Raw genomic sequence first — 57671 nt, 5'->3', positions numbered from 1 at the left:
GAAGACACCCACCTTCTCGCGGCCGAGTTGCTCGGGGCCGTAGCCGGCGTCCTCCAGGGCCTTCCACATCTCCTGGAGCAGCAGCCGCTGCCGCGGGTCCATGTTCTCCGCCTCGCGCGGCGAGATCTCGAAGAACAACGGATCGAACTCCGCGACCCCCGGGATCGCCCCAAGCCGCCGCTCCGTACCCCAGGCCGGACGACGATCGGCGGGCACCTCACCCACCACCGACCGACCATCGGCCAGGATCTCCCACAACTCCTCGACCGAACGCGCCCCCGGGAACCGGCCACTCATCCCGACGATCGCCACCGGCTCGGCGGACTCGGCGGTGGAGCCGGCGCCCCGGCGCAGCACGCGGCCGGTCTTGGCGCGGCGGCGGGCGCCGCGCGCCGCCCTGACGGGCTTGGTCGCCGTGCTCTCCGGGCGGTTGGCGACCGCCGTGCCGGCGGTGCTGCCGCCCTCGCGGTACAGCGCCTCCATCGCGTCGGTGTACGCGGTGATGAGGTGGCCGCTCAGGGCCTCCAGGGTGGGGTAGCTGAAGAACACGTCGGGGGTGAGATCGACGGCGAGCCGCTCGCCGAGCACGCCGGCGAACTCCACCAGGCTGATCGAGTCGAACCCGTAGTCCTGCAGGTTGACGCCGTCCTCCAGGCGGTCGGCCGGCACCTTGAGGACGAGGCTGATGACGTCCTTGAGTTCCCACTCCAGGCACTGGGCCACCGACCAACCGGCCATCTCGGCCCGCCGCCCGGGCCCCGCGGCCACCTCGACGGCCTCGGTCACCGGGGCAACACTCCGCTCGACCGTCTCGGGCACCTGCTCGTCGGCGGTGTCGGTGCCGTAGGCGAGGCCGCGCACGCGCAGCAGCACGGTGCCGTCGGCGGCGCACACCGTGGCGTCCAGCTCGTCCGTGCCGTGGTCGACCAGCGCCCAGGCGGGGGTGGAGGCGGTGGTGGGCGCGAAGACCACCTCGCGGGCCGCGTGGGCCTCCGCGCCGGCCGGCAGGCACGCCTCCAGCGCGTGCACGAGCGCCAGGGCCGCGCCATCCGCCCCGGCGGGGGCGGCCAGCTCGATCACCGGCCGGTCCAGGGTGTCCCGGTCGACGCGCTCGACGGAGTCCGTCTCGCTCGCCGTGCCGGCCGCGACGATCCGCGCGCGGCCCTCGCCGGCCACCAGCTCCTCGTCGGGGGCCTCACCCTGGTCGGCGTAGACCGTCCACTCGATGGAGCCGCCGGACGTGGGCAGCAGCGAGAGGTGGACGGTGAGCGCGTCGCCGGCCGGCGCGAGTGCGCCGTGCCAGGTGACGTCGGTCAGCCGCACCGCGTGCGTGTCCCGCTCGACGCCCGGGCTGGCCAGCAGCAGCGCCGCGCGGGCCATCTCCAACTGGGCGGCCGGTGTCGGCGCGGTCGGCAACTGCGAGGTGAAGCGCTGGCGGGTCAGGTCCGAGGTGTTCTCGTGGACGAGCGGGTGCAGGCGGGCGACGCCGCCGCCGGCCCGGGTCGGCTGCCGGTCGCCGCCCGGCAGCCAGTAGGTCTCCTCGGCGAACGGGTAGGTGGGCAGGCTGATGCGGCCCGGGGTGTGCCCGGCCGCTCCGTGCAGCCCGCGCCAGTCGATGTCCAGGCCGCTGACCCAGGAGGCGACCAGGGACTCCAGCGGGGTCTGGCCGTCGCCGCCCACCGCGGTGCCGCTCTCGGTGCCGCCCGGCCGGGCCTGGCCGGTGACGACGTCCTCGGCCGCGCCGGTGCCGTCCAGGTAGGCGGCCAGCTTGCGATCCGCCGTCGCCAGGTCCTGGGCCAGGAAGCCGAGCCGGTGGGGCATCGCCTCGCGGCCGACCTGGAGGGTGTGGGCGATGGCGGGCAGGTCGGCGTCCGCGTACCGCCCGCTGCGCAGCGCCGCGCGCAGCCGCTCGGCGCTGACGCGCAGCCGTTCCTCGGTCTTGGCCGACAGTACGAGGGCCACCGGCTCGGTGGGCTCGCCGCGCGTCGGCGCGCCGGCGGACGGCCGGTACTCCTCGATGACCAGGTGGGCGTTGGAGCCGCCCGCGCCGAAGGACGACAGTCCGGCGATGCGGGGGAACTCGCGCGCCACCCCGTCGATCTCCACGACCGGCGGGCGCCACTCGGCCACGGTCCGCTGCACGGCGAACGGCGTGTCGTCGAAGTCGATGAACGGGTTGAGCACGTCGGAGTGGAGCGAGGGAACGAGCGTGCCGTGTCGCATCTGGAGCAGGACCTTGGTGAGTCCGGCGATGCCGGCGGCGGCCTCGGCGTGGCCGATGTTGGACTTCACCGAGCCGATGGCGCACGCGCCGCGCTCCACCACGCCGTCGAACGCCTGGCTCAGGCCGCGGATCTCGATCGGGTCGCCCAGCTTCGTGCCGGTGCCGTGCGCTTCGACGTAGCTGACGGCGCGCGGGTCGATCCCGGCCTGCCGCAGGGCGGCGCCGATGACGTTGCCCTGGGCGCCGGGGTTGGGGACGGTGTAGCCGTTGGTCCGGCCGCCGTGGTTGAGGGCGGTGCCCCTGATCACACCGTAGACGTGGTCGCCGTCGCGCACCGCCCGCTCCAGCGGCTTGAGCAGCACGGCGCCGACGCCCTCGGCCGGCACGTAGCCGTCGCCCTCGTCGCCGAAGGACTCGCAACGGCCGTTGCTGGAGGCGAACTTGCCCTGCGACAGGAGCAGGAACTTGTTCGGGTGCAGGGAGAGGTTGACACCGCCCGCGAGGGCCACGTCGCTCTCGCCGCGCCGGATGCTCTCGCAGGCCAGGCTGATGGCGGTCAGCGAGGAGGAGCACATGGTGTCCACGGCCAGCGAGGGGCCGTGGAAGTTCAGGTGGTACGAGACCCGGTTGGCCATCGAGGCGAAGTTGCCGCCGGTGGCGATCGGCGCGCCGGCGAGCTGCCGTTCCAGGCCGAAGAACTGGTAGTCGGAGGTCATCACGCCGACGAACACGCCCGCCCGGCGCACGCCGTCGGCGCCGTCGGGGCCCTCGGTGCCGTCGAGGTCGCGCGGGGTGTACCCGGCGTCCTGGATCGCGGCGTACGTGACCTGGAGGAACAGCCGCTCCTGCGGGTCCATCAGCTCGGCCTCGCGGGGCGCGATGCCGAAGAACAGCGGGTCGAACTGGTCGACGCCCTCCAGGAAGCCGCCCCACCGGCAGTAGATGCCCTGCTGCTCGTGGGCCTGGTGGTCCCAGCGGTCGGCGGGGACCTCGGTGACGCTGTCCCGGCCGTTGCGCAGGTTGTCCCAGAACGTGTCGAGGTCGGGGGCCTGCGGGTACCGGCCGGCCAGGCCGATGATGGCGATGTCGGGTGAGCCGGGCGGCGTCGTGGCCGCCGCGTCCGCTGCCGCGCCGGCGCCGGCGGGCAGGAAGCGGGAGCGGCCCCGGCGGCGCGCGACGGCCCGTGGCCGGTCGCCCGCGGCGGGTTCGGCGGCCGGCGCTACGGCGCGGGCGGTGGCGGCCGGGGCGGTGGCGCCGGCCAGCCGCGCCACCGTGGCGGGGTGCGCGTCCAGCAGGTACCGACCCAACTCCGCCAGCGTCTGGTACTCGAAGAACAGCGTTTTCGGCAGCTTGCCGAAGTCACCCTCCAGGACGTCGGTGAGGGCCATGACGCTGATCGAGTCGATGCCGTACTCGCTCAGCGGGGCCTCGGGGTCGATGGTCCCGGCGTCGAGCTTCAGCTCCCGGGTGACGACGTCCGTCAGGTACGCGACGACGCGCGAGCCGTCGGGCGCGGGCCCGGTCGCCCGCTCCCGCCGCTCCCCGCCGGCGGGGGTCGAGCGGGCGGTGAGCCGGTCGATGACGGTCGCCAGTCGCCGCTGGTCGCGGGCGGTCAGGGCGAGGGCCTGCGCGGCCTCGCCGCGCAGCGCCCGGTAGAAGGCGGCGATGCCGGCCGCGCGGGGCATGGGCACCAGGCCGCTGCGGGCTTCGAGCTGGGCGACGACCTGGTCGTCCACGCCCATGCCGCCGTCCTGCCACAGCGCCCAGTCGACGGTGAGCGTCCGGCCGCTGCGCAGCCCGGCCCGCACCTGCTCGGCGCGGTGGGCCGCGAAGTGGTCCATGAAGGCGTTGCCGAGGGCGTAGTCCGCCTGACCGGGGTTGCCGACGCTGCCGGACGTGGAGCCGAAGCAGACCAGGAAGTCCAGGTCAAGCCCGGCGGTGGCGGCGTCGAGCGCGACCAGGCCGGTGACCTTCGGGGCCAGCACCTCGCGGACGTCGGCGAGTTCCTTGCGGATGAGGTAGTCGTCGCGCAGCACGCCCGCGCAGTGCAGGATACCGTGCAGTCCGCGCCCGCCCGAGGTGAGGTCCGCGATGGTCGCGGCGACGGCGGCGGGGTCGGTGACGTCGAGCCTGCGGTACGAGGCCGTGGCGCCCTGCTCGGTCAGGCGCGCGAGGGCCGCGTCGACGCGGTCGCCGGGCGCGGAGCGGCCGGTGAGGGTGATGGTCGCGCCGGGGGCGCTGCGGGCGATCTCCTCGGCGAAGAGCAGTCCGAGTCCGCCCGCGCCGCCGGTGATCAGGTAGCTGCCGTCCGCGCGCCAGGGCCGCTCCCCGGTGGCGTCCGTGGCCTCGGGCAGCGGGCGCCACTCGGGCACGAGGCGGCGGTCCTCGGTGTACCGGACCTCGGGGTCGAGTCGCGGCCCGGCGGCCTCGGCGTCGATGCGGGCGAGGTTCGCGGGCGCGTCGTACGGGCCGGGCAGGGCGATGAGTTGGGTGCTCAGCCTGGGGTTCTCCAGGTGCGCGGTCTTCAGCAGCCCGGAGAGCCCGCCGTACACGTGGGCGTCGGCGCCCTGCGGTACGACGACCTGGAGCAGCACGTCCTGGGCCGGTCGGCCGGCCAGGATCTCGCGTACCTCGGTGAAGAGTCGCTCCGCGAGCGCGGTGAAGCGCTGGGCGGCGTCGTCGCCGGTGGCGGTGAGGGTGCGGACGCTGACGCCGGTGCCGAAGGCGTTCGGGGCGGGGGCCGGGTCCGGGTCGCACAGCAGCAGGTGGCGCTGGGCCCAGGCGAGGGGCGTGCCGGTGTCCGTGGCGGCCCTGGGGCGGGTGGCCCAGGTGGCCTCCCAGACGCCGGTCGCCGGCGCGGCCGACGCCTGGTCGGGCATGTCGTGGCTGCTCAGGCTGGTGGTGAAGCCGCGGAGGCGGGCGCAGACCTGCCCGGCCTCGTCGCACAGGTCGATGTCGTAGCGGGTCACCCAGGAGCCGGCCGACGGCAGGCGGCGGACCACGGCCCAGGCCGGGGTGCCGGCCGGGGCGTAGATCTCGGCCTCGTCGAGGGCGACCGGCAGGTGGGCCGTCGTGCCCTCGACGGCCATGAATCCGGCCGTGGCCTGGAAGGCGCCGTCGAGGAGGCCGGGGTGCAGGACGTAGGCGTCGTCGGCCTCGGGCAGGGCGAGGCGGGCGACCACCAGGTCGGTGCCGAGGCCGAGTTCGGTGATGGTGCGGTGGGTGGGCCCGTAGCGAAGCTGGGCGGTGGCGAAGAGGTCGTAGCACTCCTCGCCGCTCAGGGTGCGCGCGCAGGCGGCGCGGAGGGCCGGCACGTCGATGACGGGGGCGGGCTCGGCCTGGGCGGGCGGTACGAGGACGGCGTCGCCCTGGCAGTGGATGTCGCCGTCGTCGTCGCCGGAGAAGATCTCGAAGCCGATGTCGCCGTTCGGCTCCGGGATGAGGGCGAGTTCGCCGGTCACCGGAGTCGCGTCGACGGCCAGCGGGCGCAGCCAGCGCAGGTTGACCAGGCGCATCCGCACGGCGTCGGCGTCGGCTCCGCGGGTCGCCTGCTGGACGGCCTCGCGGGCCATCTCCAGGTACGCCGCCGCGGGCAGGATCTTGTGGTCCTGGACGACGTGGTCGGTGAGGAACGGCTCGGCGCCGGTGAACAGGGAGGTGTAGCGCTGTTCGGTCAGGCTGGAGGTGTTCTCGTGGACCAGCGGGTGCAGCCGCTTGGCCGCCGCCCCGGCGGCCGGGCCGTCCGGGACCCAGCACTCCTGTCGCGCGAAGGGGTAGGTGGGCAGGCTGACGCGGGCGGGCGGCTGGTCGAACAGGTCCTGCAGGCGCGGGTCGTAACCCTGGCAGTACAGGTCGGCCATGGCGAGCAGGAGTTCCTGGTAGCGGCCGTGGTCCTGGCGGCTGCGGGGTGCCTCGGCGACCAGGTCGCCCACCAGGCTGTTCGGGGTGAAGTCCCGGGTGACGGTGCCCCGGTAGACCTTGCGCGGCTTCTCACCCTGGGCCGCCTGCCGCAACAGGCGCACCGCGTCCTCACGGTCCTGGACCACCACCGCGCACCGGTGCGCGAAGTGGTGCCGCCCCGCCATCAGGGTGTGACTGACCGACGCCAGGTACCCCGCGCCCACCTCGGGGCGCGCCTCCAGGTGGTCGGCCAACGCGCCGAGCGCGCGGGACAGGGCCTCGGCGGTCTTGGCCGACAGGGGCAACAGGAAGGCGGCGGCGGCGGGTTGGCCGTCGATGGTGGCCTGCTCGGCGCGGGCGGAGCCGTGGGCTTCGAGGACGACGTGGGCGTTGGTGCCGCTCATGCCGAAGGCGCTCACGCCACCTCGGCGGGGCCGGTCGCCCTCCTGCGGCCAGGGGCGCGGGGAGCGGTTGACGAAGAACGGGCTGTCCTCCCAGCGGATGTAGTCGCTCAACTCCTCACAGTGGATGCTCGGCGGAATCACCTCCTGCCTCATCGACCAGGCCAGGGCCATCACGCTGACCAGACCCGAAGCGGCCTGCGTGTGGCCGATGTTGGGCTTGGTCGACGTCAGCGCGCAGAAACCGGTGCGCTCCGAGCCACCACGGAACGCCTCCGCCAACGCGTTGATCTCGATCGGGTCACCGAGTCGCGTGCCCGTGCCGTGCGTGACCAGGTACTCCACCGAATCGGCGGCCACCCCAGCCCGCTCATGCACATCCCGCAACAACCGCACCTGCGCCGCACCACTGGGCGCCGTGATGCCGTTGGTCTTGCCGTCGTAGTTGACGCCACTACCCAACACCGTGGCGTAGATCCGCTGACCGTCCGCCTCCGCCGCCGGCCGCTTCCGCAGTACGAGCACCGCGACGGCCTCGCCGGGCACCATCCCGTCGGCCCGCCGGTCGAACGCCCGGCACACCCCCTCGGGGGACAGCATGCCGGCCTGTGCCATCGCGTCGTAGCTGGCGGGGTCGGCCAGTACGTTCACGCCGGCGACGATGGCGGTGTCGCAGTCGCCGTACCGCAGGCTCAGGCACGCCTCGTGCAGCGCCACCAGGCCCGAGGAGCAGGCGGTGTTGATGGCCATGCTGGGGCCGGAGAGGTTGAGGAAGTAGGCCAGGCGCGAGGCCAGGATGGCGTTGCTGTTGGAGGTGACGCCGATGCCGCCGGCGAGCAGGTCGCGGTAGTCACCCTCCTCGACGCCGACGAAGACACCCACCTTCTCGCGGCCGAGCTGCTCGGACCCGTACCCCGCGTCCTCCAGGGCCCGCCACATCTCCTGGAGCAGCAGCCGCTGGCGCGGGTCCATCAGCTCCGCCTCGCGCGGCGAGATCTCGAAGAACAACGGATCGAACTCCGCGACCCCCGGGATCGCCCCAAGCCGCCGCTCCGTACCCCAGGCCGGACGACGATCAGCGGGCACCTCACCCACCACCGACCGCCCATCGGCCAGGATCTCCCACAACTCCTCGACCGAACGCGCCCCCGGGAACCGGCCGCTCATCCCGACGATCGCCACCGGCTCGGCGGACTCGGCGGCCGGGTGGGTGGGGGTGGCCGGGGCGCTCATCCGCAGCCGTCGGCGGCGGGGCTCGGGCCGTGCGCGGTCGGCGCGCGGGGCGGTGCTCGGGGTGGTGCTCGGGGCCGAGCGCGGTGCCGCGGTCCCGGTGGCGGCGCTCGGCACGGTGCGGGTGACGGTGCGGGCCTCCTGGTAGTGCGCCGCGAGGAGTTCGGCGTGCGCTTCGAGGAGGTGGCCGGCGAGGCCGTCGAGGGTGGGGTGGCTGAAGAACACGTCGGGGGTCAGCTCGATGCCGAGCCGCTCGGCGAGCACACCGGCGAACTCGACCAGGCTGATCGAGTCGAACCCGTAGTCCTGGAGGTTGGCCGAGCCGTCCAGCTTGTCCAGTGGCAGCTTGAGCAGGTGGAAGACGACGTCCCCCAGTTCCCACTCCAGGCACTGGGCCACCGACCAACCGGCCATCTCGGCCCGCCGCCCGGGCCCCGCGGCCACCTCCCGCACGGTCTCCGTGGTCCGCTGCTCGGCGCCGGTCGGGGCGCTCTCGGTGGGCGCGGTCTCCACCTGCTGCTCGTCGGCCGAGACGCGCAGCCCGCGGAAGCGGACCAGGCTGGTCCCGCGCCGGTCCACCAGGTCGACGGAGAGGGTGGCCTCCCGCTCCGTCGGGCCCGTGGCGACGTCCACGGCGCCCCACACGGCCTGGCGGGACGCGTCGGCGTAGGTCACCTCGTCGGCGCCGAGCAGCCAGACCTCGCCCTCGCCCCAGCCCGCCTCGCGGGCGACGGCGGCGAGGCAGGCGGCGAGTTGCCCGGGCACGACCACGGCGTTGCCGCGCCCGCCGGAGGCGGCGCCGGGCTCGCCGAGGTCCACACGCAGCGAGCCGGGCCGGCCGGCCCCGTACGCGTCCACGTCGACGTACTCGGGGGCGGCGTCGGGCAGGACGGTCACGGTCCCGGTGCTGCCGGTGGACTCGCCGGCGTCGGCGAACACCGCCCAGTCGTCGGCTCCGCCACCGGCCCCCGGGTGCAGGTCCACGTGCACCTGCTGGCCGGGGCCGACGACGACCGGCCCGTGCCAGGCCACCTGGGTCAGGCGGACGACCGCCCCCGCGTCCCCGCGCTCCTCGGCGGCGAGGGTGGCGGCGGCCCGCACCATCTCAAGCTGAGCGGCCTCGGGCAGCACCTTGACACGCGAGGCGTCCATACCGTCAAACATGGGGATCGATTCCTCCTGCTAAAAGTGCCGCTGCTCAGCGAGTGGTGTTCTCGATGGGAATCAGCAGGTCGTTCAGAAAGGCTTCGCGGCCGGAGAACTTCGAGCTGAACCGGTGGATGACGTTGCCGTCCGACGTGTGCTCGTGCACCAGCGGATGGAGGCGGGAGTCCTGGGAGGCGACGGCCAGGGCACTGCCCGGGGCGGCGGACGCCCAGTAGTGCTCCGTGCCGAAGGGGTAGCCGGGGAGGCTGGTCAGCCGGGGCTGGCTCTCCCACAGGCCCTCGAAGTGCGGCGGGTAACCCTGGGAGTAGAACTCGGCCAGGGCGGTGAGGTGGTCGGAGTACCGCTCGCTGTCGCCCCACACCGTGCGGCTGGCTCGCACCAGGCCCTCGATCAGCTTGCCGATCGTCGCGTTGGGGGCGAAGTCGCGGCTGACCGTGCCGCGCACCAGGTTGGGGATCTTCACGCCGGCCGCCGCCTCACGAAGCAGCCGGACCGCGTCCTCGCGGTCCTGGACGACCACGGCGCAGCGCAGCGCGAAGTGGTGCCGGCCGGTCATCAGGGTGCGGCTGACCGAGGCGAGGTAGCCGGCGTCGTCGGCCTGTTGGGCCGCCAGGTGGTCGGCCAGGTCGGTCAGCCGTTCCTTGAGCGCCTCCTCGGTCTTGGCGGAGACCAGGAGGAGGTGGTGTTGCGGGAAGGTGCGGTCGGTGCGACCGGCGGCGTCCTCGCGCTCGGTGCCGTACGCCTGAAGGACGACGTGGGCGTTGGTGCCGCTCATGCCGAACGAGCTGACGGCGCCGCGCCGGGGCTGGCCCGGCGTCGCCGGCCAGGGGCGGGGTTCGCGGTTGACGAAGAAGGGGCTGTTGTCCCAGTCGATGTAGTCGCTGAGCTCCTCGCAGTTGATGCTCGGCGGGATGGCCTCCTTGCGCATGGCCGTCACCAGAGTGATGAGGTTGACCAGGCCGGAGGCGGCCATGCTGTGCCCGATGTTGGGCTTGATCGAGGTCAGCGCGCAGAAGCCGGTGCGGTCGGTGCGCGAGCGGAACGCCTCGGCCAGCGCGTTGGTCTCGATCGGGTCGCCGAGCCGGGTGCCGGTGCCGTGGCTGACCACGTACTCCAGCGTGTCCGGCGAGATGTGGTGCCGGTCGTAGAGGGACGTCAGCAGGCGGGTCTGGGCCTCGCCGCTGGGGGCGGTGATGCCGTTGGTGCGGCCGTCGTAGTTGATGCCGCTGCCGAGGATCGTCGCGTGGATGAGGTTGCCGTCGCGCTCGGCCGCGCGCTGCTTCTTCAGTACGAGCACCGCGACGGCCTCGCCGGGCACCATGCCGTTGGCCCGCTGGTCGAACGCGTAACACGTCCGGTCGGGCGAGAGCATGTTGGCCTTGTCCATGGCGACGAAGTCGTGGTCGGAGGCCATGAGGCTGGCGCCGGCGACGATGGCGGTGTCGCAGTCCCCGTACGCCAGGCTCAGGCACGCCTCGCGCAGCGCCACCAGCCCGGAGGAGCAGGCGGTGTTGATGGCCATGCTGGGGCCGGAGAGGTTGAGGAAGTAGGCAAGGCGCGAGGCCAGGATGGCGTTGCTGTTGGAGGTGACGGTGGCCTGGTCGTCGACGAGGTAGCGGTAGTCGCCCTCCTCGACGCCGACGAAGACCCCGACGTTGCCCGCGGCCACCGACCGCTCGCCGTAGCCGGCGTCCTCCAGGGCCCGCCACATCTCCTGGAGCAGCAGCCGCTGGCGCGGGTCCATCAGCTCCGCCTCGCGCGGCGAGATCTCGAAGAACAGCGGGTCGAACTCCGCGATGCCCGGCACCGAGCCGAACTTCGGCGGCTGCTGGCCCTCGGGCAACTCCTCGGTGGAGTGCCACGAGGCGCGCTCCTGCGGGGCCTCGCCGATGACGCTGCGGCCCTCGGTCAGGATCGACCACAGTTCGTCGATGGTGCGCGCGTCGGGGAAGCGTCCGCTCATGCCGACGATGGCGATGGGCTCCTCCGCGGCGCCGGCGGCCGTGGCCCGCGCGGGCGCGGCGGCGGCGAAGCGGTCCGAGCGGCGCTTGACGTCGCTGGCCGGCGCGGCAGGCGCCGTGGCGGCCGACGAGCCCTCGCGGTAGCGGGCGGCCATCTGCTCGGCGTGCGAGGTGAGGAGGAAGTTCGCCAAGCGCCCCAGGGTGGGGTGGCTGAAGAACAGGTCGGGGGTGAGGGTGAAGCCGAGCCGGCCGCTGAGCGTGGTGGCGAACGTGGCGATGTTGAGGGAGTCGATGCCGTAGTTGGCCAGGTTCTCGTCGGCGTCCAGTTCCTGCGCCGGGATGGCGAGCACCTGTCCCGCTGCGTCGGCCAACTCCCAGGCCACGCACTGCGGCACGGTCCAACCGCGCATCCGCGGCCGGCGGCCTTCGCCGGGCGCCTGGGCGGCGGTGGCCGCCGCGCGCGGGCGCGCCTGCTCCTGGCGCAGGGTCAGCTCGCTCAGCCGGACGGCCACCGTGCCGTCGGCCGTGGCCAGCTCCACGGTCAGCGAGCAGGCGTCCGCGGGCCCGTCCGCGCGCGGGGTGACCAGCGCCCAGCGCAGCGGCTGGGCCGTGGCCGCGAAGGCGACCTCGGCCGCGGCGGTGACCGTGCCCTGCTCGGCGCCCCAGCCGATGCGCTGCCGGGCCGCAGCGAGGCAGGCTTCCAACTGGTCTGACCCCAAAGCGAGTTCGGCGTCTTCCGACGTGTGGGGCGCCGGGTCCAGTTCGACCAGCACCCGGTCCCGGCCCGGCTGCGCGCGCAGCGCGGGCAGGTCGAGCACGGCGGGGCGGTCGTCGCCGGCCGGGGTGGCGGCGGGGGCGGCCCCGCCGTCGCAGACCAGGTAGGCGTCCTCGCCCTCGCCGGCGTAGACCGCCCAGTCGACCCGGCCCTCGCCGGCGTCCCGCAGGTCCACGCGCAGTTCGAGGGGTGCCGCGCCGTCGTCCCCTTCGGCGACGGTGACCGGCGCGTGCCAGGCCACCTCGTGCAGCGCGACGGCCCGCGCTCCCCCGCCCAGGCCCAACACCACGGCGGCTCGGGCCAGTTCGAGGAGGGCTCCGATCTGCGCGGTGCCGTCGGAGAGCAGCCCGTGCGCGTCTCGCGGGCCGCTGAAGGTCGAGGCGAAGCGCTGGCAGGTGACGTCGGAGACGTTGCGGTGCACCAGCGGGTGCAGGTGGGTGGTGGGCGCGCCCGTCGCGGTGGCGGGCGGGGCGGAGACCCAGTACTCGGCGTGCTCGAACGCGTAGCTGGGCAGGCCCATGCGGCGCGGCGGGGTCGTACCCCACAGGCCGGCGAACGCGGCCGGCTCGTGGCCCTGGCAGTAGGACCGGGCCAGTTCGGTCAGCAGGCCGGGCCCCCGGTCGCCGGCTGCCTCGGTGGCCAGCTCGCGCAGCGCGCGGGTCTCGGCGGCGCTCGGGGTGAAGTCGCGCGGCGCGGTGCCGCGGACCACCTCGGGCCCGTCGTGCCCGTCGGCCGCCCGGCGCAGCGCGGCGACCGCCTCGGCGCGGTCCCGTACGACGAGGGCGCAGCGGCGTGCGAAGTGGTGCCGGCCGGCGAGCAGGGTGTGGCTGACCGAGGCCATGACGCCGGGGCCGACGTCGGCGGGCAGCGCGGCCAGGTGGTCGGCCAGGTTGGCGAGTTGGCGGGAGAGCGCCGCCTCGGTCTTGGCGGAGCACACCAGCAGGTGCCAGGGCGCGGCGGGCTGGTCGCCGAGGCGGGCCACCTCGTCGCGGGCGGTGCCGTGGCTCTCGATGACGACGTGCGCGTTGGTGCCGCTGAAGCCGAACGAGCTGACCGCGGCGCGGCGCGGCTGCCCCGCCCGCTCGGGCCAGGCGTGCGCCTCGCGGCTGATGTAGAAGGGGCTCTCGGACCAGTTGACGAAGTCGCTGATCTCCTCGCAGTTGATGCTCGGCGGGATGATCTCCTCGCGCATGCCGACGACCAGGCCGATGAGGCTGACCAACCCGGACGCGGCCAGGGCGTGGCCGACGTTGGGCTTGGTCGAGGTCAGGGCGCAGAAGCCGGTGCGCGCGGTGTGCGGCCGGAACGCCTCCGCCAGCGCGTTGATCTCGACGGGGTCGCCGAGGCGGGTGCCGGTGCCGTGGCTCACCAGGTGGCTCAGCGAGTCCGGCGAGATGCCCGCGCGCTGGTAGACCTCCTGGAGCAGGCGGGCCTGGGCGTTGCCGCTGGGGGCGGTGATGCCGTTGGTCCGACCGTCGTTGTTGACGCCGCTGGCCAGGATGTTGGCGTAGACGCGGTGGCCGTCGCGCTCGGCGTGCGGGCGGCGCTTGAGGACGACCACGGTGATGGCCTCGGAGGGCACCATGCCGTCCGCGCGCTTGTCGAAGGCGCGGCAGATCCCCTGCGCGGAGAGCATGCCGGCGCCGTCCATGGCGTCGTACTCGCGGGGGGTGGTCAGCAGGTTGGCGCCGGCCACGATCGCGGTGTCGCAGTCCCCGTGCCGCAGGCTCAGGCACGCCTCGTGCAGGGCCACCAGGCTGGAGGAGCAGGCGGTGTTGATCGCGATGCCGGGGCCGGTCAGGTTGAGGAAGTACGACAGGCGCGCGGCCATCACCGCGTTGTGGTTGGAGGTGATGCGCTCCTCGGCGAAGGCCAGGGAGCGGTAGTCGCCCTCCTCGGCGCCGACGAACACGCCCACGCGCTCGGCGGCCAACTGCTCGCGCCCGCAGCCGGCGTCCTCCAGGGCCCTCCACATCTCCTCAAGCAGCAGGCGCTGCCGGGGGTCCATGGCCGCCGCCTCGCTGGGCGCGATCTCGAAGAACAGCGGGTCGAACTCGGCGATGCCGGGGATCGCGCCGACGGAGCGCCGCTTGTCGTCGGCCCACCACTCGCGCCGCTCGCGCGGCATCGGACCGGTCACGCTGCGGCCCTCGACCAGCAGGTTCCAGAACTCCTCGACGGTACGGGCGGCGGGGAACCGCCCGCTCATGCCGATGACGGCGAACTGCTCGTCGGGCGAGACCGCGTCCCGCGCGGCGTCCCGCCGGTCCGACGGTCGCGTCACGCCGTCCCGCTGGTCCGCCTGGTCTTGGGCGTCGCGGCGGGCGGGACGCGACGGGGCCGCCTGGTGCGCGGGCTGGGCCACGGGCTCGTACGGCTGGGCCTGCTGGCCGGGCGACGGCGGGGCCACCTCCGGCCGGGAGACCGCCTCGACTCGCGTGGGGTGTGGCTCGGCCGGGGGCGTGGCGGGGGCGAAGCGGCTTCCGTCGCCACGCCGGGTGCGCAGCTTGGCGCCGGTGCGTACGGGCGCCGCCTCGGGGGTGGGCGTCGGGGGCGCGTCGGCGAACGCCGGGGCCGGCTCCCGGGTCGGCTCGGCGGCCGGGCGGGCGGGCGGCGCGACGGTCTCGGCGGCGGGCGCGAGGTCGTAGTGGTCGGTCAGTTGGGCGTGGTGCCGGGTGAGCAGGAACTCGTGCAGCGTGTGCAGGGTCGAGTAACTGAAGAAGACGTCGGGGGTCAGGTCGAGGCCCAGCCGCTCGGAGAGCACGCCGGCGAACTCCACCAGCGTGATGGAGTCGAAGCCGAAGTCCCGGAAGTTCTCGTCGCCGGCCAGCTTCTCGACCGGCAGCATCATGATCTGGCTGACCACGCTCTTCAGGTCCCGCCGCAACGCGTCGGCCAGGTCGGCGCCCTCGTCGCCGGCCCGCCCCCGCGCGGCCTCCTGGGCGTGGGCCGTGGCCGGCGCGCCGGCGTGGTCGGCGGCGTCGGCATGGTCGGCGGCGTCGGCATGGTCGGCGGCGGCGGTGACGCGCAGCGTGGCGTGGATGCGGTCGCGCTGGCCGACCATGGCCAGGTACGCCGCCTCGGGCTGCGCGAGGAGGTGGCGGAAGAGGGCGGTGCCCTCGGCCGGCTCCAGGTAGCGCTGTCCGCTGGAGCGCAGGTAGAAGTCGCCCGCGTCGGCGTCGGCCAGGTTCATGCCGTCGCTGCGCCACAGCGGCCAACTGACGGCCAGCCGCCTGGGCCCGGCGGGGTCTTGGTGCGCCAGGTGGCGGGCGTAGCCGACCTGGAAGCGGTTCGCCACCGCGTAGTCGCAGCTCCCGAAGTCGCCGAGGACGGCGGCGGTGGACGAGAAGTAGCACACGAAGTCGGGCGCCTGGGGCAGGCCGGCGAGGGCCCGCTCCAGCGCGCGGGTGCCGGCGATCTTGGGCTCCAGGACGTGGGCGAAGGTCGCCGCGTCCCGGTCGGCGATGCTGCCGTGCGCCTCGACGCCCGCGGCGTGCAGCACGCCGTCGACGCGGCCGAAGCGCTCCGTCGCGGCGCGCAGCGCCGTGGTCAGGGCCGCCTCGTCGGCCACGTCGGCCTGGCCGTACCAGGTCGCCCCGGCGCCGGCCGAGGTCAGCTCCGCCAGCCGGGCGCGTACCGCGGGGTCGTCGGCGGGGCGGCGGCCGACGAGCACGAGCCGCGCCTGGTAGGTGCGGGCGAGCCAGCCGCCGAAGATCGCGCCGAGGCCGCCGGCGCCGCCGGTGATCAGGTACGTGCCGCCGGTGCGCAGCATGTCGGGGCCCGGCCGCAGGGCGGCGGGGCGCACCCGCTGGACGAGGCGGCGGCCCCCGGTGCGCAGGGCGCCGGTCGGCTCGGCGGCGGCCAGTTCGGCGGCCAGGACGCTCGGCAGTTCCGCGCTGTCGCCGGTGGCCTCGTCCAGGCCCAGGACGGTGAGCGAGGTGCCCGGCACGACGAGGCCGATCGACCGCTCGAAGCCCCACCACGCCTCCAGGGCGCCGCGCTCCTCGCCGTCGGCGAAGGCGCCGCCGAGGACGACGCGGCGCGGGGCGCGGCCGTCCCGGCCGGCCTCCTCGGCGACGACCCGGAGCAGGGCGCGCAGCGGGTCGGGCTGCCACAGCAGGTCCCGGCCGGCGGGCTCGGTGGCCCACAGGTGCGCGATGACGTCGATCGGGCCGTGGTCGTCGGCCGCGCTGCGCAGCAGCGCGCGGTACGCCGCCTCCAGGTCGCCGCCGACCTCGTACCGGTCGGCGGCGAGCCGCCGGAAGCCGGCGCCTCGGGCGGCGCAGACGACGGTGAGGTCGGGCTGGTCGGCGACCAGCGCGCGCCGGACCCGCTCCTGCTCCCGCTCGTCGGACAGCAGCACGAGGGCGCACCGGTGCCGGGGCGCCGGCGAGGCCGCCGTCGCGGGTGCCTCCTGCCAGTCCTCGGTGAACAGGTGCAGGTCGTCCGGGATGGTCACGTCCGGGTTGGTCAGCATGGCCCCTCATTTCTGTGGGCGAAACGGATACCGGACAGGCGGACCAGTAGCCGGCCGTTCCTGTCGCGCATGTCGAGGTCAAGGGCCTGGGGAGCGGCGGAGGCGGTGAGGATCGCGTAGACCTCGTCCGCGTGGCCGCCGTGGAAGGTGACCGCGTCGATCGCGGCCGGCGCCACGGCGGCGGGCCACGCGGGCTCCGGCCACAGCGCCGCCACCTGGAGCGCCACGGTCAGCAGCACCGGGTGGGCGACGAACCCTCCGGCGGCCGGGTGCGGCGCCGCGGGCAGGCTCAGCTCGGCCACCAGGTGGCCGTCGCTGCGGCAGACCGCCTTGAGCGCCTGGTAGGCGGCGCCCTGGTGGAGCCCGGTGCTGCGCAGGGCGGCGTCGAGGTCGGCCGACGAGCGGTGCGGCTGCGTGCCGTCGGTGTACCGGCGCAGGTCCACGCGGTCGGGCTCGGCCGCCAGCGCGGTGAGCGCCGCCTGCCCCTGGCAGAACAGGCGGACGTCGTCGGCGCCTTCGCCGTCGTCGGCTCGCCGCTGGTAGCAGTCGAAGTCCACCAGGCCGTCCGGGCCCTGCACGAGGGCGATGTCGATCGGCCGCGCGGTGTCCGGCTCGTGGCGGTAGCTCTCGTGCCAGGTCAGGTCCGTCAGGCGGACGCCGAGGTGCTGGGCGTCGCGGCCGTGCGCGAGGGCGACCGCCGCCCGGGCCGCCTCGATCCACGCGGCGTCCGGCAGGGCGGCACGGCCGTGGGACAGGTGGTCGCGCAGGAGAAGTTCGTGGCCCGTCCAGGAGGTGCGGAAGCGCTCCTCCTGGAAGTCCGAGACGTTCTCGTGCACCAGGGGGTGAAGGCGGCGGACCGTGCCCGCCGGCCCGTCGACCGGCGCGACCGCGCCGTCCGCCCCGACCACGCCGGCGGCCTGGTGCCCGTCGGTGGCGCCGGGCCGGGCCCACGTCGCCGCTGGGGCCGGTGATGGGTCGAGGCCGGGGAGCAGCGCGGGGGCTCCGTCGGCCCACCGGTCGAGCAGCGTCCTGGCGTGCTGACCGGCCGCCAACAGGCCCTCCACGAAGCCCCGTACGTCCCCGTCGGCCAGGGCCGGGACGGGTGCCGGGGTCGGGGCTGGCGCGTCGGCCGCCGGTTCCGCCTCCGAGGGCGCTGGGGCGGACTGGGGCGCGGGATCGGGCTCAGGCTGGGCCTGGGTGGCGGGGCGCGGGGCGGGCGCGGGCTGCGGGGCGCGGTGCGTGGTGCGGACGAACTCGGTGGTGGGCAGGGGCAGCGAGCGGCGCGGGGTGCCGGCGAAGTACCGGCCCCAGTCGACGTCGACGCCCGCGCGCCACAACTGCAGCAGCGGCTCGGCCAGCATGTCGGCGAGGGCGAGATCGCCGTCGATCACCACGTCCGCCGGCCCGGTGGTGCCGGGCTCGCCGATCCACAGGGTCGCGGTCCGCGGCCCGGCCGTGGCGGCGCTGTCGTGCGCCCCGGTGCCGGCCCACTCGCGCAACTGGTCCGGCGTGGCCGACATCCCGGCGCGGGCCCGCAACATCGGGTACTCACCCTCCGGCGCCGGCCGTACCGCGCGGGACCGCAGGTCGGCGGCGACCTGGGTCCGGCCGTCGGCGCCGTCGGCGAGCAGCGCCGGCAGGTGCTCGCGGGTGAGCACGCCGTCCGCGAGGAGGTCGAGGACCTCGCGGGCCCGCGGGTCGCGCACCATGGGGTCGCGCGGCAGGCTCCACTTGCGGTCCACGAGGTCGAAGGCGTGCTGGGTGGCCAGGACGCGGAAGACCTCGGCGGGCGTCGTGGCGGTGGCCGGTGGTGTGGTCCACTCCGCGCTGTCCAGCGGCAGCCGCCAGTCCTGCCGGCCGCGCCACTCCAACTCCTGGTTCCAGGCGCGCAGGTGGCCGCGGAAGGTGTGCTGTCCGTCGACCAGTTGGCCGGCCTTGGCCCACACCGCGGCGGTCTCCTCGCCGCTGAGGACGAGGCCGTCGAGGAGGTCGGCGAGGTAGCTCTCGTCCAGCGGGTGGGTGGGGAAGGTGTGGCCGGTCAGCGGCTCCGTGAAGGGGAGGCGCGGGGCGCGCAGCGGGGCACTCTCGGGCGTCCTGCCGCGGACGAACTCCGCGGCGACCGGCCAGTCGAGCGCGCCCGTGGCGGCCAGCGCCGGCCACACGCCGGCGCCGTGCGCCGTGACACTCTCGGGGGCGAGGCCGAGGTCCAGCAGCACCCGCAGCGTCAGCAGCCCGAACACGGTCGCCGACCGCGCGCCACGGTCGCCCTGGCGCAGCGCGCGCAGCGCGGCCTGCGCGTCGTCGGAGCCGGCGCGGAACTCCTCGGCGGCCTCCGCGTACGGCGGCGTGGCCAGCAGCTCGCGCAGCCGCTGCCGGGCGGGCGGGCGCAGTTCGCCCACGGCCAGGCGCCAGGTGCGGTCGGCGGGCGCCGCGGTGGGCTCGCCGGCCTTGGCGACCAGCGCCGCGATGTCCCGCTCTCCGCTGACCAGGCCGCCGATCCGGGTCGCGGCGTGCTCCCGGCCGACGGCGAGGGTGTGGCAGACGTCCGCGACGGGGCCGAGCCCGGCGCCCGGGGTGGCGGTCAGCGTGCGCCAGCGGTCGAGCAGCAGGTCGAGCGAGTGCGGGGAGCGGGCGGACAGCAGGAAGGGGTAGCGGGTGGAGGGGCGGGCGCGGCGCTTGCCGGCGGGCCGTGAGCCCGCGGCGCCCGGGCCCGTGCCCTCGGTGTACTCCTCGACGATCAGGTGGGAGTTGACGCCGCCCATGCCGAAGGAGCTGACGCCGGCGCGCAGGGCGGCGCCGGGCTCGTGGGGCAGCCAGTCGGCTGGTTCCCGGGTGATCTCGAAGGGGCTGCCGGCCAGTTTGATCAGCGGGTTCAGGGCGCTGATGTGGATGCTGGGCGGCACCCGGCGCTCGGCCATCATCATGAGCACCTTGATGAGCCCGGCGACGCCGGCGGCTGCCTCCAGGTGCCCGATGTTGGGCTTGACGGAGCCGACGCGGCACCAGTTCTCGTCGGTCGAGGCCGCCGCGTACACCTGGCGCAGCGCCTCCACCTCGATCGGGTCGCCCAGCGAGGTGCCGGTGCCGTGCGCCTCGACGTAGGTGATGGTGCGCGGGTCGGTGCCGGCGCGGGCCAGGGCGGCGGAGATGACCTCGCGCTGGGACTCGACGGTGGGGGCGGTGATGGTGGCCCGGCTGCCGCCGTGGTTGACGGCGCTGCCGGTCAGCACGCCGTAGATGTGGTCCCCGTCGCGCACCGCGTCGTCGAGCCGGCGCAGCAGCACCATGCCCACGCCGTCGCCGGGTACGTACCCGTCGGCGTCCTGCGAGAAGGTGCGGCACAGCCCGCCGGGGCTGAGCATGCGGGCCTTGGAGAAGGAGATGTACTTCCACGGGTGGAGGTTGAGGCTGACGCCGCCGGCCAGGGCGAAGTCGACCTCGTCGCCGAGCAGCGCGTTGATCGCCAGGTGCACGGTGACCAGCGAGGCGGCGCAGGCGGCGTCCACGGAGACGCTGGGCCCGCGCAGGCCCAGGGTGTGCGAGAGCCGGTTGGCGAGGAGGCTGTCGTACCCGCCGAGCGCGGAGTGGCTCTGTACGGACCCACTGTCCTTGGCCGCCTCCTGGAGGTGGTCGCGGGCCATCGCGCCGACGTAGACGGCCGTCCGCGCGGCGCGCAGCGCGGCCAGCGGCGTGCCCGCGTCCTCCACGCAGTGCCAGGTCTCCTCCAGGAGCAGCCGCTGCTGGGGGTCCATCAGGGCGGCCTCGCGCGGGGAGACGCGGAAGAAGGTGTGGTCGAAGTCGTACGGGTGGGCGACCTGGGCGCACCACTTGCTGGCCGTCTTGCCGGGCTCGGTGACGTCGGTGGAGTAGAACGCGGCGGCGTCCCAGCGCTCCGGCGAGATCTCGGTCGGGGAGCTGTGGCCGGCCAGCAGGTTGGCGATGTACTCGCGGTGGTCGCGGGCGTCGGGCAGCCGGGCGCCGATGCCGGTGACGGCGACGGACGTGCCGGGGGCGGTGGTCCGGGTGGGTGCGGTCGGGGTCACGCGGCTGCCCTTTCGACGGTGAGCGGTCGCGGGCCGAGCTGCTCGACGGTGGTTCGCAGCAGCCGTACGCCACCGCCCACGCCGGTCTCGCCCGGCCCGGGGCGCGGGCCGTGCGGCGCTCTCGGGTCGCCTGCCCGCGTCGCGGGCAGGTCGTGCTCGCGCGCCACCGGCTGTGCCGGCGCGGCGGTCCCGTCGGAGGTGATCCTCATGCTGCTCCCTCATCCGCGCGCGAGGTGCCGTGCGGGCCGCGCTGTTCCCAGGGATAGATGCCGTCTTCGACGAAGCGCGTGATGCGCTGGAGGTTCCGCGGGTCGGAGAAGATCTCCAGGTTCGCGGCGATCGCGCCCTCGCGGTGGTGGTGCAGCGGGGCGATCTCGGTGCTCATGTAGCGCTTGTAGCGGGCGATGCCGTCCGGGGAGAGCTTGCTCATCCGGCCGAGGTGTTGGGCGATGAGCGGCCCGCTGCGTTCGGCGCAGCGGTCGACCAACCCCCATTCGGTGGCCTGGGCGGCGTCGATCGCGCGGGTCGTCAGCGTCAGGTAGTTGGCCCGCTGGAAGCCGACGCGCCGGGTCAGGAACGGCATGACCATCGCGGGGTAGAGCCCGAACAGCAGCTCCGAGAGGCTGAAGGTGGCGCTGGTGTCGGCGATGACGACGTCGCTGGCGGCGACGAAGCCCACTCCCCCGGCGTTGGTCTTGCCCCGGACGTGGGCGAGGGTGATGTACGGGCCGGTCGCCATGCGCAGCCACAGGTCGTACAGCGGCGCCGGGTCGTACTCGGCCGGCTCCTCGGTGGCGGCCGGCGCGGGTCCCGGGGCGAAGTCGCCGAAGTCGGCGCCGACGCAGAACGCCTCGGCCGATCCCTCGAAGACGACGAGGCTGCTGCCGTCCCGTTCGCAGGCGTCCAGCACCTGGTGGAGTTCGCGGATCATCGCGTCGTTGATGGCGTTGTCGCGCTCGGGGCGGTGGAACCGCACGCGGCAGACCTGGCCCTGGCGCTCTACGCGGAGTGTTTCGTGGCCCATTTACTCTGTTCCCACCGCGGCCAGTCTTCGGCCCATGAGCGCGGCTGCCTCGTCCAGGATGCGCTGGTTGATGTCCGCGACGTGCCGGCGGCGCCAGTCTTCGAGGGCGGTGCCCTTGACCCACTGGTTGAACGCGCCGAGCGCGGGGCCGCACTGCACCTGGAAGTCGACCCGGCCCTCGTCGGAGCCGCTGAGGGCCTGCCGCGTGGCGTGGGCGAAGTACCACTTGAAGACCAGGGCCATCTTGTGCTTGGGGTCCTTCTCGGCCTTGTCGATCTCCCGCTGCGGGTGGTGGGCGCGGACCTCGGCGTAGACCTCGGCGAAGCTCTTCTTGAAGTACCGGCTCTGGAGTTGCTCGGCGGTGGTCGCGTCGAGCTGCTCCAGCGCGTCGTGGCGCTTGTACAGCTCGTAGAGCTTGTTGGCCCGGGCCGGGAAGAGCACGCCGCGCTTGAGTACCTGCACGCGGGCGCCGTACTCGAACATGTCGCCCGCGGGGGCGTAGCCGGTGTCCTGGATGTTGATGTCCTGGAGGAGGTCCTTGACCTGCTCGCTGGTGCCGGCTTCGACGGTGCACTGGTTGATCGACCCGGTGGTCAGGAAGTCGGCGCCCATCAGGAAGCAGGCCGCTGCGGCGTCCGGGGTGCCGATGCCGCCGGCGGCGCCGAGGCGTACCCGCTGCCGGTAGCCGCGCTGGGCCGTGATGTCGTCGCGCAGCCGGCGCATGGCGGGCATCAGGGCCAGCGCGACGCCCTGGTCGGTGTGGCCGCCGGAGTCGGCCTCCAGGCACAGGTCGTCGGCGACGGGCAACTCGCGGGCGAGTTCGGCCTCGTTCGCCGTGACGCGGCCCTGGGCGAGGAGTTGCTCGACGATGCGGGCCGGGGCGGGGCTGAGGAAGGCGCGGGCCACCTCGGGGCGGGAGACCTTGGCGATGACGCGCCCGCGGGGTACGACGTGACCGGCGGCGTCCCGGCGCAGGCCGGTCAGCCGGTAGCGGATCAGGGCCGGGGTCATGGCGATGAAGGCGGACGCCTCGACCGTGCGGATCTCGTGCCGCAGGTACAGGTCGACCAGGGCGTCCTCACGCTCGGGGTGGCCCGGGTCGTGGACGAGGTTGAGGCCGTACGCCTCGCCGCCGCTCAGGTGGCGCTTGAGGAAGCGGATGTCGTCGTCGACCCGCTCGGGCCGCTGGCCCGCGGTGCCGAGGAAGCCGAGCATGCCGGCCTTGCCCACGGCGACGACCAGTTCGGGCGAGGCTATGCCGCGGTACATGCCGCCGGTCAGGCAGGCGTAGCGCAGGCCGTACTCGCGCTTGAAGCTGGCGCTGCCGAGGTCGGTGGCGAGGATCGTGCGGGCGGCGGCGGGCTGGGGCGCGGGTACGCGCTCGGCGGTCGGCGCGGGCACCGGTACGCGCTCGGCGGCGGGCGCGGGTATGCGGGCCGGGGTCTGGGTGGGCGCCGGCGTGGGGGCGGCGCTCCCGGCCGGGGCGGGGGCCGGGGTGCGGGCCGGGGTGGCGGTGGCGGCGACCCACTGCCGGGCCTCCCGCTCCTCCTGCTCCTCGGTGACGATCAGCGGCTCGGCGTTGCGGCGGATGCTGCGGGTCAGGCTGGTCAGCACGTGTCCCGGGCCGACCTGGAGGAACTCCTCCTCGCCCTTGCCCATCAGGTAGCGAATGGTCTCGCTCCACCGGACGGTCGAGGAGATCTGGGTGATGAGCGTGTCGGCGACCCGGTCGGCGCGGTACGGGCGCGCGGTGACGTTGGCGATGACGGGGATGGTCGGGGCCTTGATGGCGAACCCGTCGACGAACGCGGCGAACTCGCGCTGCGCGGGCTCCATGTACGGGGAGTGGAAGGCGCCGCTGACCTGGAGGACGGTGTACATGCGGACGTTCGCCGCCTGGAAGGCGTCCTTGGCGCGCTCGACGTCCTCGCGCGGGCCGGAGACGACGATCTGCGAGGGCGAGTTGAGGTTGGCCACGGAGATGGAGTCGAAGCCGTGCTCCCGCAGGACGTCGTGGACCTCCTTCTCCTCCAGGCCGCCCACCGCGGCCATGCCGCCGCCGTACGCCTGGCCCATCAGCTCCCCGCGCTTCTTGACCATCTTGAGGCCGGTGGCGAAGTCGAAGGACTCGGCGGCCAGGAGCGCGTTGTACTCGCCGAGGCTGTGTCCGGCGACGTAGTCGGGGCGCGCCTTGCCCTCGGCCAGCAGCCGCAGGTAGCTGAGCGCGTTGACGACGTACAGGGCGGGCTGGGTGAACCGGGTGTTGTTCAGGCGCTCGTCCGGGCCCTCCAGACACAGCGCGCGGATCGAATAGCCCAGTATCTCGTCGGCGATGTCCGTCAGCTCTTTGAAATCGTCAAACAGCTCGGCGCCCATGCCGATTTTCTGGGACCCCTGCCCCGGGAAGAGATAAGCCACCATGATGGGTTGCCTGTCCTTTCACACGCCCATAGGAAGCCGGAATGCCGCCGCAATCGAACAGCGCTCATCGCCATCCGATTACGGGCGCACAACTCATTGCCAATCACAGGCCGACCACGCCGCTTGACAGCCGTGGCGATTCGCCGCGCGTACGGCGCGGTGGTAGTTGATATCGGCCGGACGTAGGGCCGTCAGGGCGCGTAGGTAAGCGGCCCGTTGCCGACCGTGACGGCTTGCTCGGCGGGACGGAAAACTCCCACTCGGTCTCGACCCGGAAAGCCGCCGGGGAAACAGGGAGGCATAACGCGGGGGCCATCCCCGAGGCGCGGACGCGGCGCCGACCGTACGAGAACCTGTGGAGCAGCGCATTCTGGGCGCAAACCAGCCAGACCCATGATCAATCCCCCGATGGACTTTCATAGAAAAACGCACATGAGCGCGTGCGGAAATACACGGGCGCGCCTGTCTACGCAAGAGCGAGCATCACGGACCCCGCGTCATCACAGGTGACGTACCGCCCGACGCACGCACAAGCGGACATCGACGGTGACACCCCGACACATCCCCGAACGGCTGCGCGCCATTTCACCCCATTAATGGGCCGGGCGCAACTCCACTGCGAGCGGTTACCGGAGGAGATCGAACCGTCACGGTTTCTGGTTCCTCGTGAACCATATCGCCCCTACATCCGACCAGGCCGGCACAAGAAGAGGAACTTAACACTCCGCTTCACTTTGGACACCACACCTCTCATCACCGCCGCCGTAAATGTCCAGAATAATTCAGAAGTGTCCGAAGCGTTGACCCGTAAAGCCCGCCCCATATACTGTCCGCTTGCGTTTATGCGCATGGAAAAGTGGACTCGTCAGTCCAGCCATGCGATATTTCATGAAAAGAAAAAGCAGAAGTAACCGGGGGATAATACGTGCGCAACATGGTGTACCTGCTCGGCGGGCAGGGGTCCCAGTACTTCGGCATGGCATCGTCCCTCTACCAGGACAACGCCGAGTTCCGGCGCAGCATGGACCGCCTGGATGCGGTGTGCACCGGCCGGGGTGAGCGGTCCGTCGTCGACTACCTCTACGGCTCCGGCCGCGGCCTGTCCGACCCCTGCGACGACCTCGCGCTCTCCAACGCCGCGATCCTCATGGTCGAGTACTCGCTCAGCGAGGTGTTGCGCGCCGAGGGCCTGCGCCCCGACGTCCTCGTCGGCTCCAGCCTCGGCGAGTTCAGCGCCATGGCGATCGCCGGGTACGTGCCGGTCGAGGCCGCCCTCGGCTTCGTGATCGAGATGGCGCACCTGCTCGAGGGCAGGCTGCGACCGGGCGGCATGGTCGCCGTGCTCGGCGACCCCCGGCTCTACGAGGAGTTGCCCGTCCTGCACCAGCACACCGAGGTCGCCTCCATCAACCACGACGGCCACTTCGTGCTGAGCGGCGAGGCCGCCGGGCTGCGGAGCGCCACCGAGGCGCTCAAGGAGCGCGGACTGATCACCGTGTCGCTGCCCGTGCACTTCGCCTTCCACTCCTCCGCGCTGGACGGGCTGCGCGACCCGATCACCGAACTGGCCGCGTCCCTGACCTTCGACGCCACGCCGGACCCCGCGTCCGCGCGACCGCTGCTGATCTCGTCTACCAGCACCGACGTGGTCAAGGGCTGGCACGCCGAGGACTGCTGGACCACCCTGCGCCGGCCGATCGCCTTCACCCGCGCCCTGTCCGCCGTACCGGGGGCGGCCGAGGCCCACTACGTCGACCTGACGCCGTCCTCGACGCTGGCCGCCATCATGAAGACCAGCCACCCTGCCCTGCGGACCTACCCCGTCATCACCCCCTTCGGGACCGAGCCGGCGCGGCTGCGGACGCTGCGGGCGGAAGCGCTGTGACCGACCGCGGCAGCGGCGTGGCGATCACCGGGCTCGGCGTGCGGTGCGCCCTGGGCGGCGACGTCGAGGAGTTCACCGCGGCCCTGCGGGCGGGCACGTCCGGGGTGACGTACGAGCAGCCGGGTCCAGACCTGCCCGCCAGCCTGGGTGTGGTGGCGCGCCAGCGCCGCACCCCCGCCGAGACCCTCGCGGCGCAGTCACCCGCGGTGGAGCCGGGGTTGCGCGAGCGGCTGCGTCCCCTGCTGAGCCGGGCCACCCGCACCAAGCAGCACTCCCTGCTCGCCGCGGCGGAAGCCTGGACCCAGGCGGGCCTGCCGGTCGGGGACGACCCCGCCCGCACGGACCTGGACGCCACCCGCGCGGGCCTGGTCATCGCCGGCGGCAACCAGGCACACCGGCTCTACCAGGAGATGGGTGACAAGTTCCGCAAGGCACCCTCCTTCGTGCGCCCGAGTTACGCCATCGACCTGTGGGACAGCGATCTGCTGGGCACGGCCAGCGAGTTGTTCGGCGTCCTGGGCGAGGGTGTGACCACCGGCGGCGCCTCGGCCGCCGGCAACGTCGGCCTGGTCACCGGGTTCCGCCTGGTCCGGGCCGGCTACGCCGACGTGTGCCTGGTGATCGCCCCGATGACGGAGCTGTCACCCGTCGAGCAGATGGCGTTCTTCAACCTCGGCGCGCTCGGGGCCAAGACGGCGCAGGAGCCGGCGCACGAGCGCAGCCGCCCCTTCGACATCGGGCACGACGGGTTCGTCTACGGCGAGGGGGCCGCCGCGCTGGTGCTGGAGTCCGTCGAGCACGCCGCCGCGCGCGGCGCCCGGCCGCTGGCCCACATGCTGGGCGGCGCCGTCGCCCTGCACGGCAGCCGGCTGTCCTCGCCGTCACGCGCTGACGAGGTCCGCGTCATGCGACGCGCGCTCGCCGACGCCGGCGTGGACGCCGCCCGGGTGGACTACGTGAACGCGCACGCCACCTCCACCCCGCAGGGTGACGAGGCCGAGGCCGAGGCGCTACGCGACGTGCTCGGCGAGCACGCCGGGCACCCCTGGGTGAACGCCACCAAGTCGCTGACCGGCCACTGCCTCGGGGCAGCCGCGGCCATCGAGGCGGTGGCCTGTGTGCAGCAACTCCGGCTCGGCTTCGTGCACCCCAACGCCAACCTGCACGAGCCCATCCCCGCGGCGGCACCCCTGCGCCTGGCCCCGACCCACCCGGTCGCGGCCCAGCCGCGCCACGCGCTGAGCAACGCCTTCGGCTTCGGTGGCATCAACACCAGCGTCGTCTTCGGGGCCGCCGCTTGAGGCCCGCGAGCCCGTAGCGTGCGGCCCGCCTCTCAGCGCCTGACGGCACGTCGGCGCTGAGGCGTGCCGTACGCGTGGGGGTGCCCCCGAACCAGGCCGGTCATGGTGCCGGGCACGACACCCGACGAGACCACCGACCCACCCGGCGGGCCCGGGCGGGCTCGGCCGCACCCACGCACCCGTGCCCACCCACCCGGCACCCGGCACCCGGCACCCGGCACACCCAACTGCCGGCCCGCCCGGCCCGGTTACCCTGGGCCGGGTGGGAACCAAGCGCATGCGGATACGAGCGGCCGAACTGGTGTCGCTGGAGGGCCAGTCAGGATCGGCGTCAGCCCGTACGTGGGCCGAGTCGGCGACCTGGTGCTCCCTGGTCACCGCGCTGCCCGTACCGCCTCCGGCCGGCGCGGGGCGGGTACGCCCCCGGCGCCGCCCGCTCCCCCGCGTACTGGCCACCCTCGGGTTCGTGGCTGCCTCGCCCCTGCTCCTCGTGGCGGCCATCGAGGGGTGGAACGGTCCGGCGCTCAGCGCCAAGGCGCGGCGCGCCAGGAAGGAGGCGCGGGAGGCCGCCGAGCGCCGCGTGGCGGCGGCGCGCCAGCAGGGGCTGTACCAGACGTTCGACGGCGACTGGGATGGCGCGGCGGGGCAGACGCTGCTGTCCTGGTACGCGCGGGCACCCGACGGGGAGCGGCTGATCGTGCCGACGGACGAGGAGTTGGTACTCCTCGCGGCCCCCTCGCGGGTGTGGTTCACGGGCCGGGCCCGGCGGCTGCGGATCGTGGCCCGCGTTCCGTACCGGACGGCCAGGCCCGACATCCCGCGCGACGCCGACCAACACCTCCCGCGCTTCCGGCTGTCCTTCCCCGACGGCACGTGGCTGACCCTGCTCGCCGACGACGACAACGACCAGGTGGAGCGGTTCTTCCGAACCTGCCGGTCGATCGCGCGCCGCACGCCCGCGGGCTGAGCCCACGACACACCCTGGGGGCGGACTCGGCGCCCCCCGGAGCTGACAACGTTGCCGGTATGGGTGTCTCCGGTACGGGCGCCGCCCTCACCCCAGGGTGGGTTGCTCGGCCATCGCCTGGCAGCAACCCGGGTCAGGCTGGTCTCCGCGCGGCGCCGGGTCGTCCGTCGCCTCCGGCGCGCTGGCGCAGGGCGCGAAGCGGGGGTCGGCTTCCAGGTCGGGGAGGAGCGTCGGGCATCTGGGAGTCCAACCCAACCGCTGCCGGGTCAGGTCGTTCGACGCCAGGTTGTCCAGCGAGACGAGGTCGGCGAGGAACTCGAAGTGACAGCCCGCCTCGTCGGGAGTCAGGCTGACGACCGGCACCCGTAACCGGCGGCCGATGACCTCGGCGATGGAGCGTAACGGCACCCCCTCCTCGGCGACGCCGTGCAGGATCGAACGCGCCGGGGCGGCCTCCACCGCCAGCCGGAACAGGCGCGCCGCGTCCCACCGGTGCACCGCGGGCCAGCGGTTCGCCCCGTCGCCGACGTAGGCCGACACACCCCGCTCGCAGGCGAGGTCGACCAGGCGCGAGATGAGCCCCCGGCCACCCTCGCCGTGCACGGCCGGTGCGAGCCGCACGACGGAGGCGCGCACACCCTGTTCGGCCAGGGCCATGACGGCGTTCTCCGCCGCGATGCGGGGCGCCGTCGATCCCGGAACGGGCGGGACCTCCTCGGTCCCACGGCAGCCCGGGGCCACCATGGCGAGGAGCAGCGTCGCCGAGGTGACCACGAGTGGCTTGCCGGTGCCCGCGAGCGCCGCCCCCAGCGCCTCGACAGCACCCACGTCCAGCTTTCCCGCGTCCACGTAGTCGGAGACGTCCCGACTGAAGGCGAGGTGGATGACGCCGTCCGTGGCGGCGGCGCCGGTGCGCAGGCTGTCGAGGTCGCCCAGGCAGCCGCGGTGCACCGCCGCCCCGGCCGTCGTGAGCGCCGCGGCGGCCGTGTCCGAGCGGGCGAGCCCGACGACCTCGTGCCCGGTGGCGATGAGTTCGCGGACGACCGCGGACCCGATGTATCCGGTCGCTCCGGTGACGAATACGCGCACGTGAGAAGACCCCTTGGGTGAGTTCACGTCACCCCGCCGCCGGACGGGCGACGGGGCACCAACCTTCACACGCTAGGAACAGCACAACCGCGCGTCCAAGGCCCGTTGCGCATGGTGATATGCGCATCACACATCGTTGCAGGCGATCATCCCCCGAAGCAGCCCCGGTGGCCACTCCTGGCCACGACCGTGGCCGGTTCTTGCCACGTTCGCGAGAGGGCTGACGGGCCCTCACGCCAGCCACTCAAGTCGCCTTCGCCGCAGGTCACTTGGGACTGACCTCCGGCACCGTGCCGTGGTCGCCGATCACGACGGCCCCACTGGTGAGGTCTGCGCTGACCGCGTCACCGAACGCGCCACTCCCTCCGACGCCCCACGCGATCTCCGCCCGCGCCACCCCCGAACCCGTTGTCGCGCGCCACGACCCTGGTCCCCGGCAGCGACACGCGTACCCGCCAGCCCGGACCTGGACCACCGCCCGCCGCGTCAGTCGCGTCAGTCGCGCGCCATCATCGGGTCGCGCTTCCGGCCCCCCTCCCACCCACGGGCCCCTGTGCCGCCCGGCCGCCGGGGAGGCGCCGGCTCGGGCGCACCGCACGCGCGCCGAGCGGGCGAGGCAGCGATGCGTTAGTGGAGCGTGAGCGGCGGGGTGCAGAGTCGGACCGGAGTCGCGGCCGGGCCCCACTGGTCGCCCCCGTCGGGGGGCTGGGGCGGCGAGGGGTACCCGGCGCGACGCCGACGCCTGCGACGGCGAGCGGGCCCGTACCTGACCGCGCCCCCGACGCCGGGAGACGCGGGGCGACAGCGTTCCAGGACGTCGGGGGCGCGGACGGGTCGCGGCGACGCGGGCCATGCTGCCCGGCCGCGACCGGGGCTCAGACCTGTGCGCCCTCCGCGACCATGGCACGACACTCGGAGTGGCCCCAGCGGGTTCCGAGCTTGGTGATCGGCTCGCCGACGGCGTACGACTTCCCGCACGGGCAGGTGCCGGGGAACTTCGCCTTGATGGTGCGCGAGCCGCCGCCCGACGACGTCCGGGCCGGCCGCTTCCCCGCGCCGCCGGAGCGCGCGCGGGCCGGCGTGGCGCGCTGGGGCGCGGGCACCGGCGGTTCCGTGGCGCCGAGCGCGGTACCGGCGGCCTCCTGGCGCACGGCCGCGTCGCTGGCGGCCTGGTCGGCGATCGCGTTCAGCGGGTCGCCGTCCACCTGGTGCGCCGGCACGTACTGGAACTCCACGTCCCGGTCCGCCAGCAGCGCGTCGATGGCCTGCACGAGTTCCTGGTTGGCGACGGGCTTGCCGGCCGCCGTCTTCCAACCGTTGCGCTTCCAACTGGGCAACCACTGGGTGACGGCCTTCATGGCGTACTGGGAGTCCATCCGCACCTCCAGCGGCACCCCGGGGTCGACCGCCTCCAACAGGCGCTGTAGGGCGGTGAGTTCGCCCACGTTGTTGGTGGCACGGCCGAGCGGCCCGGACTCCCAGCGCTCGGGGCGGCCATCCGCGTCCGCGATGACCCACGCCCACCCGGCCGGACCCGGGTTCCCCTTGGCCGCCCCGTCACAGGCGGCAATGATGCGATCAGACATCCTCCGATCATGCCTTACGCACCGCCGCCGACGAACCGCCGCCCGACTCCGGCGACGGCGCGCGGCGGGCCCGCCGGGGGCGCGCGGTAGCGCGGGTGCTCAGGACCCGGGCACGCCGGGCACCCCGCTGACGGACGGCCTCGTCGCGCCGCCGCCCGGAGTCTCGTCCTTCTTCCACGGGCCGATGCCCACCCGCCCCGTCGTACCGATGTCCAGCTCCGGGGTCACCATCACCGGGGCGGCGCCGGGCTTCGCCCGCACGCGTACGTACGGGGCGTGCGCGGGCTCAGTCGTGCCGTTGTCGACGGTGTTGCGCCAGACCAGGACGGCGTAGGCCCTCTCCCCCGGCCGCAGGGCCAGCGGCTGGGGTTCGCCGTCCGCCCCGGTGCCGGTGGCGATGGCGCTGCCGCCGTGCAGAATCCGCACACCTTCCAGCGGCTTGTGGTCGTCGTCGAGGAGCTGGAGTCGCGGATAGCCGTCGAGCCGCGTGACGCGCGTACCGCAGTTCTCCAGCCGCAGGCTCACGGCACGCAGCCCCATCGCGGCGGAGCCCTCGTCCGCGTGGACGCGCACGCCCGACGCGGGACAGGACCCGGCGCTGGCGGGCGCCTCGTCGGCGGGGACGCCCCTCACCTTCGTGATCTTCACGCCACCGCCCTCGGCCGGGGCCCCGGGCAGGTCGTCCACGACGACGGTGCGCCGTACGGTCCGCCCCGGCGGCACGGACGCCACCGTCTGCTCCGTGTTCGCCAGCGCCTCCCCAGAGGCCGACTGGGCGGTGAAGCCGATCGTGTACGTGAAGGGTTCGGCCTCGTGGTTGGTCACCTGGAACTGGGCACAGGCACGCGGCCCGTCGCCCACGGTGATGACCGTGACCGCATCCACCAGCCCATCGCCCTTGACCGGCGTGGGGACCGACGGCCGGGGCGTGGTGGACGCCCCGGAGGACTCGGCGGGGCAGGGGCGCGCACTGGCGATCTCCGTGGGGCCCGGTCCACGCGGCTGCGACGAGCCGTCGCTGCGCGAGTTCGCCTCCTGTGTTCCACAGGCGGTGAGCAGCAGAAGGCCGGCGACGGCGACGGGGCGGGTGAGCGAGGCGGCAGGCATCCGCACAGTCGAGCAGGACAGGACCACACAAGGTGGTGATAGGGGTCACACGGGCGGTAACAAGCCTGTCACAGACAAGCGGAGTGATCCGGGCGCGTGGCGGTCGGGTGGCCGTCACGGGCGGGGACCGCCCCCTGCACAGAGCGGGGACCGTCCCCGGCGCAGAGCGAGGGCCGGCGGCGACCGTGACCCGGGTTCCGGCCATGCGCCGCTGGGTGTACGCGTGACCGCGCACGGCGAAGCACCCGCCACGTCGCCCCGCACGTTGGAGGGCCACCCGTTCGGTCCCACCCCAGAGGTGTGACCGGCGAGGGTTGCCCAGGGTGGGGAGGGCGCGTCGGCGTGGGTGGGTCGTCCCCGGGGTCACGTGTCGGGCGCCGGAAGCCGCGACGTTCCCCGGCCCGAGTCGACCGTGACCATGCCAGGGAGACAGCACAGTCACCGGAGGTCGTTGATGGTCGAGCAACACGAGTCACTCGGGACGACGACCGGCGCGGCCGACGGAGCGGAGGTGCCGCCCGGGGGTGTGACCGAGGCCGCCCGGCGGGACGCGTGGCAGCACGACGGGTTCTCGCACCGCGACCTCAAGGTGATGCAGTTCAACATCTGGCTCGGCGGCAGCCAGGTCGAGGGGGGCCGGGCGGGGATCGCCGACACGGTCGCCGCGGTCGAGCCGGACGTGGTCACGCTCAGCGAGTCGAACGAGGAGCGCGTGAACCATCTCCTGGAGGACCTGGCCAAGCGCGGGCTGACCTACTTCGGCGAAGACCACCCGGTCGATCCGGCGGTGATCTCACGATGGCCAATCATGGAGCACGTGTCGTTCCCGTCCTGGTCGAAGGTGGTCATCGCGGCCGACGGCATCGAGATCGCGGTCTACTCCGGGCACCTGGAGTACCGCTACTACGTCACCTACCTGCCGCGCGGCTACGGCGGCGGCACGCCGCCACCGCTGCCGACCCACGAGTACGGCTGGAAGAAGATCCCGACCGGTCCCCTCACCGATGCCGAACTGATCATGCGGCTCAACGCGGCCTCCGGGCGCACGCAGGTGACGGAAGGCGTGCTCGCGGACGCCGGGAGGGAGCGGTTCAGGCGGCGGCTGACGCTGCTGGCCGGTGACTTCAACGAGCCCTCTCACCAGGACTGGGACCACCGGACCGGGCACCTCTTCGACCACCACGGCACCGAGGTCACCTGGTCGACGACCAAGGCGATCGAGGACGCCGGGTTTCGCGACAGCTACCGCCAGATCCACCCGGACCCCGTCCGCACGCCGGGCTTCACGTGGCCGAGCGACAACCCGGGCGCCGACATCAGCCAGCTCACCTGGGCGGCCGATGCCGACGAGCGGGACCGGATCGACTTCGTCTTCTTCTACCCGGACGAGCGCCTCCAGCTCCTCGACAGCATCCTCGTCGGCCCGTCCAGCACCATCGTCCGCAGCAAGCGCGTGAGGAGTCAGGCGAGGACAGGTTCTGGCGCCCCACCTGGACCTGGCCGACCGACCACAAGGTCGTCCTCAGCACCTTCCGGGTCGCCACGCGCTGAGCACCCGCCTCCCCGCGCCCCACGCCCGCAAGGCGCTCCCGTTGCCCGCCTGTTCACCGGCCCGCGCGGCGGACGCGTCTCCACCGCCGTCCCGCGCGACGCGACGTTCTCGGCCAGGGACGCCGGTCCCCCGACGGTCTGCGGGCCCCGATCCCAGCAAGAGCGCCCGAGCCGGCCGAAGCCGGCCCGGGCGTCCAATCAACACACCTGCGCGGAGGTCTACTTGACGATCCGGTAGGCCCGGTGGATCGTCTGCTTCAGGGTGTTGCCGGCCGCGTCCGTGAGCGTCGCGCGCAGAGAGACCGTGCCCGCCTTCGCCGGGTGGCGCAGGACGAGGCGCTTGCCGTCGACCGCCTTCGCCGGCTGCCAGGTCCGGCCGTCGTCGTAGGAGACGGAGAAGGCCAGCTTGCGGGCGGTGCGCGCGGTGGCCGCGCCCTCGACCGTGAACGGGACAGAGAAGCGCGTACCCGCCTTGGCCGTGCTCTGCGAGGACAGCCGGGGCGTGAAGCGGACCACCGACAGTGGCAGCCGCTGCCCGGCACCGGTGACGTGCGCGGAGGTGAACGTCCACTCGGCGGCGACCCGGGTGGAGACCGACGAGAGGGCGGTGGGGCGGGAGACGTCCGTCGTCAGCCGGTACGTGCGCTGGGCGGCGGGGAGTTCGTACGAGATGTCGGTCAGGTCCGTGTTCGCGGCGAAGATCTTCGTGCCGCCCGCGTAGAGGGTGCTCCTGGCCTTGCGGTAACGGGAGTCGCCCACGTGCCCGGCGCCGTCGGAGAAGAGCGGAAGGTACGCCGTAAAGGTGTCACCGACGCGGACCGCGCCCGGACGGCCCTTGTCACCGGTCAGCGGGCCCGTGAGATGCGGTCCGAAGACGCCGGTGTTGAAGCGCTCGGTGTACTGCTTGCCCGCGCTGTACGCCCGGGGGTTCGCGGTCCACTGGCCGGCGTCGTGCACGCTGTTGCCGTCCGCGTCCGTGCCACTCATCTGCTCCACGGAGTACCGCCACCGCACGCCCGGCAGAACGTAGTCGGTGAGGGTGGCGGGCAGGGAGAACTCGGTCGGGTTGAGGACGTCCCAGAATTGGCCCCCCGGCGTGAGGGGCGTGGCGACGAGCGACCCCTTCTTGTCCTTGGCGGGCTCACCGACGGGGAGGGTGACCTTGGCGAACTGCGAGCGCTTCAGGTTCGCGGTGAAGCCGGTCAGGTCGCCGGTACGGTTCACCGCCGGCCGGTAGCGCGTACTCCCGTGCGTCCAGACGCCGTTGTACTGCGCGAACGCCTCGCGGGCGGGCAGCCGGGCGCCGAACTGTCCGACGCGCAGCTTGCCGAAGCTGTCCATCTCGTACGTGCTGAAGCTCCGGTTCCGGTCGATGTCGAACCCGTAGGTGAAGGTGGCAGCGGTGTGCTTGGCCCTGGCGTCCGGCACGGTGATCCGGACCGGTTCGGCCTGGCGGGCGTCCATGACGAGGGTGGTGTCACGGGTGAGCGAGAACTTGGGGTTGAGGAGGAGGGCCAGGCCCCCGGCGTCTGGGGTCGCGCCCGTGTCGATGCGGCCTTCGAGGCTGTAGCGGCCCCTGGGGAGCCGCACGGTGAACTCGCCGTCCGTGTCGTCCGAGTAGTCGTTCCGGATCTCGCTGTCCAGCCTCTGCACCCCGGTCTCGGACCGCCCGGCGGGCTTCCCCCTGAGGTCGAGATGCCTGACGGTCAGGTCGTACGACTCGACTTCGCGCTGTACGCCGACACCGGTCCGCGCGGTGACGCCGGCGCCGTCCGTCGCGGTGACCGAGCCGCCGAAGCCGCCGTCGGCCGTGCCCGCGCGGCTGTCAGCGGTGACCTGCGCGGTCGCGGTGCCGCCCGCCGGGACGGTGAGCCGCTTCGGCGAGACCTCGAGCATGCCCTCGGCGGCGGGCCTTCCGTCCTCGCCGTACACCTCGGTGGTGAGGTCGAGGATGAGGGGGCGGTCGCCGTCGTTGCGGTAGGTGACGGTCTTGGTGACCGGCCTGTCGTCGGTGTGCGGCCACTGCTGGGTGGGGAAGCCGAGGGTGGCCGGGCTGGTGGTGAGTCGCTGGTCGAGGGCGTGGGCGATGTCCGTACGGCCCGTGCCCTGCGCGAACGCCGAGACGCCGGGGGTGGGCTTGGCGGACGCGGTGAGCGCGGCCTTGAGGCGCTCACCGGTCCAGTCGGGGTGACGCTGGGCGAGGATCGCGGCGGCACCCGCGACATGTGGGGTGGCCATCGACGTTCCGCTCATCGAGACGTAGCCTTCGGCGGCTGGAGCGCCCTCCGTGCCCTCGGCGGCCTTCGCGGCGACGATGTCAACGCCGGGGGCGGTGAGGTCAGGCTTGAGGGAACCGTCCGCTGTCGGGCCGCGGCTGGAGAAGTCGGCCATCGTGTCGGCGCGGTCGACCGCGCCGACGGTGAGCGCGGCGGCGGCGCTGCCCGGCGAACCGACGGTGCCGGCGGCGGGGCCCTCGTTGCCCGCGGCGATCACGAAGAGGGCGCCGGAGGTGGCGGACAGGTCGTTCACGGCCTGTTCGAGGAGGTCGTCACCGGGGGTGTCGGGACCGCCCAGGCTGAGGTTGATCACCTTGGCGCCCTGGGCGATGGCCCACTGCGCACCGGCGATGATCCCGGACTCCTCGCCGTAACCCTCGTCGTCGAGCACCTTGCCGCTGACCAGCCGGGCGCCCGGCGCGACCCCCTGGTACGTGCCCCCGGAGTGCGCGCCGGACCCCGCGACCGTGGACGCCACATGCGTGCCGTGACCCACCCGGTCGACCGTGTCCGTCGCCTCGGTGAAGTTCTTCGCCGCGTCGATACGGCCTTTCAGGTCCGGGTGCGTGTCGTCGACTCCGGTGTCCAGCACGGCGACCTTGACGCCCGTGCCGTCGTATCCCGTCGCCCAGGCTTCGGGGGCACCGATCTGCGCGGTGCTCCGGTCGAGGGCCGCCTCGACCTTCCCGTCGAGCCAGATCCTCTCGACCCGGTCGGCGGCGGCTGCCCTCTCCCGCGCCGTCCCCCCGCTGCCGGTGAGCGTCTCCCACAGGTCGGCGCCCTTGGACTTGCGGGCCTTCAGCGCGTCCCCGTTGACGCTGGGCAGATCCCGGCTGACCCGGGCTCCGGCGGCGGACAGCGTGCTCGGCGCCAGGGTGCGGCCCTTGGCGTACGTCACGATCAGTGGGAGGTCGGGGCGGGCCGCGTCGTCGTATCTCCACTTGACCAACTGCGTCACGTCGAACAGCCGCCGGTCGGCGGTGCCGTTCGCGAGGAGCCGCTCGGCGTCACGCGGGACGACGTAGGTGCGGTCGGCGCTCCGCGCGATGCGGAAGGCGGTGCCTTCCCGACCCTTGCCGGGCCGCACACGGGTGACCTGCCCGGTGGCGTCCAGCGTGACCCGGTCACCGGTGACGAGGGTGACTGTTCTGGCCTTGTCGAGGGCGCGGGCCGTACCTGCCGTACCGCTGTCGAGCTGTGCGGCCCCGGATTCCGGGGTGCCGAGCAGGGCCGCGGCAAGGGCGGCGGCGACGGCGAGAGCGGAAGCCGCACTCGCTCGCCTCTTACGGTGATTCAAGGCATTGCCTTTCTCTCTGGACCTTCGGGCATGGCGAAGCAGCCCGGCGGACGGGATGAGGAAACAGAGGGGAAAGAGGCGCCCCTTCGAGGGGCGCGGGGCGTACGAACTCAGAAGAGCCGCTTACGACCCCAGAAGAACATGAACGCCACGACACCGGCGGTAAGGGCGAAGAGAATCGACGCCCCGAACCATTGCATGGCGTTCATCTGCGACATCGGGAGGTACTGCACCGACCAGCCCACGACATCGGCCTTGTCCAGGCACACCTGCTGTGCCGCGTCGGTCTGTGCCCCCGAACAGGTGCTCCAACCCATCAGATCCCCGCTGCCAGTGACATACGACCGATCGATTTCGTAGGCGCTGTACGGGAGCGATGGGAACGCGTTTTCGTCTGTGACACCCGTGTTCGTCGTGACCGTGACGACGTTGCCGAGCGACAGCAGGAAGTGCTCCCAGACAAGCTGGAGGACGATGGTGAAGCCGAAGGTGACCACCATGGCCGTCAGCGTGCGCCGCAGGACCATACCGATCGCCACCCCGCCGAAGACGGAGAAGAGGGTGAGGGCGACAGGCACCGGGCCCGTCGTGTTGAACGCGGCGCCCGAGGTCCATTCCATGACCGCGGCCTCGGACTTGACGGGGTTCCACCACCAGCCGAACACCGCCGACAACGCGCCCGTGCTCACCACGACCACCAGTCCGGCCAACGCCAGCTTCGTGGCGAGCCAGCGGGTCCGGCTCATGGACTGGGCGGCGACCAGCTTGGCGGTGCCGTTCTCCAGGTCGCCCGCGATGAGCGGGGCGCCGAGGGAGACACCGAGCAGGATGGGTAACGCCTGGAGACCCGTGGAGACGAAGGAGAACGCGTCGTTGTACTGCCGGAACCTGCCGCCCGCCTCGTAGAGGTTCTCGGTGGGGTAGCCGTAACCATCGAGGAAGTCGACCAACTGGCCGCGCTGGTAGACGATCCAGCCCACGAGGAGCGCGGTGGCGACGAGGGTCGTCCAGAACGCGGCCCGGTGCTGGCGCCAGACCAGCCAGGTCATACCGCTGAGTCGGGGGCGCCGGTTGGACTCCGTGGTGGTCACGTCCGAGGTCCCGTCGGTGGTCCCGTTCTTGCCGTCGCTCGTGGAGCCGGTCGAGGTGCTGGTCGAGCTGCGGGTGAAGGTGCTCATGCCGCCACCGCCCCGGTGCCTAACCCCTGGCCGTGGACCTGGGCGGTGGGGGTGATCAGCGGTGGTACGTCGGGTGAGCGGAGATAGGCGAGCAAGAGTTCCTCCATGGTCGGGGCGTCTATGTCCCAGGGGCCGGTGACCGGGCCCTCGGTGCGGATGAGCGCGGTGAACTGCCGTCCGCTGGTCCGGGACTCGACGAGGGTGTGGTGCCCGAGGGCGGAAGGCATGCCGTCACCCTCCTTGGCGCCCGTGACCAAGGTGTGCACGGACATCAGCTCGTCCACGTCACCGGCGAGGCGCACGCCGCCACCGGAAACGACAACGAGGTAGTCGCACACGTTCTCCAGTTCGGCGAGGACGTGGGTGGACATCAGCACGGTGGTTCCGCGCTCGGCGACCTCGGCGAGGAGGGTGCCCATGACCTCGTGGCGCACGACCGGGTCGAGGTCCGACATCGGCTCGTCGAGCAGCAGCAGGTCGGGGCTCTTTCCGAAGGCGAGGGCGATGGCGACGCGCGTGCGCTGACCTCCGGAGAGGGTGCTGATCTTCGCGTCGAAGGGCACGTTCCCCGCCCGGATGATGGCCTCAGCGGCGCGCTGGTCCCAGCCGGGGTTCAGCTCCCGGCCCAGACGCAGGGTCTCCGCCACGGTGAAGCGGCGGAACAGGGGCTTCTCCTGGGCGAGGAACGCTGTGCGCCGACCGGACTCCACCGAGCCCGCAGCCTCACCGAACAGGCTGATCGAGCCGTTCGTTGGTTGCAGAACGTGGGCCGCGATGCTCAGCAGCGTGGTCTTGCCCGCTCCGTTGGGTCCCATCAGGCCGCAGATCCGTCCCGCCGGGAGCCGGAAGAAGCAGTCCCGCAACGCCCAGCCCCGCCGGTAGCGCATCCCCAGCCCGTACGCCTCGATCGCGGCTTCCCCCGCGTACATTCCTTCACTCACCTGTGCTCCAGGTTGTCGTGGCCCTCGTGGACCCCGTTGTCGTGGACCCTGTCGCCGCCACGTTCCCGGCGGCGTACTGCTTCTCCATCGCCGACGCGACCAGCGCGGCCACGTCCTCCCGCTCCAGACCGGCCCCGGCCGCCTTCGACATCCACGCCACCAGCTCCGCGTACAGCGGCGAGTCGGTGCCCGTCTCGGGGCGGCCCAGCGTGCGACGTACGAAGGTGCCCTGACCCGGTCGCGGTTCGACCAGACCCTCGCGCTCCAGCTCGCGATACGCCTTGAGGGTGGTGTTCGGGTTGACCGTGCTGGTTTCGGCGACCTCCTTGGCGGTGGGCAGCCGGTCACCTGGCACGAGTACGCCCAGCCGGAGGGCCTGCTTGGTCTGCTGCACGATCTGCTGGAAGGCGGGGACCCCGCTCCGCCTGTCGATGCGGTACTCCAGGATCACCACCACCATTCCACTACTTGATTAGTGGAATGATGGTGGCGGGGTGCGAGGACGGTTGTCAATGCCGCCCGGGGACGGGGAAAAGCGGGTGGGAGGTGCGCTGGCCGTCTCTTCCTGGGACATCAGCGGACCGGGAACAAGGCATGACCAGCAAGGGAGCCTGATGGTGGCCGCTCTGACGACGGCCCTTGCGCAGCGTCTCCAGCCAGGTCTTGTCCGGTCGATCGAGTTCGTAGCCAGATGATGAGGGCTGCGACGGTTGTGGTGCCTGGGTAGCCGCGCTTGTCGTAGCCGGGTGGCGACGGCCCGGGACTGCTTCATGCGGTTGATGGCCCGTTCGACGGTGTCGCACTTCTTGTAGCGATCACCGCGCCGGTGGTACGGCCCCCGGACCCGGACTTCGCCGCGGTCCCGGAGAACCCGGAGATGTGTTGGCGAGGGTGCTCGCGCGCCGCCATATCACGAGGTCGAGGAGCTGAACCCCGCGGCTGCGCCTGCGCGCATGGGGCACCGCCAGGGTGAGTACCTGGCCGAACATGATTTGGAGCTGTGCCGCGAGGCGGTCGTCGGCCGGGCCCCTCGGCGTCGAGCGCGGCGGACGGGCCCGTGGCTGCCACGCCCAGCGGTGTCGGCCAGGCCCGCAGCGGGTGGGCGATGGTGCGTAGCGTGGTCAGCGTGGCGGTCGCGCCCTGGTCGCCCGCGGCCACCGCGACGCAGTCGACCAGGATCTTCTCGCCGAAGTCCGTGGGGCGCATGCGCCACCCACATTGGCCGCGGATCAGGAGCTGCCTCCGCGGGTCTCGTTCCAGGTGCCGGCCGCGATAGCGGTGCTGAGGATGTCGGTCTTGATCGCGGCGGGGGCGACGCCGTTGATGCGGATGTCGTCGGTTGCGTACTCCAGCGCGGCGCACCTGGTCAGTCCGACCACGGCGTGCTTGGTGGCGGAGTAGTTGGCCGCGTAGCGCATGCCACCCAGGCCGGCGATGGAGGCCAGGTTGATGATGGCGCCGCCGGGGTTGTCCTGGGCCAGCATCTGCTGGATCTGGTACTTCACACCCCAGAAGACGCCGAGCACGTTCGTGGTGAGCATCTGCTGGAAGCGGCTGGTGAGCTCGTCCGCCAGGCGGCCGGTGTCGAGCGCGATGCCGGCGTTGTTGACGGCGACGTCGAGCCGGCCGAAGCGCTCGACGGTGGCCGCGACCAGGGCGGCAACTCCCGCACTCAATCGGGGCAGACGACGTGCGTAGCAGGCTCCGTCGTGCACCATCGCGCACACCGTGTGGTCCCCAACTGGTCCCCAGAGCTGGTCCCCAAGGAGGCTCGTCAAGCTCTCGGCCTGGGGGAATCGCTTGTGTCATCGCCGACGTAGCATCTGCGAAGGAATCTCGCGATGCGGAACTCGTGGACGTCCAGGTTCCACAGCAACTGACCGCTACTCGGGGTGAGAAAAGCAGCACCCTCCCTCACAATTCCCGTTTAGCTCCCCTGCCCCCCGCATCGCCAGTCACTTCATAGACCTCGTCCACCTCGCGGCCCACATCCACCATCTCTACCAACACTGCCTTCCAGAGCGGTACCAAAAAGGATCACCAAGACGTCACACGACACAGCTCGTCTCAACACCATCGACGTTTTCCGGCACGCCGCTGCTTATCCCGGCGGCACGATTGATCACTGCTCCAGGAAAACCCCCGAGCATGCCCTGGAACAGTGCACTCACACGCCCTGGCCTGGGGCTTCACGAAGCGTGACGCGACGGTCCTCAAAGTGCCTGATGGCGTATGAGGCTTGAGCCCTCGGCGCGCCAACCGGCCCCTTACGTTCTACTACGGGAAAGGAAAGGGCATGCGTGCCCGGCACGTTCACGTCCGTACGGTCGTCGACCCCGCAACATTTTCCATGGCTTAATCATCACTGGTGCGCGATGACGCGCTTGGTGTCGTATCGGCTTTGGATGTACAACGGTTCAAGATGGAGGCGCATCGTGCTCGCTCTCGGAATACCGTTAATCCCGGCGGAAGCAGCCGTTTCCCCTGTCCACACCAGGTCGGCGTCGCACGACGACAGCCGTTACAACGCGAACGTCCGACTCCCGTGACGGCCCCGGCTGGGCGCCCGTCGACCGGCTCCCTCGGCTACGAGGAATTCGCCGCCCTCTCTCCCACCCGGCGGGAGGACGCGGTACGGCGGACGCCGGGCAGCGCGGGCTGGTCGGAGACCGCGCGTATCGCCTTCATGCTGGGTCGACCGCGCACCTGCGTACCCGGCAACCTGGCCTTCGCGCTCGGCTGGGCGGCGGCGGGTGGCACAGTGTCGCCCGCGTTCTTCCTCGGCCTGTTCATGTCCCTCGTGTACGGGCTGATGGCCAACCTCTACAACGCGTACACGGACCTGGCCGAGGACAGTCGGAATCTGCCCGGGCGCGTGTGGCTGGTGCTGCGGATGGGGCATCGTCGGACGCTGTGGATCGGCCACGCGGCGTCCGGCACGCTGATCGTGCTCACCCTCCCGTACGGCGGTGTCCAACTACTGCCCTTGATGTTGTTGCTGCTCGTCGGGGCACACCAGTACTCGTTTCGTCCGCTGCGGCTGAAGGACGGGCCTGTCGTCGGCCTGCTGGCCTTCAGTCTGGCGGTGTTCGGGCCGTTCCTGCTCGGAGCCTTCGGCGCCCCCGGAGGTCGCCACGACCTGAGCGGCTCCACCTGGGCGCTGTTCGGTTTCCTGGTGGTCTGGTTCTCGGCCAAGGGCATGGTGAAGAACCTCCCGGACTTCGAGGGCGACCGCGAGGCAGGGTTGCGGACGTCCGCGACGGTCTTCGCCACCCGCGCGGCAGCGGCGCGCGCGGCGACGGCGATGACGCTGGTGGGTTACCTCTCGCCCGCCGTGTTCGTAGCCGTCGGGCTGCTCCCACCTCGTGACCTGTGGGCGCTCGTCTGGACGGTGGCGGCTCTGGTGCAGTGCCGGGCGATGGCCCGGGCGACGGAGCGGGCCAGAGCCAACGCCGTGCTCAAGGTCGACATGCTTCTGTCGACCGCGTTTCTCGCCTCGGTCCTGCTGCTGCACTCACCTGGCTGGGCCCCGGTGACGGGGGTGGCGCTCGGAGTCGCCTTGCTGTTCGGCAGCGACCTCCTGGCGCTGGACTCCCGGCGCCGGACCGACGTCACGACCCCCGCCGTTCCCTGAGGCCCTCGCACACCGACGTCCCACCGTGCCGGCTGCCCCGCCACGCGTCCACGCCGGCGTCGGGCGGCCCGCCCCGCGAAGACGAGAAGGAGACGACGCATGCCCGCCATACCCGGACCCCGGACTCCGGCACAGCTCTTCCGGGTCACTCGGGCCTTCCAGCGTTCGCTGCCGGAAGGGCTGGAACACCTTCATGACACCTACGGCCAGGTCAGTGCCTTCGGTCTCGGGCCCACCCGTACCCACTTCCTCTTCGGACCGGACGCCAACGCCCTGGTCCTGGGAAACGAGGAGAACTTCCGCTTCAGCGGCGCCTACGACATGCTGCGACCGATCGCCGGGGACACCGCTCTGGTCACCACCGACGGCGAGCCGCACGCCCGCCGCAAGCGCAAGGCGAGGCCCTCGTTCCACCGCGGCGGAGCCGAGGAGAGCACCCGTCTGATCCTGGCCGCCATCGACGAGGCGATCGACCGCTGGCGGCCGGGGCGGTACGTGGATGTGCACGGCACCCTGCGCTCCGCGATCCGTAGCGCCATGCTGCGGCAGTTCTGCGGAGAACGGCTGGCGGCCCAGGAGGGGACCCTCGTCGCCGAGCTGGAACGTATCCACGAACTGATGGACTACCCACTCCCGCGGCAGCTCGTGGCCTGGAAGCTGCCCAGCGCCGCGCGCAGAAGGGCGTTGGCCGCGATCGCGGCCGTGGACCGGCTCCTGTACGAGGAGATTCAGCGAAGGCGCCGCGAGGGTGACCCCGGCGGGCGTGGGCACCGGTCCGGCAAGGGGTCACGCGATCTGATCGCCGTGATGCTCTCCGAGGACGGGCCCGCGATGTCGGACCAGGAAGTGCGCGACATGGTCGTCAGCGCCCTGATCGCCGGCTACGACCCGGTCGGCTCGGGCCTGGGCTGGGCCGTCTACAACTGCCTGAACACGCCCGGCGTCTGGCAGCGGCTGCGGGACGAGGCACACGACGCGTCCTCAGGAGACACGTCCTCGGGAGACGGGGCCTCGGCGGCACGAGGCCGAGAGCTGAGCTACACGAACTGGGCGGTACAGGAGAGCCTGCGCACGCACCCGCCCGTGGTGATGAGCCCGCGCCGATGCGTGCGTAGCTTTCGCTACCAGGGTCACCTGATACCCGGCGGCAGCCTGGTGGCGGTGAGCGCGTACATCACCCACCGCTCGCCCGCCGTGTGGGCGCAACCGGACCGCTTTCTACCGGAGCGTTGGGACGCGTCCAGGGAGGGGTACCGCGCTCCCACTCCATTCGAGTACCTGCCCTACGGATACGGCGGGCGCCGCTGCGTCGGCGCGAGCATCGCCTCGGTGGTCCTGCCCACCGCGCTGTCCCGGCTCGCCCTTCGTACCACGCTCAACCTGCGGACTCGGCATCCGCAGTTCGGCGGCATCCCGGCACTGATCCCGCGTGACGGCCTGTTCGTGGAGGTGGAGGCGCCGCCGGTGCGAGAAGGGGCCGGCGGTGTCCTCACGAGGGGTCCGCGATGACGGCACCGCGCACGGCCGCGACAGGAGCGGTCGCCGTGCCCGACAGCGTCCGAGCCGACCACGCTTGGCGTATGCGGGAAATGATTTATGGTCACGTGCGTTCGCGGGCCGTCTGCGCTGCCGCCGAGCTCGGCCTCGCTGACATGATCGGCACCGGATCACCGACCGCGGCCGAACTGGCCACGGCCACCGGGGCCGACCCGGCCCTGCTCACCCGCCTCCTGCGCGCACTGGTCTCCTTCGGGGTGCTGAGCCGGGAACCGGAGGTGGGTGGCGAGGGGTACGGCCTCACCCCGCTCGGCGAGACGCTGAGGGCCGACGCCCCGGCGTCGGCCCTGCCGACGGCCCTGCTGGTGGCCACGACGATGGCCCCGGCCTGGGAACGGCTCACCGAGGTGGTCCGCCACGGGCGTCCGGCCTTCGCGGACGTCTTCGGCGTCGATTTCTTCTCCCACCTAGACGGCGACCCGTGGCTGCGGGGGATCTTCGACCGATCCCAGGAGAGCGGGCTCTCGCTCGAACTGGAGGGCTTGCTCCAGGCAGTCGACTTCACCGGCCCCCTGACCATCGTCGACGTCGGCGGTGGGGACGGTGCGCTGCTGACCAGGCTGCTGGGGGAGAATCGCCGCTCTCGCGGCGTGCTTGTCGACCTCGTCGCGGCACTGCCCGCGGCGGCTCGCAGGCTGACCGATGCCGGGCTGGCCGACCGGTGCGAACTGGTCGAGGGCGACTTCCTCACCGCCCTGCCCCCGGGCGGCGACCTCTACCTGCTGCGCCACATCCTGCACGACTGGGACGACGCGTCCTGCCACGTCGTCCTGCGCAACTGCCGCCGGGCGATGGGGCCGGAGGCCCGGGTTGTCGTCATCGACCACTTGGTGGACGAGGCGGAGGGTGACGGGCCGGATCAGGGGGGCGACGGCCAGTGGGGAGCGCTGATGGACCTCTACATGATGTCCCTGTTCGCGGGCGGCCGGGAGCGGACCGGGGAGGAAGTGGCCGACCTACTACGCGGGGCGGGGCTGACCCCCGTACGGACCACCCCGCTGCCAGGCGGCACCGGAGTGATGGAGGCACGAGCCGGCGGTTGCCCGGTAGAGACAGGGGGCGCGCGATGATGCCGGCCGGTCAGCGGGCTACCTCGACGAACGCCTGCCCTCGGCAGGTTCCGGACCGGACCTCCGCGACGGAGGACGGGGCGAGGCACGGGGCGCAGGCACCGCCGCCGGCCGGCGACCCGGCGCGGGTGAGAGCGACGGCGGAGGCTCTGGTGCACGGTTGGTTGGATACGTACATCACCCGGCCGCACGAGGAGTTGGGAAGGCCCGGCCCGGTCTGTCCCTTCGTCGCGCCCGCCATGGGCGAGGGGACCCTGCTCCTGCGGACGCGTCTGGGAATGACGGAGGCGGACGGCGACGACCTGCGGGCCGTGGTGCGGGACATGGTGTGCGACTTCCGCGCCCGGCGCTGGCCGCGGGCCAATGCGACGATGCGTACCCTCCTGCTGGCCTTGCCCGATCTGCCGCCCGCCGGTTGGTCCCTGCTGGATTCCGTCCAAGCGGAGTTGAAGGGAGAGTTGGCGCGTGCGGGACTGATGCTCGGACAGTTCCACCCCGCCTGCCCCGAGCCCGCGGCACGCAACTCCGCCTTTCCGGTGTCGAGGGGCCCCGTGCCCCTGCTGGCGCTGCGGAACATGGCCATCCACGACGTGCTCTTCCTCCACCACCACGGCGAGTTCTTCGCCGAGTACCGCAGGCGTTTCGGCTTCCGCTACGAGCGGGACACGGTGGCCGACCCGTTGCTGCGGAACACCTACCGGGAGGCGCTCGCGCGGCATGCGCCGAACGTTTCCGACGGCGCATCTCACCAGACGAACGGAGAGGCACAATGAGGCAGTTCGATCAGCGCTTCGAGGAGTACATGCGCGGCCACACCAGCGAGGCGAGCCGCTGGATGCACGTGGCGGGGATGGTCACCGCGGTGGGCGCCGCGGGCCTGGCCGGACGGCGCCGCAGCCCCAAGCTGCTGTGGGCCGTACCTGGCGCGTTCTTCAGCTTCGCCTGGAGTGGCCACTTCGTCTTCGAGAAGAACCTCCCCGTCGGCTTCACCGACCCCGGCGCGGCGTTCTCCGGCGACCTGAAGATGATCTTCATGATGCTCAGCGGTCGCAACGCCGAGCTGAAGGAACTGGTCCAGCGGCTACAAGCCGAGGCCGAACCCCACACCGCAGAGGCTGCCACGGAGGAGCGCGATCCCGCCCTGCGCGAGAGCGTCTGACCTCGCCCCCGGCGAGGGCCCACCGCCGCGGCCGGCGGACGAGGCGGGGCGCGGCCGTGGCCGCTGGGCGACCGACGGCTCCCGGCGCATTTCCACGGCTGGTGCGAGGGCACGGTGAGGAACTCCAGGACCAGGGGGGCTGGCCTGGGTGCGGGCTTCCTCGAAGTAGGCGTGCTAGCTCCTGCCAGTTTCTTCGTCCCCCGAGGCGAAGCGGGCCGTGAGGAAGGTTCGCAGTGCGGGGCGTGCGCCTTGACTCCCCGAGTCGTCCTCAGCGCCTCCTCGAACCGGGGGCGGACCCGCACCCGGGTGCTGATTTTTCGCTGTGGACCTTGTCCCTTGGGATGCCGTGCTTGCTGAGCGCGTCGAGCTGGGAGTCGAGTTCCTGCCCGAGGGTCGAGCAGCTCGCGTAGCCGATGCGGATGTCCGCGCTCGACAGGTCCGGGTCGATCGGCGCCGAGCACTCCGCAGCGCCTTCTTCAGCCGGGGCACCAGGGTGAAATGGCGGGTGTGGTAGGCGGAGGCGAACGCGCCGCCGCGCGCGCGGCATGGCGAGCCGGGCTGAGCGCCACACCTCGGACAGGCGTGCTGTTCGACGTCGTCCGCGTCCAACCGGCCGGCCAGGCAGGGCTACTGAGGGCACGTCATGGGCCCGGCCTTTCGCACAACGCAAGTCTCAGAAGGGGGCCCATCCCGCTACTGAGTGAGAACGGGCTCTGAGAACGAATCCGGGATCGATGGGGGGACCGGCTGTCCGTGATTGATCTTGCTCGCGCAAAGGAGCATGTGTGAGCGTAACCGCCTGCGAATCTGACTCTTGCTCGTGCACGGGAAGATCACCAGGAGGCTGGGCTCGGGGATCAGTGGGCCAGCCGTTAACGGTTGGCCCACTGATGGTGCGGCATTGAGCTTCGATCGATCAATCCGAGTTCGCCGTGTCGCCGGTGTCGGTACACCTAATTCGACGCCATTGCTCGGGTAATCCCCATCTCTGCGACGACACGCGCGATCGGGTGAGTCTTGCGACGCTCGATCAATCGGCGGCGCCCCTCCACGGACAACGGTGCGTTCGCGTGGGTCATGGTGTCGTCGAGGCCGTACGGGACGCGTGGTGTCGTGCACTGGTAACGATGAGCGAGACGTTCTGCCCACCGAAGCCGAAGGAATTGCTGAGCACGGCTTCCTGGGGGACGTCTCGTCGCTCTGCGACGACATCGAGAGCGATGTCGGGACCCACGCCGGCCGCGGTGATGTTGCGGGTCGGCGGGATGACGCCGTGCTCCACACTGAGGACGGCGATGAGCGCTTCGATCGCGCCGGCGGCGCCAAAGAGATGACCGAGCGCCGCCTTGGGGGCGGTCACGGTGGCGCGGCCGAAGACCTCCCCGATCGCGTGTGCCTCGGCAGCATCGCCGACCGGAGTTCCGGTGGCATGGGCGTTGATGTGGCTGATCTGCTCGGGAGTCAAACCGGCTTGCGCGAGGGCCTTCCACATGGCTGAGATCTGACCGGAGCCGTCGGGAGCGGGCGCCGTGATGTGGTGAGCGTCGGCGGCGATGCCAGCACCCGCGAGCACCGCGTGGACGCGCGCGCCTCGGGCGCCGGCATGCTCGGCGCTTTCGAGAACCACGACGGCAGCGCCTTCACTGAGGACGAATCCGCTGCGGTCCGCTGCGAACGGCCGGGACGCGGAAGCGGGTTCGGCGGTGTGGCGCGACAGTGCTTGTGCCTGAGCGAAGCCGGCAATGGTGATCGGGGTGATCGCGGCCTCGGTCCCGCCCGCGATCACAGCGTCCGCCTCGCCGGCACGGATGAGCCTGGCCCCCAGGGCGATCGCCTCGGCGCCGGAAGAGCACGCCGAGACGGGTGTGTAGACCCCGGCTCGTGCACCGTATTCGATACTGATCAACGCCGCCGCCGCGTTGGGCATGAGCATCGGGACCGTACGTGGCGAGACGCGCCGCGTCCCGGCCGCCTCCAGCACGTCGTCTTCCTTCAGCAGCGTCCGTACGCCCCCGATTCCCGTGCCGATCGCAGATGCGAGCCGGCCCGGGTCCACCTCCGGGGCACCGGCGTCGGCCCAGGCTTCGGCCGCCGCGACGAAGGCCGCCTGCTGCGAGCGGTCGAGCCGTCTGGCTCGCACCGGCGGCAGCAACTCGGCGGGGTCGATCGCCATCGTCCCCGCGACGGTGTCGGGAAGGCCAGTGTCCTCATGGCCGGGTAGGACGTCGCCGCGGATGCCGGACTCGCCGGCAAGCAGGGCTTTCCAGGTGGACGCCACGTCTGCCCCGAGTGGTGTGATCGCGCCGAGTCCGGTCACGACGACTTCAGTTCGGTGCATGCCCCTCAATCTTTCTTGTATGCGATACAAATGAACACCCTTGTTGTATCACATACAATTCTGATGTGGAGAAGAAGCGAACCGAAGCTCGGGCGACGTCGACTCGGCCGCGTGACCGCGGTCGCGCAACGAAGCATCGGCTGATTGAGGCAACTGCCCGGCTCTGCAAGGAGCGGCCCGGCGCTGAGGTGAGCGTCGCGGAGATCGCGAACGCGGCAGGCGTCTTCCCCAATCAGGTCACCTACTACTTCGGCTCCAAGGACTCGCTGCTCGTGCACGCCGCCTTTCTCGGCTTGCTGCACGACGCTCGACGGGTTGAGCGCATCGGTCGCCAAGCCCCCGATGCGGCGGCTTTTCGGCGCAACATCGCCCGCGCCGTACTGGCCATGCCCTCGCTCCCGTCGGTCGCGCGAGCACTGGCTTCCGGGATCTCCAAGCCCGAACTCGCCCCCGTGGTCGACCAGCACCTCCGGTTGCTGTTCCGGCAATCCGAGCGCTTCGCGAGTCAGCTCCTAGACGATCGCGGCTGGAGGGCCCGTCGACCGCTCAGCGTGGAGGCCAGGACGTTCTGGAGCACCGCGCTCGGCGCAGTGCTGCTCGTCCGCGCCGGGGCACACGGCGCCAACGCCGACCTCGACCTCGCCGGAGCGTTGACCATCCACGACGAACCCGATCCCGGTTAGCTCAGTCGGACACGCCGGTGACGATGTGCGCGGTCGCCGCGCGACAGTGGCCTTGTCGCGGTCGCCGTGTCTGCCGTCGCCGACGAACTCACTGCTGCGGCTCGTCGTATTGATCACGAGCGTGGTTGACGCCGGTCAGGCTTGATCACGACGAAGACCTCCGGTGTGGTGGAGCTGTCTAGGACTGCACGACCGCTCCAGCCGGCGGCCTCGTTCGCCGTGGCCTCCGCCGCCAGGGCCGCGGAAGAAGCCGAACGCGCCCCGGATGACCGGGCCAACCTCGCCGAGCACAGCCTTCGATCAGGCAGTAGATCAAAAACGCTGACAAGCGCACCGCAGATCCGCTACAGAGAGTTACTTGCCACACTTCGCCGTAGATTCGGGATAACTGGGTCGGCACCGCGGACTGCACTCCGGCCGGAAAGGGGGACGGCCCGCCGGCTGTCGTCGCACAGCTGATCAGCGGCTGTTGCTCGGGGGGTAGACGCTGAGGTCGCCGTAGGCCGACAGAACGCCGGGCAGGTCGCCGGGTTTGTGCCGCAGGGTGGTGTCCAGGAAGGCGAGAGTGGTTGCGCCGACGACGCGGGGGCTCTTGGTGCGGCCCAGGGAGCCGACTATCGAGGGCACGGGCGGCAGGTACAGGGGGCCGTCCATGAAGGTGAGGTGGGCGGCGCGGGGGATGGTGAGCCGGTAGCTCGTCGCGGTGTTGAGCTTGAGGGCCCTGGTGAGGCGGGGCATGTACCGCGGGTCGGTTGCGGGGGTGATGGCCTGGGTGAGCGCGAGCGTCGGCTGACGGAGGGAGGGCGAGACGGGGCCGTGGGGGTAGCCGTCCAAATCGATGACGGCGTCGAACCGGTGGTCCTGCCGGGCTGCCTGCAGGGCGGCGGCACCACCCATGGAGTGGCCGGTGGCCGCGGCCCGGCTGGTATCCAGGCGTCCGGCCAGCGGGCCGGCGATCTCGCCTCGGCCCAGACGGTCCAGTTGCGTGAGGACGAAGCTGAGGTCGGCACTCCGAACAGCCGTCCAGTCGGCCGCCAGCTTGTCGTCCTTGTCCCGGTCGCCGGTGGAGGTGGTCCTGGTGTGAAGCGTGCGGCCGTCGGTGAGGACGACGGCGGCGGAGTCGTACGGGTGGTCGAGGGCAGCGACCAGATAGCCGTGGCTGGCCAGTTCCTCCGCCCAGGCGGTGTTCTGGGTGCGCACTCCGCCGGATCCGGGAGAGAACAACACGACCGGGAAGCGTCCGCCCGCGCCGGCCACCGGGGCGTTGAAGACCGAACGGGTGCGGGCGCGTGGGATGCCGTCGATCAGGAAGCCGGGCAGCCCGACCTGGCGGGCCAGGGCGTCGGCGACGGTGCGAGCCTCGTGCTCCGTGCGTCCGAGGTACTGGGCCCGCCGCGCGCCTGCGGGGCTCTTCTGCGCGGGATACCAGAGCTGGACCACGACCGTGCGCCGGTCGTGCGGGTCGGCGGTGAAGATCTCGGGGCGGCGTGGGTCGGTCCACTGCACCACACGGGTACCGACCGCGAAACGGCCCGACGGCTCGGGGAACACGGGTACGGGAAAGGCCCAGGCGGCCACCGGACCCGTGGCGATCAGGCCGACGCAGGCCACCGACCCGGGCAAAGCCAGCCACCACTGAGCACGCCACGCCGGCCGGCCGGTACGGCGTCGCAGCAGAGGAGAGAGAGCGAACGGCAGCGCGAGGGCGGCGCCTGTCAGTACCGGCAGCATCTGCCAACGGATCCCCACCACGCTCAGCACGATCGCGGACAGCACGAACACTGTCCCCGCCACGATCGTGGCGCGTGGGCGGACGGCATGCGGAAGCCAGCGCACCACCACCAGCGCGACGGCACCCAGCAGGACAAGGACTTCCAGAAGGGACATGTGCAGCCCCATGAGGTTCTCGGTCACCAGGCCATGCTCGGCGCGGGACACGCGCTGCCACATCGCCCTCGGGTCGCCATCGCGTACAGCCGGGAGTCGCAACCCAAGGCATGCCCGCGTGAGCGGCCTTGCGACCGAGGGCGGTGGCCGGGCTCCTCCTGTGGTCGTACTTTCGCGCGTTTTCTTCCGACGGTGGACTCATGCGTGCCGCTGGATCGCGGCCTACCGTGACAGGGCCGCCGCGGCACGTGCGGGCAGCGCGGGCTTACGCCCCCCTGCCCGACCCGGCTCCGGTTGTACGCGGGGGGTCGCCTCGGCAGAGGCCACCATGACGCTCAATCGACAGGGACGTGTGATGACCGAGGCGGCCACGGAAACCGGCAGTGCCCACCCGACGCGCTACCGGGACCGGGACCGGATGCCGCGGGCTGGGACAGCCGTATGGCCGACGAGGTACGCCGACCTGGCCTCCGCACGAGCAGCGCGGCCGATGAGAGCCGCCCGGCGCTGGGGCCACCGGTTGCCGCCCGTGGTGTGGGACTCGCTGTTGCCGGCGCTGCTCCTGCTCCACATCATGACCACGCACGCCCCGCACGAGCTCCCGGTGGCCCTGGCCCTCACCGCCGCCATCGCGCTGCCCTTGGTGTGGCGGCGCCGGGCCCCGCTCACGACGTTCGGCGCCGTGGCCGCCGCGGCCTTCGTCCAGTGGCTGATGGACGTCCAACTGCCGGCGGACATCGCCTTGTTGGTGGCCCTCTACACGGTGGCCGCGCACTCGGGTCGGCGCGGCACGCTTGTCGCCGGTGCCATCGTGGAGAGCGGGGCCCTGCTGGCCTGTCTACGCTGGGCGACGGAAGGCGCGTTCCTGACCCCCTTCGTCGCGGTGACCGCGATGGTCGTCGCCGCTGCCGTCCTCGGGGCGAACGTGCGGACCACACGGGCCTACCTCGCGGCCTTGGAGGAACGCGCCGCACGCCTGGAGCAACAACAGGACCAGCAGGCGCGGCTGGCCGTCGCCGAGGAAAGGACACGTATCACCCGGGAGATGCACGACATCGTGACCCACAACCTGTCCGTCATGGTCGCCCTCACCGACGCCGCCGTCTACGCACAGCACCGGTCCCCCGCCAAGGCCACCACCGCGATGCTCCAGATCTCCGAGACGGGCCGACAGGCCCTGACCGACATGCGACGCTCCTTGGGCATCCTGCGGACCGACGAGCCCGACGCGGAGCGCCACCCGCTGCCCGGCATCACGCAACTGGCAGCCCTGGCCGACCAGATGTGCGCCGCCGGGCTGCCGACCCGCGTCGAGGTTCAGGGCGGCCACACCCACATACCCGCCACCGCACAACTGACCGTCTACCGCCTGGTACAGGAAGCCTTGACCAACACCCTCAAACACACACCCATTGACACACACGCGAGGGTCCGGGTGCTGTGCTCAACCGAGACCATCACAGTGGACGTCACCGACAGCGGCCCGCACCCGCCACTCCCCGGCGCCACACCGTCCGGCCACGGCATCCCCAGCATGCGCGAGCGCGCAGCCGCCTACGGGGGGACGTTGCAGGCCGGACCGCTCCCGGGTGGCGGCTGGCGAGTCCACACCCGCCTCGACCTCGGCAGCAGCGGAGCGGCGTCCGCATGACGATCCGCATCCTGGTCGCCGATGACGAAGCGCTGCTCCGAATGGCCTTCAGCACGGTCCTGGAAACCCAGCCCGACATGGCACCTGTCGGCGAAGCCGCAGACGGCAACCAGGCCATACGCCTCGCCCGGGACCTGCGCCCCGACGTCGTCCTCATGGACGTCCGGATGCCCGGGACCGACGGGATCGAGGCAACCCGACAGGTCATCCGGATCTCCCCGCACAGCAGAGTCCTGATTCTCACCACCTTCGACCTCGACGAATACGCCTTCACCGCACTCAAAGCCGGAGCCTCGGGCTTCCTGCTGAAGAACACCAGGCCCGAGGAACTGCTCACCGCGATACGCAGCGTGGCAGCGGGCGACGCGGTGGTCTCCCCCCGGATCACCCGCCGCCTGCTGGAAAACCTCCGCCCACACATCCCCGACGGCAGCAGTGCCGGCCGTGATGAGCGGCTGAGCCGGCTCAGCGCCCGCGAGCGCGAGGTGCTCATCAAGGTGGGCTGCGGCCTGTCCAACACCGAGATCGCGGCCACCCTGTACCTGGCGGAGGCGACCGTGAAGTCCCATCTGGGGCGAATCCTGCAAAAACTCGAACTCCGCGACCGGATACAGGCCGTGATCTTCGCTTACGAAAGCCGCCTCATCCACCCGGCATGAGGTCGGCAGTCAGCGATTCGACACCGAGTTCGTCAAGGCGGTCGAGGGCGCCACATCGAGCCGCGCTCTCAGGGAGCGGACCACGACCGCCGCGAAACGGCTGACCCAAGGCGGCAGCCCGCAAGCCGATCAGCGCGCGGGCAGGTACCTGTTCACGAGGAAAAGTGCATTTTCGCAGGTCAGGCACTATAAACCACTGGACGGTGCAGGCACCTTCTAAGCGCCTGCTCCATCGTTGTCGTTCCTGGCCCGCCGGCGGCAACGGTGGACGGGAAGAGGCGGGACGGCTCGGTTGTCGGGGCACCGGAGCTACAGACGCTCAACGGCACTGGGCGGTCGGTGCACTGTGGCGACCTCGTCGTGTTGACCGCCTGGGACACGAACAGGGGCTCGCCATCTCCAGCCCCCGTTATGTTTTTCGCGGTCCTGCAAGAGGGCCGCTGGCCTCCGGGCCCGGCATGACTGTTGCCCCCTGTCGATGGGATGACCTGGGGGGTGGTGTCACCGGGTCCGAGGGGTGCCGTCGGAGACGCTGATCAGAGGTCCGGCCACCGTCCGGTCCGGCGTAATGCCGGACAGCTCGCGGGCGGCAGGTCTGCATAACGTGGATGCGCGAGTACGACACCGCTGCCGAGGCCGGCACCGTCAACACCTCCGGGAGGGCGCGATGTTCGACACCGAAGACGTGGGTGTGTTTCTGGGCCTGGACGTCGGCAAGAGTGCCCATCACGGCCACGGACTCACCCCGGCGGGCAAGAAGGTCTTCGACAAACAGCTGCCCAACAGCGAGCCGAAGCTGCGGGCCGTGCTCGACAAGCTGGCCGCGAAGTTCGGCACCGTCCTGGTGGTCGTGGACCAGCCCGCCTCCATCGGCGCTCTGCCTCTGACCGTGGCCCGGGACGCGGGCTGCCAGGTCGCCTACCTGCCTGGCCTGGCGATGCGGCGGATCGCTGACCTGTATCCAGGCGAGGCCAAGACCGATGCGAAGGACGCGGCCGTGATCGCGGACGCGGCCCGCACCATGCCGCACACGCTGCGCTCGCTGGAGCTCACCGACGAAATCACCGCCGAACTCACTGTCCTGGTCGGGTTCGACCAGGACCTCGCCGCCGAGGCCACCCGCACCAGCAACCGGATACGCGGCCTGCTCACCCAGTTCCATCCCAGCCTGGAACGCGTCCTCGGCCCCCGCCTCGACCACCAGGCCGTCACCTGGCTGCTGGAACGCCACGGCTCCCCGGCCGCACTGCGGAAAGCCGGCCGCCGCAGACTCGTCGAACTGATCCGGCCCAAAGCCCCGCGCATGGCCCAGCGGCTGATCGATGATGTCTTCGACGCACTCGACGAGCAGACCGTCGTCGTCCCCGGCACCGGCACGCTCGACATCGTCATCCCCACCCTGGCCTCCTCCCTGGCCACCGTCCATACCCAGCGCCGGGCTCTGGAAGCCCAAATCAACACCCTGCTGGAGGCCCACCCTCTTTCCCCGGTCCTGACGTCGATGCCCGGCGTCGGCGTCAGGACCGCCGCCGTCCTGCTGGTCACCGTCGGCGACGGCACCAGCTTCCCCACCGCCGCCCACCTCGCCTCCTACGCAGGACTCGCCCCCACCACGAAGTCGTCGGGAACCTCTATCCACGGTGAACACGCACCCCGAGGCGGAAACCGGCAGCTCAAACGCGCCATGTTCCTCTCCGCCTTCGCCTGCATGAACGCCGACACGGCCTCCCGCACCTACTACGACCGCCAGCGAGCCCGCGGCAAGACCCACACCCAGGCCCTCCTCCGCCTCGCCCGCCAGCGCATCAGCGTCCTGTTCGCCATGCTCCGCGATGGCACCTTCTACGAACCCCGCGCCCCCAAGGACGTCGAACTCGCCGCATAACCCAGCGAGCCCGAACCACCCCAAACCGAACCCGGACGCCTTGACGAAAGACATAGAGGCACCCTCTTCCTCAGCCTCGCGCTCCCCTTCTGTTGTTGCCCGGCGCAGCAGCAACATAGCTCGAGAACGCCGGTTAGCTAAACCGGCGTTCTCGGAGACGATTATGCCGTCAACGTCCACCGCCGAGCACGGTCACGGACCTAAGCGGCTAAGAAAGCGTGTCGCGCGTTTCAATCCAAAAGCAGCCGAACACGTTCTCTATTCTTAATAGTCGCCTTTGGATAATTCTGCCTTTCCGTCTAGCGTCCCGCACTTTCCGAGAGAATAGCCACACTTGCGCAAGAGCCACATGTCGGACATTGTTAATGCTGAACCGAAAAACGAGAAGGAGGTCGAAGCCTCCTCGGTAACTTCTCGAGGCTGCGCCGTCTCACCTGGTAGTCAAGCGTCTCTACTGACTGGCAGCTGGTATTCAACCAACGAACTCGCTGCTCGTCTGCAAGTGGACGCCTCATCCCTGCGTCGCTGGCGCACTGCCCAGCCTCCTCAGGAGCCGCCTATCGTCACGGTCTCGGAACGCGTCGTCATGTATGACGCCTCAGACGTCGAAGAATGGCTACATGGCCGACGCACTGTCCCTGCTAAGGGGCTCAATGGCCGATAAGACCAACGTTCCTGTCGGTGTCCCGCTCTCCACCGATATTGAGTACCATCCTGATCGCCCGACGCCCTATCGGGCTCGTGTCCGGTGGGCCGATCCAACCACTAAGCGTCGCCTGTCACTGTCCGAGGGAAAGGGCAGCGAAGAAGAAGCGCAGGAATGGCTTCAGGACATCATCGAGGCAGCACAGGTCGGGTTGAGCCCGTCGCTGGCCACCATGAAGCTCGCCGAATACGGCGAAGCGAACATGGACCTCGCCCTGCGCGGCTTGGAGCCGAAAACGCTGGACCCGTACCTGGCGGGTTGGCGGATGCGTGTTGTCCCTGCCCTGGGCCACTTCGCCGTGCGGATGATCACCAACGGCGCCGTAGACCGCACTGTGCAGAACTGGATTGCCGACGAGCACAGTCGCTCGACGGTGAAGAACTCCGTCGCCGTGCTGGTCCGCGTCATGGAGCAAGCAGTCCGTGACGGCATTGTCAAGGTCAACCCCGCCCGCGTTACCGGCTGGCAGAAGGCGTACAAGCAGACCGAGGACGAACTCCTCGACCCGCGCGCGCTGGCCCTTCCCGACTGGGAGGCACTCATCGCGCTGGCCGACGCGCTCGTAGCCGCCCCCCACGACCGGCACCGTGGCTGGGGAGACGTGGTCATCTTCGCCGCGTGCACTGCCGCACGCATCGGTGAGGTCTCAGGTTGTCGCGTCCCAGACATGGACACCACCCAGTGGATCCGGACCGTGCGACGCCGGACCACACCCGCCTCCGGTAGGCCGACCACCACCCAGCGCTACCCGCACCCGGACGTACACAAGATCACGGCCGCCCGGGCAGCGCTCTCCTCACGCTTCAACGTGCTCCGCGCACCACGCCCGCTGACAAGCCCAGTCATCAGGGCTCGCTGACCTCGGTCAAGGACGCTGGTCCCCAACTGGTCCCCGGGAATGAGGAAGGGCCGGTTTCGGAAGATTCCGAAACCGGCCCTTGACCTGCGACTCTCACGAGTCGGGACGACAGGATTTGAACCTGCGACCCCTTGACCCCCAGTCAAGTGCGCTACCAAGCTGCGCCACGTCCCGATGCTCTCTCGTCTGGGGCTGGGCCCCGGCCGAGCGCGTACGAGAACAATACCGCACCGCACCGGGTGGTCGTGCCCCCGTTTCCGCCCGTTGATCTTCCCGTCGGGCGACTCCGACGGGCCCCCGGGCGGCACTCAGGGCGGGTTGAGTAGGGGTACTCATGTGCGCGGGTCACCGCGCGGCGACGCTACGTGCATGACGACACCTTCCATCCAGCGGCCCACGACCACCGCGTTCTTCGTGCAGGCCGCGCTCTCGTTCGCCCTGTCGCTCGGCGCCGTCGCCTTCGGGATCACCAAGCTGTCCGTCGGGGCGTGGGAGCGCGGGTTCCTCGGGCTCGGTCTGGTCTTCGTGGTCACCTCGACGTTCACGCTGGCCAAGTGCATTCGGGACCGCCAGGAGGTCGAGGAGGTGACCAACCGGGTCGACAAGGCGCGGATCGACAAGCTCCTCATCGAGCAGGACGTCTTCAAGCCCGGGCAGGTGTGAGGGCCCGAGCACGTCCCGTACAGGGTGTGTGACGCGGCCCACGGCGCGGCGGCCAGGGGACGGACCGGCCGCCCGCCGCCCCTAAGAAGGGGAGCGCGTGGCCGGCCGGCCCTTGGCGG

General features: G+C 72.0%; 32 protein-coding genes, 1 tRNA gene and 1 pseudogene (1 of these 34 only partly in view). 15 read left to right on the top strand and 19 right to left on the bottom strand.

Translation table 11 applies throughout. The features are described 5' to 3' along the window. The 6 genes in view from AC3CHW_RS31310 to fabD are tightly spaced (at most 46 nt apart) and all read right to left on the bottom strand, a layout consistent with a single transcriptional unit that may run on beyond the window. Positions 1 to 8907, bottom strand: the 5' portion of a protein-coding gene (locus AC3CHW_RS31310) for an SDR family NAD(P)-dependent oxidoreductase (protein ID WP_488468710.1). It extends 5337 nt beyond the left edge of the window; only the first 8907 of its 14244 coding nucleotides appear in the window; the start codon lies at positions 8905 to 8907; the stop codon falls past the left edge of the window. A 46-nt stretch (positions 8908 to 8953) separates the two neighbouring features. Further along, positions 8954 to 16135 (bottom strand): SDR family NAD(P)-dependent oxidoreductase, encoded by a 7182-nt coding sequence (locus AC3CHW_RS31305; protein ID WP_488468709.1) that lies wholly within the window; start codon positions 16133 to 16135, stop codon positions 8954 to 8956. Continuing rightward, positions 16129 to 20178, bottom strand: a complete 4050-nt coding sequence (locus tag AC3CHW_RS31300) for a beta-ketoacyl synthase N-terminal-like domain-containing protein (RefSeq protein WP_488468708.1) — start codon at positions 20176 to 20178, stop codon at positions 16129 to 16131. Before AC3CHW_RS31300 ends, AC3CHW_RS31305 begins: the two co-directional genes overlap by 7 nt. Continuing rightward, on the bottom strand, positions 20175 to 20387 hold the full coding sequence (locus AC3CHW_RS31295) for a hypothetical protein (protein ID WP_488468707.1): 213 nt from the start codon (positions 20385 to 20387) through the stop codon (positions 20175 to 20177). Before AC3CHW_RS31295 ends, AC3CHW_RS31300 begins: the two co-directional genes overlap by 4 nt. After that, complete coding sequence (locus tag AC3CHW_RS31290; RefSeq protein ID WP_488468706.1) at positions 20384 to 21202, bottom strand: enoyl-CoA hydratase/isomerase; 819 nt, start codon at positions 21200 to 21202, stop codon at positions 20384 to 20386. The genes AC3CHW_RS31295 and AC3CHW_RS31290 overlap by 4 nt, the downstream gene beginning before the upstream one ends. Beyond that, on the bottom strand, positions 21203 to 23623 hold the full coding sequence (gene fabD, locus AC3CHW_RS31285) for an ACP S-malonyltransferase (protein WP_488468705.1): 2421 nt from the start codon (positions 23621 to 23623) through the stop codon (positions 21203 to 21205). Between the two features lie 934 nt (positions 23624 to 24557). Between fabD and AC3CHW_RS31280 the strand changes: the two genes are divergently transcribed. From AC3CHW_RS31280 to AC3CHW_RS31270, 3 genes are all read left to right on the top strand, one after another. Beyond that, complete coding sequence (locus AC3CHW_RS31280) at positions 24558 to 25508, top strand: acyltransferase domain-containing protein (RefSeq protein WP_488471228.1); 951 nt, start codon at positions 24558 to 24560, stop codon at positions 25506 to 25508. After that, positions 25505 to 26809 carry a beta-ketoacyl synthase N-terminal-like domain-containing protein gene (locus tag AC3CHW_RS31275; RefSeq protein WP_488468704.1) on the top strand — a complete coding sequence of 435 codons (1305 nt, stop codon included), beginning with the start codon at positions 25505 to 25507 and terminating at the stop codon, positions 26807 to 26809. Before AC3CHW_RS31280 ends, AC3CHW_RS31275 begins: the two co-directional genes overlap by 4 nt. Before the next feature lie 262 nt (positions 26810 to 27071). Further along, entirely contained in the window at positions 27072 to 27776 is a 705-nt protein-coding gene (locus tag AC3CHW_RS31270; RefSeq protein ID WP_488468703.1) for a hypothetical protein, read from the top strand. Positions 27777 to 27863: 87 nt separating this feature from the next. Here the strand turns inward: AC3CHW_RS31270 and AC3CHW_RS31265 are convergent, their stop codons facing one another. The 3 genes from AC3CHW_RS31265 to AC3CHW_RS31255 form a co-directional block, all read right to left on the bottom strand. After that, on the bottom strand, positions 27864 to 28865 hold the full coding sequence (locus AC3CHW_RS31265) for an SDR family oxidoreductase (RefSeq protein WP_488468702.1): 1002 nt from the start codon (positions 28863 to 28865) through the stop codon (positions 27864 to 27866). Positions 28866 to 29740: 875 nt separating this feature from the next. Continuing rightward, the gene (locus tag AC3CHW_RS31260; protein WP_398609001.1) at positions 29741 to 30451 is read right to left on the bottom strand and encodes a ribonuclease H family protein; all 711 of its coding nucleotides are present in this window, start codon (positions 30449 to 30451) and stop codon (positions 29741 to 29743) included. A 99-nt stretch (positions 30452 to 30550) separates the two neighbouring features. Continuing rightward, positions 30551 to 31558 (bottom strand): DUF4232 domain-containing protein, encoded by a 1008-nt coding sequence (locus AC3CHW_RS31255; RefSeq protein ID WP_488468701.1) that lies wholly within the window; start codon positions 31556 to 31558, stop codon positions 30551 to 30553. Positions 31559 to 32012: 454 nt separating this feature from the next. Between AC3CHW_RS31255 and AC3CHW_RS31250 the strand changes: the two genes are divergently transcribed. After that, the gene (locus tag AC3CHW_RS31250; protein ID WP_488468700.1) at positions 32013 to 33347 is read left to right on the top strand and encodes an endonuclease/exonuclease/phosphatase family protein; all 1335 of its coding nucleotides are present in this window, start codon (positions 32013 to 32015) and stop codon (positions 33345 to 33347) included. Here AC3CHW_RS31250 and AC3CHW_RS31245 read toward each other — a convergent pair. The 5 genes from AC3CHW_RS31245 to AC3CHW_RS31225 form a co-directional block, all read right to left on the bottom strand. Beyond that, on the bottom strand, positions 33329 to 36682 hold the full coding sequence (locus tag AC3CHW_RS31245; protein ID WP_488468699.1) for a S8 family peptidase: 3354 nt from the start codon (positions 36680 to 36682) through the stop codon (positions 33329 to 33331). The two genes, AC3CHW_RS31250 and AC3CHW_RS31245, sit on opposite strands and share 19 nt — an antisense overlap. A gap of 110 nt (positions 36683 to 36792) precedes the next feature. Beyond that, positions 36793 to 37860 (bottom strand): ABC transporter permease subunit, encoded by a 1068-nt coding sequence (locus AC3CHW_RS31240; RefSeq protein ID WP_488468698.1) that lies wholly within the window; start codon positions 37858 to 37860, stop codon positions 36793 to 36795. Continuing rightward, the gene (locus AC3CHW_RS31235; RefSeq protein WP_488471227.1) at positions 37857 to 38789 is read right to left on the bottom strand and encodes an ABC transporter ATP-binding protein; all 933 of its coding nucleotides are present in this window, start codon (positions 38787 to 38789) and stop codon (positions 37857 to 37859) included. The genes AC3CHW_RS31240 and AC3CHW_RS31235 overlap by 4 nt, the downstream gene beginning before the upstream one ends. A gap of 4 nt (positions 38790 to 38793) precedes the next feature. Beyond that, positions 38794 to 39261 (bottom strand): GntR family transcriptional regulator, encoded by a 468-nt coding sequence (locus AC3CHW_RS31230; RefSeq protein WP_488468697.1) that lies wholly within the window; start codon positions 39259 to 39261, stop codon positions 38794 to 38796. Between the two features lie 769 nt (positions 39262 to 40030). Next, complete coding sequence (locus tag AC3CHW_RS31225) at positions 40031 to 40519, bottom strand: SDR family NAD(P)-dependent oxidoreductase (protein ID WP_488468696.1); 489 nt, start codon at positions 40517 to 40519, stop codon at positions 40031 to 40033. An 827-nt stretch (positions 40520 to 41346) separates the two neighbouring features. On the opposite strand from AC3CHW_RS31225, the gene AC3CHW_RS31220 reads away from it, so the two are divergent. From AC3CHW_RS31220 to AC3CHW_RS31200, 5 genes are all read left to right on the top strand, one after another. After that, the gene (locus tag AC3CHW_RS31220; protein ID WP_488468695.1) at positions 41347 to 42435 is read left to right on the top strand and encodes a UbiA family prenyltransferase; all 1089 of its coding nucleotides are present in this window, start codon (positions 41347 to 41349) and stop codon (positions 42433 to 42435) included. A 99-nt stretch (positions 42436 to 42534) separates the two neighbouring features. Next, positions 42535 to 43944 carry a cytochrome P450 gene (locus AC3CHW_RS31215; RefSeq protein ID WP_488468694.1) on the top strand — a complete coding sequence of 470 codons (1410 nt, stop codon included), beginning with the start codon at positions 42535 to 42537 and terminating at the stop codon, positions 43942 to 43944. Further along, positions 43941 to 45062 (top strand): methyltransferase, encoded by a 1122-nt coding sequence (locus AC3CHW_RS31210; RefSeq protein ID WP_488468693.1) that lies wholly within the window; start codon positions 43941 to 43943, stop codon positions 45060 to 45062. The genes AC3CHW_RS31215 and AC3CHW_RS31210 overlap by 4 nt, the downstream gene beginning before the upstream one ends. A 152-nt stretch (positions 45063 to 45214) precedes the next feature. Further along, complete coding sequence (locus tag AC3CHW_RS31205; RefSeq protein WP_459249963.1) at positions 45215 to 45835, top strand: DUF6875 domain-containing protein; 621 nt, start codon at positions 45215 to 45217, stop codon at positions 45833 to 45835. Then, positions 45832 to 46221, top strand: a complete 390-nt coding sequence (locus AC3CHW_RS31200) for an Mpo1-like protein (protein ID WP_459249964.1) — start codon at positions 45832 to 45834, stop codon at positions 46219 to 46221. Before AC3CHW_RS31205 ends, AC3CHW_RS31200 begins: the two co-directional genes overlap by 4 nt. A 174-nt stretch (positions 46222 to 46395) precedes the next feature. Here AC3CHW_RS31200 and AC3CHW_RS31195 read toward each other — a convergent pair whose 3' ends face one another. The 3 genes and pseudogenes from AC3CHW_RS31195 to AC3CHW_RS31185 form a co-directional block, all read right to left on the bottom strand. Next, the gene (locus AC3CHW_RS31195) at positions 46396 to 46830 is read right to left on the bottom strand and encodes a zinc finger domain-containing protein (protein WP_488468692.1); all 435 of its coding nucleotides are present in this window, start codon (positions 46828 to 46830) and stop codon (positions 46396 to 46398) included. A gap of 278 nt (positions 46831 to 47108) precedes the next feature. Next, positions 47109 to 47300, bottom strand: a pseudogene (locus tag AC3CHW_RS31190) (IS481 family transposase); the annotation flags it as partial. Continuing rightward, positions 47297 to 48559 carry a beta-ketoacyl-[acyl-carrier-protein] synthase family protein gene (locus AC3CHW_RS31185; RefSeq protein ID WP_488468691.1) on the bottom strand — a complete coding sequence of 421 codons (1263 nt, stop codon included), beginning with the start codon at positions 48557 to 48559 and terminating at the stop codon, positions 47297 to 47299. The gene AC3CHW_RS31185 and the pseudogene AC3CHW_RS31190, both read right to left, overlap by 4 nt. 65 nt (positions 48560 to 48624) lie before the next feature. On the opposite strand from AC3CHW_RS31185, the gene AC3CHW_RS31180 reads away from it, so the two are divergent. Beyond that, entirely contained in the window at positions 48625 to 49242 is a 618-nt protein-coding gene (locus AC3CHW_RS31180; protein WP_488468690.1) for a TetR/AcrR family transcriptional regulator C-terminal domain-containing protein, read from the top strand. A gap of 459 nt (positions 49243 to 49701) precedes the next feature. On the opposite strand, the gene AC3CHW_RS31175 is transcribed toward AC3CHW_RS31180, so the two are convergent. Further along, complete coding sequence (locus AC3CHW_RS31175) at positions 49702 to 51192, bottom strand: alpha/beta hydrolase family protein (protein ID WP_488468689.1); 1491 nt, start codon at positions 51190 to 51192, stop codon at positions 49702 to 49704. 427 nt (positions 51193 to 51619) lie between these two features. Between AC3CHW_RS31175 and AC3CHW_RS31170 the strand changes: the two genes are divergently transcribed. The 4 genes from AC3CHW_RS31170 (at position 51620) to AC3CHW_RS31155 (ending at position 56889) form a co-directional block, all read left to right on the top strand. Beyond that, positions 51620 to 52780, top strand: coding sequence for a sensor histidine kinase (locus AC3CHW_RS31170; protein ID WP_488468688.1), 1161 nt, complete (start codon positions 51620 to 51622; stop codon positions 52778 to 52780). Then, positions 52777 to 53439 (top strand): response regulator, encoded by a 663-nt coding sequence (locus AC3CHW_RS31165; RefSeq protein WP_488468687.1) that lies wholly within the window; start codon positions 52777 to 52779, stop codon positions 53437 to 53439. The genes AC3CHW_RS31170 and AC3CHW_RS31165 overlap by 4 nt, the downstream gene beginning before the upstream one ends. Positions 53440 to 54106: 667 nt before the next feature. After that, on the top strand, positions 54107 to 55324 hold the full coding sequence (locus AC3CHW_RS31160) for an IS110 family RNA-guided transposase (RefSeq protein WP_488468547.1): 1218 nt from the start codon (positions 54107 to 54109) through the stop codon (positions 55322 to 55324). Between the two features lie 620 nt (positions 55325 to 55944). Continuing rightward, positions 55945 to 56889 (top strand): site-specific integrase, encoded by a 945-nt coding sequence (locus tag AC3CHW_RS31155; protein ID WP_488468686.1) that lies wholly within the window; start codon positions 55945 to 55947, stop codon positions 56887 to 56889. A 100-nt stretch (positions 56890 to 56989) separates the two neighbouring features. Here the strand turns inward: AC3CHW_RS31155 and AC3CHW_RS31150 are convergent. After that, a tRNA-Pro gene (locus AC3CHW_RS31150) sits at positions 56990 to 57063 on the bottom strand. Positions 57064 to 57258: 195 nt separating this feature from the next. Here AC3CHW_RS31150 and AC3CHW_RS31145 point away from each other — a divergent pair. Then, entirely contained in the window at positions 57259 to 57552 is a 294-nt protein-coding gene (locus tag AC3CHW_RS31145; RefSeq protein WP_176160494.1) for a YiaA/YiaB family inner membrane protein, read from the top strand. Positions 57553 to 57671 lie beyond the last annotated feature (119 nt).

The sequence above is a fragment of the Streptomyces sp. MGP-BFMKR1 genome, assembly GCF_057766585.1.
Note: the sequence above shows the minus strand (reverse complement) of the source record. Positions and strands in the feature narration are given on the sequence as shown.

What these genes read in the sequence shown, in the direction of transcription:
- AC3CHW_RS31305 (WP_488468709.1), bottom strand. Translation starts at nt 16,135, where the DNA reads ATGCTGACCAACCCGGACGTGACCATCCCGGACGACCTGCACCTGTTC.
- AC3CHW_RS31295 (WP_488468707.1), bottom strand. Translation starts at nt 20,387, where the DNA reads ATGAGGATCACCTCCGACGGGACCGCCGCGCCGGCACAGCCGGTGGCG.
- AC3CHW_RS31290 (WP_488468706.1), bottom strand. Translation starts at nt 21,202, where the DNA reads ATGGGCCACGAAACACTCCGCGTAGAGCGCCAGGGCCAGGTCTGCCGC.
- fabD (WP_488468705.1), bottom strand. Translation starts at nt 23,623, where the DNA reads ATGGTGGCTTATCTCTTCCCGGGGCAGGGGTCCCAGAAAATCGGCATG.
- AC3CHW_RS31280 (WP_488471228.1), top strand. Translation starts at nt 24,558, where the DNA reads ATGGTGTACCTGCTCGGCGGGCAGGGGTCCCAGTACTTCGGCATGGCA.
- AC3CHW_RS31260 (WP_398609001.1), bottom strand. Translation starts at nt 30,451, where the DNA reads ATGTCTGATCGCATCATTGCCGCCTGTGACGGGGCGGCCAAGGGGAAC.
- AC3CHW_RS31255 (WP_488468701.1), bottom strand. Translation starts at nt 31,558, where the DNA reads ATGCCTGCCGCCTCGCTCACCCGCCCCGTCGCCGTCGCCGGCCTTCTG.
- AC3CHW_RS31250 (WP_488468700.1), top strand. Translation starts at nt 32,013, where the DNA reads ATGGTCGAGCAACACGAGTCACTCGGGACGACGACCGGCGCGGCCGAC.
- AC3CHW_RS31240 (WP_488468698.1), bottom strand. Translation starts at nt 37,860, where the DNA reads ATGAGCACCTTCACCCGCAGCTCGACCAGCACCTCGACCGGCTCCACG.
- AC3CHW_RS31235 (WP_488471227.1), bottom strand. Translation starts at nt 38,789, where the DNA reads ATGTACGCGGGGGAAGCCGCGATCGAGGCGTACGGGCTGGGGATGCGC.
- AC3CHW_RS31230 (WP_488468697.1), bottom strand. Translation starts at nt 39,261, where the DNA reads ATGGTGGTGGTGATCCTGGAGTACCGCATCGACAGGCGGAGCGGGGTC.
- AC3CHW_RS31225 (WP_488468696.1), bottom strand. Translation starts at nt 40,519, where the DNA reads ATGGTGCACGACGGAGCCTGCTACGCACGTCGTCTGCCCCGATTGAGT.
- AC3CHW_RS31215 (WP_488468694.1), top strand. Translation starts at nt 42,535, where the DNA reads ATGCCCGCCATACCCGGACCCCGGACTCCGGCACAGCTCTTCCGGGTC.
- AC3CHW_RS31210 (WP_488468693.1), top strand. Translation starts at nt 43,941, where the DNA reads ATGACGGCACCGCGCACGGCCGCGACAGGAGCGGTCGCCGTGCCCGAC.
- AC3CHW_RS31200 (WP_459249964.1), top strand. Translation starts at nt 45,832, where the DNA reads ATGAGGCAGTTCGATCAGCGCTTCGAGGAGTACATGCGCGGCCACACC.
- AC3CHW_RS31185 (WP_488468691.1), bottom strand. Translation starts at nt 48,559, where the DNA reads ATGCACCGAACTGAAGTCGTCGTGACCGGACTCGGCGCGATCACACCA.
- AC3CHW_RS31175 (WP_488468689.1), bottom strand. Translation starts at nt 51,192, where the DNA reads ATGTGGCAGCGCGTGTCCCGCGCCGAGCATGGCCTGGTGACCGAGAAC.
- AC3CHW_RS31170 (WP_488468688.1), top strand. Translation starts at nt 51,620, where the DNA reads ATGAGAGCCGCCCGGCGCTGGGGCCACCGGTTGCCGCCCGTGGTGTGG.
- AC3CHW_RS31165 (WP_488468687.1), top strand. Translation starts at nt 52,777, where the DNA reads ATGACGATCCGCATCCTGGTCGCCGATGACGAAGCGCTGCTCCGAATG.
- AC3CHW_RS31160 (WP_488468547.1), top strand. Translation starts at nt 54,107, where the DNA reads ATGTTCGACACCGAAGACGTGGGTGTGTTTCTGGGCCTGGACGTCGGC.
- AC3CHW_RS31155 (WP_488468686.1), top strand. Translation starts at nt 55,945, where the DNA reads ATGGCCGACGCACTGTCCCTGCTAAGGGGCTCAATGGCCGATAAGACC.
- AC3CHW_RS31145 (WP_176160494.1), top strand. Translation starts at nt 57,259, where the DNA reads ATGACGACACCTTCCATCCAGCGGCCCACGACCACCGCGTTCTTCGTG.